This window comes from Pedobacter psychrodurus, from assembly GCF_032678585.1.
Taxonomy (GTDB): domain Bacteria; phylum Bacteroidota; class Bacteroidia; order Sphingobacteriales; family Sphingobacteriaceae; genus Pedobacter; species Pedobacter psychrodurus_A.
In genome coordinates, this window is sequence record NZ_JAVTSN010000057.1 from 1 (window position 1) to 42806 (window position 42806).

Consider the following 42806-nt stretch of genomic DNA (forward strand, 5'->3'; position numbering starts at 1 on the left):
ATGATACTAATCTAAATCTCTCTCATTATGAAAACCAAACCATTACTACAAGAAATTTTATGGCTCTTAGGTTGCATTGCAATTAGCGTAATTACCGGCCTCTGCATATTTGGAAAAACTCTTTTTATTGATTCAATTGATGTGAATCTTCACGACACCTACTTCGTGATTAAAAAACAGCACTTATTAATATCCTTTTTTATCATTATTTCCTTTTTCGTTTATTATTTTAAAGAGTATAAATATGAATTCTGCAGAAAAATTCAACGTTCATTTATTTTCCTTTTAAGTTTTATTTTAATCCTGCTCGCATCGCTGGCAGTACAGCTTTTGCCTTTCTTTAATCCATATCATAACGTTAATGGTTGGACAGTTTACCCTCCTTTATCTGTACAACCCGAAATAGATCAATTCAAACAAAACTTTATTATTTTAACCATCGTATCAAAAGCCGTTCTTGTACTTCAGATCATCGTGGTAACAATGCTATTATCTGTAACCTATAAATGGGCGAAATCAAAAAAATAATTTCATGAAACTTTACTTTTTAATAGCTGGTTACTTGTTTTTTTTAAGCTCAGCATCTTTTGCACAGACACAAAACGATTCAAAGCCTTTTGTTTTAGGAAAAACCGAACAGATTCATTCTATAGAATTAAATGAAACGCGTACATTAAATATTTACCTACCCGAAGGTTATTCTCGAGATTCAACAAACACATATCCCGTAATCTATTTGCTTGATGGCTCGGCAAACGAAGATTTTATCCATATCGCGGGTTTGGTTCAATTTTTAACCATGATCGAAAAAATGCCAAAAGCAATAGTTGTAGGCATTGCCAACATCGACAGAAAACGCGATTTTACCTTCCCAACAACCGTTAAAAAAGATTTGATTGATTATCCGACTACTGGCAAATCGGAAAAATTTATTGCTTTTATAGAAAAAGAATTACAGCCTTTTATAGCGGAAAAATATAAAGCAAACTCCTCAAAAACGATCATTGGCCAGTCGCTGGGTGGTTTATTGGCTGCCGAAATTTTATTAAAGAAACCTGAGTTATTCAATAATTATATCATTATCAGCCCAAGTTTGTGGTGGAACAATGAGTCGCTTTTAACAGATGCGACCAAGGCCATCACGAACATTAAACCTGACACTAAAATTTATATTTCCGTTGGAGAGGAAGGTAAACAAATGAAAGATGATGCAAAGAAACTGGCTGATCTTATTCAAATGAATAAAAAGTTAAAAACAACATTTATTCCGCTTGTGCAGGAAACTCACCTTACCATTCTACACAACAGCGCATATAAAGGACTAGAAATTGTGTTCAACAACAAGAATTAATTCAATAATTTTAGCAATCTAAAAACCAGGAGTGAAGAAGACTTCGGGATTTTAATACACATAAATTTAAAAATGATATTTAGCTTTTTTAATGCTCGCAGACTAAAAAAAGACATACAAAAACTCGAAGAAAATATTGTTCTGTTATTGGCCAATGATTTTCCTAACATGGCAGAGAATTATCTACATTGGACATTCAGCATAGCTAGACAGCTTGTTGATAAAACAATATATATTTCACATCAAACAACAGATAATTTATACTATGAACAAAATAGGGCAAAACACAAAGAACATTTCTTTTTAACAGGAGTTGAACTGTTTAATAGGCAAACAGAAATCTTTGTCCCAATTCGTTTAACTATTTCTAACAATCTCATTCAAAATATTGTCCTTCCTTTTAATACAACAATAAGAAGTGAATATGATTTATCAGAAATCAGGATGACCAATTTACAGAAAAAAGATTTTATCTTAAAAAACACGGACGAAATAAAACTAAAAAAAAATTCTTTCTAATGTTAGTGAAGAGCAAAGAAACTTTTTAGAAATTGAAGATACTATAGAAATCGAGCTGGACAATAAATATTATTATACCATTTTAGATATGGAAAATGGAAATTATATTGCGGTTAACAAACGGGGCAATGTATTCAGATTGATCCATGATCACGAAGAACCAGCAAAGAAAATATTCTCAAGCGTTCAAAAATTAATGGAATCTTACTCTGGTGACAAACAAGAACTCCAAAATTACACAGATGAATACTGAAACTTCGGTGTAAAGAAGACTTAGCCAGTTTTAACTTGGGTAGAGACTTACGAAATTATCCATGTACTAGCCCAGGCAAAACTTCGTAAGTAATTTAGCTCAGAATATTCTTTACAATGATTTCGGCGTGCACCCTGGAGTTTTCGATAAAAAGCTTATGTGTATCTAATCCACCACAAACCACACCGGCTAAGTATAAACCTTTCACATTGGTTTCCATGGTGTCTTCATTATAAACCGGGCAAAGGGTATCTGGTAATTCGATGCCGAATTTCCTGAGCATGCCAAAATCTGGCTGATAGCCCGTCATGGCAATTACAAAATCGTTCGGAATGGTTTTGATCCCCTCTGGTGTTTTAATATCCACTTCGCCTTCCCTTATTTCAACAAGTTCAGAATTGAACAGTGCTTTAACTTCTCCTTCTTTAATCCTGTTCTGAATATCAGGGCGGACCCAATATTTCACATGTGGACCAAGATCGCCGCTTCGTACTACCATGGTTACGTTTGCACCTTTTCGATATGTTTCTAAAGCGGCATCAACACCTGAGTTATTCGCACCAACCACTACCACATTCTGAAAGGCATATAAATGCGGGTCTTTATAATAATGGGTCACTTTTGGCAAATCCTCTCCCGGCAAATTCATCAATAATGGCACATCATAAAAACCTGTAGCCACAATTACATTTTTGGCTGTATAATCAGTTTTTGAGGTTTTAATTCCGAAAACACCATCCTCATTTTTATTCACTTGTTTTACGCTTTCGAAAAGATGGATATTTAAATCAAACTTTTCAGCCACACGGCGATAATACTCAACAGCTTCGTTACGGTTAGGCTTCGGACTAATGGTTACAAATGGCACAGCCCCAATTTCTAATTTTTGAGAAGTAGAAAAGAAGGTCATAAATACCGGATAGTTGAACAAACTGTTCACCAAAGCACCCTTTTCTACAATCACATAGCTTAAGTTCGCTTTTTGGGCTTCAATTGCACAGGCCATCCCTATCGGGCCGGCACCTATAATGAATACGTCGTAATGATTCTGATTTGCCAAATGCTTATATCTTATGTTGTCATTCTGAGCCTGTCGAAGAACCTTTAATGCATTTCGACAAGCTCAATGTGACATTTGCTCTTAATTAAACTTTCATTGCTTTACTTGGGCAAGCAAAATCGGTTCTTTTTAAACCGGTATTTTTAATTGCACCATAACCTCCAGCCACATCTATTACATTTTCTACCCCACGCGATTTCAAAATAGATGCTGCAATCATCGAGCGGTAACCGCCTGCGCAGTGAATATAATAAGTCGATTTTGGATTGATCTCCCCCGTCCAATCGTTAATAAAATCCAGAGGTCTGCTTAGCGTAAACTCCAAATGTTCTGATTCATATTCACCTGGTTTACGTACATCAAGCGCTGTAATTTCTCCATTAATACTGGCAGTTTCAAATGCCTCTGCAGAGATCGATTCAATCGTATCGATTTCCTTACCGGCATCTGTCCATCTTTCGAAACCGCCCTCTAAATAACCAATGGTACTATCGTATCCTACCCGGGTTAATCGTGTAATGGTTTCTTCTTCTTTCCCTTCATCGGTAATTAATAAAATAGGCTGTTGCAAATCGGTAATCAAAGCACCAACCCAGGGCGCAAATTGTCCGTTAAGGCCAATATTGATCGAATTAGGAATAAAAGCTTTGGCAAAAACCTGCGGATCGCGGGTATCGAGCATAATTGCGCCAGCTTGGTTTGCCGTATCTTCAAATTGCTGAGGCGTTAAGGCATTCAATCCTTTTTCATAAACCTCATCAATACTTTCTACGCCACCTTTATTAATCGCTGCATTTTTAGCAAAGTATTGTGGTGGTGGCATAATGCCATCCGTTACTTCGGCTATAAACTGTTCTTTGGTTTGGGCCTTTAAAGCATAGTTCACTTCTTTCTGATGCCCTAAAGTATCGAAAGTTTCTTTGCTCATACTTTTGCCACAGGCCGAACCTGCACCGTGAGCGGGATAAACAATGATATCATCAGCCAAAGGTTTTATTTTCTCATTCAATGAATCGTAAAGCATTCCGGCTAAATCTTCCATTGTTAAATGACCTTTCTGTGCTAAATCCGGACGACCAACATCACCAATAAACAAGGTATCACCGCTAAAAATACAATGATCTTTCCCGTTTTCATCGGTTAATAAATAAGTAGTCGATTCTAAAGTATGTCCGGGGGTATGTAAAGCTGTAATGGTTACATTGCCGATTTTAAACTGCTCGCCATCTTTTGCCATGTGCGATTTGAATTCAGTTTTGGCAGTCGGTCCATAAATAATTTCGGCACCAGATTTCTCTGCCAAATCAACGTGTCCGGAAACAAAATCGGCATGAAAATGTGTTTCGAAAATATACTTAATGGTTGCCCCTGCTTTTTCTGCTTTCTTTAAATAAGTTCCCACTTCTCTTAGCGGATCAATAATTGCGGCTTCACCATTACTTTCGATGTAATAAGCGGCTTCGGCCAGGCATCCTGTATATATCTGTTCTATTTTCATTTTTAATCAGTATCGGGTTGTTGAGTATTCAAGTATCAAGACGTGAGTATCAAGATATGAGTATCAAGTATCAAGACGTTATTTTACACCCTCTACCCTTCTTAGCAAAAATAGGGCTAAATACTTATAACCGAAACGAAGTTGGTCATAATTGCAGAAGTTTTACTTATCTGTATACAAACCTTGCAGTTTCGGAAACCCGCAAGGTTTTGAAAAGGTGGGTTTTGCGTTAGGGATTGTAAGGGTTCAGTGCCGATCCTTTATCGGTACCGGAGCGAAGCGCAGCTCTGAAAAGCCCGACCCTTGCGTAGCTTGGGTAACGCCCAAATCAGTTTCTAGTTGGTAATTACGGTTTTCGGTTTTTGTTGGCCGAGATTTGTAATCTCGACCTTATTAGTTTAATAGATTTTTATGGACGGGATTACAAATCCCGACCAGCGATTGACCTACTAGCGATTAATCCTTAGTTAACTCTCCCCGCAGCGATTCTTCCATTAACCTTCTGCTTTCTTCTATCGATATGCCCAGGCCCATTACAAACATGAGTTTGGTAACAGTAGCCTCAAAAGTTAAATCGTAACCACTTAAAACGCCCATTTTCAGCAATTCTCTGCTGGTTTCGTAAAGGCCTAACTGTACGGAACCTTTTTTACATTGAGAAATATCGATAATAATTTTTCCGTTCAAAATAGCCTGACGTAAACTATCTAAAAACCATTGTGCAGTTGTGGTATTGCCAGAGCCAAACGTTTCTAAGATAATGGCGTCTACCTTAGAATCTGTTATCGCCTGCACCGCCTGTGGGGTGATACCCGGATATAATTTTAGCACGCCGATATTCGAATTAAAATTGGTATGCAATTTTAGTTCTCCTTCAGTGGCTTTAAGAATATAATTTCTGTGGAATTGTAAGTGGACTCCTGCTTCGGCGAGGATAGGGTAGTTTGGTGAGCGGAACGCCTCAAACTTCTCGCTGTTGTATTTTATAGACCGGTTACCTCTGAATAATTGTGCATCAAAATATATACAAACTTCCGGGAACAATGCTTTGCCATCCTCTTTGGTGGCTGCAATTTCTAAAGCAGTAATTAAATTCTCTTTGGCATCCGTTCTGATTTCGCCAATAGGCAATTGCGATCCGGTTAAAACAACTGGTTTATCCAGATTTTCTAGCATAAAGCTCAGTGCCGATGCCGTAAAAGCCATGGTATCCGATCCGTGGAGGATTACAAAACCATCGTACTGATCATATTTATGATAAACAAGTTCAGCTAAAGTTTTCCAGATTTCAGGATCCATATTTGATGAATCCAATACCGGATTGAAGGAATGTACATCTAAATGATAATCTAAACGGCTTAACTCAGGAACGTTTTCTTTTATCTGCTCGAAATCAAAGGGAACTAACATCCCATTTGTAGGATCGTTAACCATACCGATGGTACCACCGGTATAAATTATAAGTATTTTGGTCATTTGGTTTGGTGAAGGTTGCTCACCGCAAAGAAACTAAAAATTTACAAATGATGGAGTGATATTTTCAAATTAGCAATAAAATAAGATAATTAGGCTTTTAAATTATTAATTTAATAAAATTAAAGATAATATTCTGTTAAATTTACAACGGAATTATAAAGACATTCATTTTTCGGTCGGTGCGGCACCAACTGACAAGAGAGAGATATCACAACAGATTTCTCCATTATGCAAAGCTTCAGTGGAAATGACGGAATCGCTGGATTGACTAAAGACTTCAAACTGAGGATTCCGGACTTAATCCTAAACTCCAAATACCTTCTTCGAATTCTCAGTAGTTGTATCAGCAATCTCTTCAATAGGAATGCCATAAATCTCAGCAAGTTTTTGAGCGATATAAACGAGATAACTGCTCTCATTGGGTTTACCACGAAAAGGAACTGGCGCTAAATAAGGAGAATCTGTTTCTAAAACGACGTTAGCCAAAGGAATTTCAGATAATACCAGATCCAAACCAGCCTTTTTATAGGTCACCACGCCACCAATACCTAGATAGAAATTTAGGTCGATAGCCTGTTTAGCCTGGGCAACGTTGCCGGTAAAACAGTGAAAAATACCACGCAATTTTTCATCACGTTCACTTTCCAACAATTCAAAAACTTCATCAAAGGCTTCACGGCAATGGATCACGATCGGCAAACCTAAATCTTTTGCCCAGCCAATCTGTTTTCGGAAGGCATCTTGCTGAATAGCCAATGTTGTTTTATCCCAATACAAATCGATCCCGATCTCACCAATGGCATAAATTTCACGTCCTGTGATGCTGTTGTATATCTCGTCTAATTGCGCAAGATAATCCTCTTTCACATCGCATGGGTGCAAACCGGCCATAGCAAAACAATTTGCCGGATATTTCGCTACCAGATCATCAATCATCGCAATTGATTTTACATCCACATTTGGCAAAAACAAACGGTTAACATCGCTTTCAAAACAGCGTTCCATTAATTGCGCCTGTTTTTCGGCATCTTGCTCGTAATATAAATGGGTATGGGTATCGGTGAAGATCATGCTCTTTTTTTATAGTATCAAGTATTGAGAATCGAGTTATAGGTATTGAGTATCAAGTAATAAGTATCAGGTATCAAGATTGATTTGCCGGCTCTTGATACTAGATATTCAAATCTTGATACTTGTGTAAAGAATTCTATTTCTTTCCAGCTTTGCTTTTTTTCGGCACTTTAACTCCAGACTCCGGACTTCCGACTTCGGACTGTGGACTCCATTCCATTTCCTTTTTCAAAAACTTTCCGGTTAAACTGATCGGGTTCTGAATCAAACCTTCTGGTGTACCTTCGAATAAAATCCGTCCGCCGCCTGCACCACCCTCTTCACCAAGATCGATCACCCAATCAGCTACTTTAACTACATCCAGGTTGTGTTCGATGACCAAAATGGTATTTCCTTTATCAACCAACTCTTGTAACACACCTAAAAGCACATTAATATCTTCAAAGTGTAGTCCTGTTGTGGGCTCATCTAAAATATAGAAAGTTTTTCCGGTGTCTTTTTTAGAAAGTTCAGTAGCCAGTTTAACACGTTGCGCTTCTCCTCCTGATAAGGTAACAGATGATTGCCCTAAAGTGATATATCCTAAACCAACATCTTTCAGGGTTTTGATTTTCCTGTAGATGATCGGAATATTTTCGAAGAAATTACAGGCATCTTCGATACTCATATCCAATACATCACTGATCGATTTACCACGGAAACGCACTTCTAAAGTTTCTCTATTGTATCTTTTTCCACCACACTCCTCGCAAGGCACCTGCACATCGGGCAAGAAATTCATCTCAATCACTTTTAATCCTGCACCCTGACAAGTTTCGCAACGGCCACCTTTTACGTTAAAAGAGAAACGGCCAGGTTTGTAACCGCGGATTTTTGCTTCGGGTAGCTGAACAAACAGATTCCTGATATCAGAGAAAACTCCGGTATAGGTAGAAGGATTTGAACGTGGTGTTCTGCCAATAGGTGCCTGATCAATTTCAATCACCTTATCAATTTCCTTCAATCCATTAATTTTCTCGTAAGGCAAAGGTGTTTTTTTAGCCCTGAAGAAATGATGGTTTAAAATCGGATATAAAGTTTCGGTAATCAAACTCGATTTACCACTTCCCGAAACCCCGGTTACGGCAATAAATTTACCCAAAGGAAAATCTACCGACACCTCTTTTAAATTATGTCCGGTTGCTTTAACAATAGACAACTTATGCCCATTACCTTTTCTGCGGACTTTTGGCGTTTCGATTTTCTTTTTACCGTTCAGGTAATCGGCGGTTAAGGTATTCGATTTCAGAATCTGTGCGGCAGTTCCTTCGGCAACTACTGTACCGCCATGGATACCTGCACCCGGGCCAACATCTATCACCCAGTCGGCTTCCAAAATCATATCCTTATCATGTTCTACCACCAAAACGGTATTTCCAAGATCACGAAGATTTTTAAGTGCATTGATCAAACGTTCGTTATCACGCTGGTGTAAACCGATACTGGGCTCATCAAGGATGTACATTACATTCATCAACTGTGAACCGATCTGGGTAGCCAAACGGATACGCTGTGCCTCACCACCCGAAAGTGTACGGGCTGTGCGATCTAAGGTTAAGTAGGTTAAACCTACATCAGTTAAGAAACCGATCCTGGCTTTAATTTCTTTTAAAATCTCTTTTGCAATAATATTCTGACGGTCGCTCAAGCGTTCATCTACCTTTTCGAACCAGGTATTCAGGTTGAGAATATCCATTGACGACAGTTCGAAAATGTTTTTACCATCAACTTTAAAATGCAGGCTTTCTTTTTTCAAACGGGCACCATGACACTCCGGACAGGTTTTCAGTTTCCTGAATTCGTCCATATCATCAGATGCAGACTCACTTCTCTTTTCATTCTGCTCTTCGAGCATTTTAATAATACCATCAAAAGTGATATTATAATTCTGAACGTTCCATTTATTGTATTCTACCTCAACCTTGATCAGATCGTGAGTGCCATTTAAAATGATGTTGACTACCTCATCGCTTAACTTTTCGATTGGGGTAGAAAGTGAGAAACTATATTTTTTGGCTAGCGCTTTTAGTACCTGGAACATCCAGATATCGCGGTATTCTCCTAGTGGTGCTAATCCACCGTTTAGAATGCTCAGCTTTGGATTCGGAATTACCGATTCTTTATCCACCACGAAAATATAGCCTAAACCATCGCAACGCTCACAGGCGCCGTAGGGCGAGTTGAACGAAAAACTGTTCGGTTGAGGTTCATCGTAAGAAATACCCGTTGTTGGGCACATTAAAAATTTACTAAAATGCGCAACGTTATTATCTTTATCACTGATTTTAATTACCCCCTTACCCATCTTCATCGCAATCTGCAACGAATCGAGCAAACGTTTTTTATCTTTCACATCAATAATCAAGCGATCGATTACCACTTCAATATCGTGGATTTTATAACGGTCTACCTGCATTTTTGCAGAAATATCCTTTATTTCTCCGTCCACACGAACCTTTACGTAACCCTGTTTACGGATCTGCTCAAAAAGCTCGCGGTAATGCCCTTTTCTACCTTTAACAACCGGTGCAAGGATATTTACCGCCGCCCCATCAAATTTGTTGAAGATATTCTGCAGAATCTGGTCTTCGCTCATGCGTTCCATCTTCTCACCAGTATTGTACGAATAGGCATCGGCAACACGTGCATAAAGCAAACGCATAAAATCGTAAATCTCGGTAATGGTACCTACGGTAGAGCGTGGGTTTTTACTTGTTGTTTTTTGCTCAATGGCAATAACCGGACTCAAACCTGAAACTTTATCTACATCAGGGCGCTCCATCCCCCCCATAAACTGGCGGCTGTATGCGCTAAAAGTTTCCATATAACGGCGTTGTCCTTCGGCATAAATGGTATCAAAAGCCAATGAAGATTTACCGCTACCACTTAAACCCGTGATCACAACAAGCTGGTTGCGCGGAAAACTGACGTCTATATTCTTTAAATTATGTACCCTCGCACCATATACTTCTACATCTTTTTGCTCACCGAGGTCGATAGATTTATTGCTCATATTTTATTTAAAGTTGGGGGCAAAATTGAGCCTTTAAAAAGACTGAATTTCAATCCGCAAAAATGCTAAAAATTTTATCAAAAAGAAAGTCTAATGCAATCTGTATTAAGGATTAATTGTCATAATACAAAAGGTGTATTTGAAATAAGACTCTATCATTTATCACACAACATAAACGTTGCGGAATGGGTGATGGTTTTGTATTTTTAGAGAACTTTTGAAGTTTGTCATTTATTTTTTTCTAGCGCCCTCAATTACAGAAAATGCCATTGATACATTTCCTTTTTGAATTATTTAAGATCTTAATACAAAGCACAATCTATGCTTCAGTAATATTTTTCACTATCACGTACCTGGTAAAACCAAAACCGGGCAGCTTATTCTATTTTTTCAAGAAAGAAAAAGCGTTAACCTTGTTATCTAGCTGGGTAGCTATCTTTTTCGGATTATTTTTTTTCATGTTTTCCTATTATGGAGATCATGGGCTTGGAGATAGCACAAGGATTCCAATTGATCATCACAGAGAAATCGGTCAAACTGATCTCCTGTCGTATATCAAGCCAAATAACAATGGCACCATATATCTAGATGAATTTGTCATTACTGACGACCATGTTTACGGCAAATTAAATAAATACAATATAGCCCTTTATCAAAAATATTTTGTTTACGATCTGAAGTCAGATGCAATTCAGACATTCGATCAGCAGGAAACTTTTAATAATTATTTAATATCAAAAGGATTAAATCAAGCAGTTCCTTATGAAAGTTTTGACTTCTATTACAGCCAATATTGGAACGGATGGCGGTTCTGGTTGCTACCATAATTAAGCACATTTAAAAAATCTCTCGGCTCGTTGCGCTCTGCCCGAGATGACGATGCAACAATGAGCTCTCCACTGACCAATAAACTAGTGAACAAATGACCAGTGAACGAATGAACTAACTCACCACTCAATCGTCGTCCCATTTTCTGTCGGATGCCCGGTACAAACCAAAACCCTGCCCTTTTCAATTTCATCATCGGTAAGTACTTCATTGTAATCCATCCGTACGCTACCTTTGGTACAATTGGCCACGCAGGTACTACACACGCCCCCGCGACAACTATAAGGAAGCTTGATTTTATTTTCGAGTGCTACATCTAAAATCCGTTTTGGCCAGGGCACTTCGAGGTTGTACGATTCCCCTTGAAAATTTAAAATCACCGAATAGGTATTTTTATCGACTACTTTTTCAGAGCTATCGTCTTCATCCACCTCATCTTCGGGCAATACGAAGGTTTCTCTTTTAATCTGTTTGATATCGAAACCCATACCCAACAAGGTAATGCGGCATAAATCCATGTAAATTACCGGTCCGCAGCTATAAAAAAGTGCCTCATCACGCTCGAAATGTAAATGTTCTTTAAGTAATTTTTCGATGTAAAATTTATTTAGCCTGGCGGTCATTAAATTTTTGCTGTTGCTAAAAACCCATATAATTTTTAATCTATCGGGATATTTTTCCCGCCATTCGCTCAGCTCATCGTAAAACAAAGTATCTTCTTTTGACCTGTTACTATATACTAATGTAATTAACGATTTTTTTTCACGCACCAAAGCGGTTTTTAAAATCGAAAACAATGGCGTAATGCCCACCCCTGCCGCGAAAAGGAAAAGATCACGTTCCAGGTTTTCGTCAGGCAGATAACTGAACAATCCCTGCGGCTCCTGCGCGAACAGCACATCGTTTACCGAGGTTTTATGATGAAGAAATCTTGAAATCTCTCCATTTTCCACCCTTTTCACAGTAATGGCCAAAGGCTCATCCACATCAGGCGAACTGCTAAATGAATACGACCTTCTTACTTCCTTATGTTTTCCCTGAAAAACCAACGATAGAAACTGACCAGCCAGATACTTTGGATAATCATGATCTACTTCTTCAAATTGAAAGGTAATATTATCTCCCGGTTGGTTAATTATTTTATTGATGCGCAGCTTGAACATAATGCAAAGAAAGGGTTTTGAGCGTAAAGCGAAAAGCGTTTGGCGTAAATTCAATGATCATTTGTCGGTTAATCGATCACTACTTTTAGTCAGTAATTCGCTATCCACATTCAATCGTCATCCTGATCCGATAGCTATCGGATCAGGATGACGGACCGGACGAAGATTTTCTGTGAACAGAAAGCTCAATAGTCCACTAGCCATTTGTTCATTGGTTTGCATGATATATAAATTATTCCGTGTTAATGCGTGGCTCCGTGGCTAAAAAGTTCACTGGTTCATTTTCTATTGGTTCATTAGTTTACCCGTACGCAGGAAAAGTTCGGTGCTTATCTGTGGCCTCTAAAAAAGAAATTCGCAAAAACATATCGGTGTAATCCCTCAATCTGTGTAATCATTTTCAAAAAAAAAGCGTCCCGATTTAAAACCGGGACGCCTTACCAAATGCTTGTCTTTATCTTAATTATTATATTACTCGGCGTTATAAGCCAATAATACTCTCGGTTTTTCGTAACCGTAACGTTTCGGATGTTCCATAATCTGTTTCATAGAAATCACTTTATAAACATAGCCACCGGTTTCGCGGTTTAGCTTCATTTTGTAGTAATTGTCTTGATTTTGATTATCGATCTGCTTGCGTAAGCGTCCGTCGCCAACATTGTAAGCCGCAGCTACTAATGTCCAGCTTTCTAAACCCCTATACATTTCCTTAATGTATTTGCAGGCAGCAATCGTAGATTTACGCAGATTATAGCGTTCATCAACATTTCCGTTTACTCTTAATCCATAGGTACGGGCTGTGCCAGGCATAAACTGCCAGATTCCGGCTGCACCTTTTGGAGAAACCCCTTCAGCCATTCCAGATTCGACCAGTGCCAAATACTTAAAATCGTTGGGGATCTTGTACGCAGCAAGAATAGGCTCAATTACAGGGAACCATTTTGCTGCTTTTGCATGCAGGCGGTTGGTTTGTGTGTTTCCGTAAGTGTGTGCTGCAAGGATTTTTTTCATTTTGCGTTCTACCTTTTTATCGCCTAAAGGCAAGGTTTCTTCTGCAAAATTTAACTGTGCCATTAAAGATAGAGGATTTTCCTCTTTTTCGACTTTCAGGCTATCAGATTTGGGTATTGTAGTGTTTAATTTTTCTTCTTTTAAAAGACTTTTTTGTGCTAAGGGCATTTGGTAAGCGAACACTTTTGCCAAGATAAATAGTGTTGCCACTACCGCAAATGGTACGATGTGTTTCTTTAACATTTTCCTCCTTTTTTTGGTGAACTTATATAAAAACGTTGGCAAAGGTAAAAAATAATAAGCACATTATCAAATAGTTACAGAATCAAGCCTGAAAATCGCCCCCTAAAGCGCTATAAACGTGGATTTTAAATTTTGAAATTCAGACGATTTTTCCTATTTTAGAGGCTATTTTTTTAGCTAATTTTTCCGCTCTTAAAATTGTTATGTTCATCATTTTTTCATAAATTTGCAACCCGCATTTTTAATGTGGTTAAAAGCGTATCATGATAAATAAAAACAACAGGAACAGTCGGGATGACAAGTCCAAACCAGGCAGTCGGAAAACAGAAGGCAGAAGCAGTTCGGCCGGGTCTGACAGAAGAAGATCAGACGACAAAGACAGCAAATTCAAAAAATCATCCGATTCAAAAGACAGCTTCAAACCTAGAAGCTCAGACGGTAAAGATTTCAAATCAAAATCTTTCGGAGACAAAAAAGACTTCAGACCAAGAACGGGAGACCGCGATTTTAAATCGAAAGACGGAGAATCAAAGGGATTCAAATTTGGAGACCGCGAATTTAAATCAAAAGATAGCAACGCAAAATCAGAAGATCGTGGCTTCAAATCAAGAGAAGGCGGATCAAGAGATTATAAACCAAGAACAGGAGATCGTGATTTCAAATCGAGAGAGGGCGGATCAAGGGATTTCAAACCAAGAACAGGAGACAGGGATTTTAAACCAAGAGAAGGTGGTGCAAGAGATTATAAGCCAAGAACAGGAGACCGCGATTTCAAATCTAAGGATGGAGATTCGAGAGATTTTAAACCGAGAACTGGCGACCGCGACTTCAAACCTAGAGAAGGCGGATCGAGAGATTACAAACCAAGAACAGGTGAGCGTGATTTCAAATCGAAAGATGGTGGATCAAGGGATTTCAAACCTAGAGAAGGTGGTTACAAAGATTTTAAATCTAGAGGCAAATCAGATGATTTCAAGCCAAGTGCTGGAAGCTCAAGAGATGTAAAGCCCAGAGAGCCAAGGGAGGGCGACAGCCGTCCGTTTAGAAAACGCGAAGATGCACAGCCAAGAGATACAGAATTTAACCGTCCGGAACGTACTGTAATCGCCCAGGGCCGTAAAACAAATGAAGATAAAGGCTTAATCCGCCTAAACAGATATATTTCAAATGCAGGTATCTGCTCCCGCCGCAAAGCGGATGAGCTCATTGCTGCCGGCATTATTACCGTAAACGGAGAAGCCATTACCGAACTGGGGCATAAGGTAGATCCAGCGAAAGATTTGGTACGCTATAATGGCGAACTATTAAAACGCGAGAAAAAAGTTTACGTTTTATTGAACAAACCAAAAGATTACATCACCACTACTGATGATCCACAAGAGCGCCGTACGGTAATGCAACTGGTTGACAAGGCCAGTCGCGAGCGTATTTACCCAGTTGGCCGTTTAGACCGCAATACCACAGGTTTATTATTAATGACAAACGATGGTGATTTAGCGGATAAATTATCACATCCTAAAAACGGTATCACTAAAATTTATAACATTGAGCTGGATAAAGCTTTATCACAAGGCGATTTAAACAAAATTGCTTTTGGTTTAGAGCTGGAAGATGGATTGATTAAACCTGATAACATTTCTTATGTTGCAGGAGGAACCAAAAAAGAAGTTGGTATTCAGATCCACAGTGGTAAGAACAGGATTGTTCGTCGTATTTTCGAACATCTGGGCTACAATGTAGAAAAATTAGACCGTGTAGTTTATGGTAATTTAACGAAGAAAGATTTACCGCGTGGCAGGTGGCGTTATCTTGAAGATCATGAATTGATCCAGATTAAACATTTAATTAAATAATATATAAAGGCAACCAATGGTTGCCTTTTTTGTTGCTTTAGTTCTATAGAATTATCGTCCTCGTTTGCAACGAGGATGATTGAGCATGACGATTGCATCGTCACCTAATGCGCATTGCAAATGCGTACCTCGCTACATCCTCGTTTCAAACGAAGACGATAAAATGTATTTCCCTTCCCTGTCTTATTACATTTTAATTCCCCATATTTGTTTAAACCTATATCGTTTTTACATGAAAAAATTCAGTTCATTGTTCATACTTACAATATTGTCCACGTTAACTTTTGCGCAAAAAAGCAATTATAATCTTATTGTTGGCACCTATACCGCACCGGGAAAAAGCGAAGGGATTTACACCTATAATTTTAACACTGCAACAGTAGCTACAAAATTAAAAAGCATTACAAAAAACACCGCCAACCCGAGTTATTTAGCTGTTTCGCCTGATCAAAAATTCATATATGCCGTTAATGAAACCGGAACCTCCAGTACCGTTAGCGCTTTTAAATACAATGCCAAAACGGGTAATTTAACTTTTTTAAATAAGGTTGATAGTCATGGCGCCGATCCTTGCTTTATTACTGTTGATGCCAAAAATGTGATCGTGGCCAATTATAGTGGCGGTAGTTTAGCCGTATTTCCACGCAAAGCAGATGGCACTTTAAATGAAGCTTCGCAGGTAATCAAACACACTGGAAAAAGCATCGATCCAAAAGGCCGGCAAGAGAGTGCGCATGTGCATATGGTTAAATTTACACCCGACCATAAATATTTAATCGTAAACGACCTGGGTGAAGATCAAACTTATATCTATAATTACAACCCTGCCGGAAAAGAAAAAACCTTAACAGCTAAATCAGTACTTAAAACCAATGCCGGTACTGGCCCAAGGCACATTACTTTTAGTCCAAATGGGAAGTTTGCTTATTTGGCTCACGAATTTAATGGCAGCATAACCGCTTTTGCCTATTCAAGTGGAAGCTTAACAAAAGTTCAGGAAATTGGCACGACGGCTAAAGATTTTGCCGGAAAAGTTGACGGGGCAGATATTCACGTTTCGGCAGATGGAAAATTCCTTTACGAAACCAACCGTGGCGATGCCAATAGCATTTCGGCTTTCTCAATCTTACCTACTGGAAATTTAAAATTCATCGAAACAGTAAGTACATTGGGTAAAGGACCGAGAAACTTTAGCATTGATCCAAGCGGAAAATTTTTATTGATCGGACATCAATACACCAACAACATTGTTATTTTCAACCGCAATAAAACAACTGGCAAATTAACCGATAGTGGCAAAAGAATTGATGTTGGCGCTCCTGTTTGTTTAGTATTTAATTAATCTCTAAAATCAACCCAATGGAAAACTTCGATTGGACAAAATTCACGATCAGGATAGCTGTTAAAGCAAAGCTTGAAGATATCTACAACGCCTGGACAAAAGCAAGTGAGATTGAGAAATGGTTTTTAAGTGATGCAGAATTTTCTGATGAAAACAATGTGTTGCTGAGCAAAATACAAAATGCGCTTAAGGGCGATCGGTACAAGTGGATCTGGTATCTGTATGATGATATTGAAAATGGAACCATAACCGAAGCGAACGGCAAAGACGATTTCCAGTTTACTTTTGCCGGCGATTGTTTGGTAGAAATAAAACTCAGGGAAGAATTTGAATATACTGTAGTAGAATTGACGCAAAAGAATATTCCGCTCGATGATAATTCTAGGAGAAACATCCGTTTGGGCTGCCACAATGGTTGGAGTTTTTATCTTTTAAATTTAAAATCGGTTTACGAAGGCGGCCTGGATTTAAGGAATAAAGACAATCGTTTTAAACCCATGCTGAATAATTGAGGTGATGGATTTAGCTGTTAGAGACAGAGAAATTCAGGAACTGGGCTTTTCTATTATTGAAAATGTATATACCAATCAGGAGATTGAAGATATCTTAGCCACAATCTCCAAAACAGAGCCCAATAAAGAAACTTTTAGAAAATCAGATGATCTTTTTGCGATACGCCAATTTTTAAAAGAAGTTCCGGATACGATTGAGCTTATCTTTAAGAACAAGCTAAAAGATGTTATAAAAGCACTTTTTGGCGAGGATTATTTCCTTGTCAAATCAATCTATTTCGACAAACCCGAAACTTCAAACTGGTTCGTTTGCTATCACCAGGATTTAACGATTTCAGTTGACCAGAAAGTTGAAATAGATGGGTTTGGACCTTACACGAAAAAACTCAATCAGTTTGCGGTTCAACCACCACTTGAAATCCTTGAGAGCAATTTCACCATTCGCATTCACCTCGACGACACGAATGAAGAGAATGGCGCATTAAAAATAGTTTCGAATTCGCACAGCAAAGGCATTTACCGCCCCGAAACTATCGACTGGAATATAGAAAAAGAAGTAAGCTGCAATGTAGCAAGGGGCGGCCTCATGATCATGAAACCATTGTTGCTGCATAGTTCAAGTAGAACAACCAATAATCAAAAAAGAAGAGTGATCCATCTTGAATTTAGCAAGCAACTACTACCGAAGGAATTGCAATGGTCAGAATATCTTGAGTTTGAATGATAAACAGAAAATTCATCTGTAATCAATACGTCCTTAATTAAATCTGCTTGAGATCGTCATTGCGAAGCCGATTTTTCATTGGCTGAAGCAATCTCCTGAACAGAATGTCTAATGCAAAGATTGCTTCGTAGTACCTCCTCGCACACGATAGCTATCGGATGACGACTTTTCTATTAAAATCTACAGATGGTTGTTTAACTCAGGTTTATAGCATGATAGATACTAAAACAGGTTCTGTATAAAGAATTAAATGGAATAATACTATCTTTAAAAAAGCAAATGAACTGCAAATCAACATACTTAGAAAAAAGCCTTTTAAAGTGGACGGTAATATTCGCCCTCTTTCTGAGTTTGTTTACCTTTTCATACACCTACAACAATTCAATTGCGCTAAAAACAAGTCCAGTTTTTCAAACTGAATGGGTTTATGAATGGCGAAGGAGTTTTACCGCTCCAACCCGATTTCGAAAGACCTTAAGAAATGCGGCTATTTCGTTTAAAAAATATAGCCTGCAAGCTTTTGCTTTTAATCAGTTGGTAAAGGCCAAATTAACAAAAATCATCCAAATATCCATATCGATATCAACTACGACACGCTTTTTCGTTCAAGAAGCAACCGTTCAATATCCCACCGAAATAGATTGCCTTAACTATTCTGGCTTTTAGTCTATGCCTTTTAATTAGGGCTATTCCATTATTATTTTACTAGAGATTTGCGTGTTAATTCCAACAGCAAATCGGCATTCTTTACAACATGAAAAGTTTCAAAAAAACAATGAGACTAACGGGATTGGTATTGCTGATCCTTTTGGCCTCCGTTGGTCTCGGAGGAGGCGTTCCGATTCCTCCATCTAATAAAAGAGAAAATCATATGGAGATAAAAATAGCGCTACCGGAAACGGAGGAGGTGGAAAAACTATCTTTATTTGATATTAAGGAATAAAAAAAATGGTCCCGATTTTCATCGGGACCATTCTAAATATTTTAATTAACCGTTATTATGCTGGTTCTGCAACTCTTGCTACATTACGGTATGGAAATTCATTGAAAATATGTCTGCGGGCGAAACGGCCCGGAGAATCGGCGTTCACCAATTTCACATAAATTGCTTTTGGCACATCGAAGTATTCGTAAGCACTTCCATCAAAAAACTGGATGTTTAAAACCTGTTGTTTGTACTCAAAATCCTGAATATTCGACAATGTGGTCGTTTGCGTATAGGTTTCGATATTTTGTTCGCGTGTTTCAGGCGCAATACTTACCAGGAAATGGTAAGCTTCGATAATTTCTTTACTTCTTGCTTCTGCATCCAATTTCTCTTCTTCCTGCTGAAATTTATCAGGGTGACAATCTTTCATCAATGTGCGGTACACCGATTTAAGCTCTTTTAACTCAGCATTTTTATCTACGCTCAAAAGCTTTCTGTAATCAACTATTTTCTTCATTGGGACTAACCTCTTTTTTATTTTTGCCGAAACGTTTTTTGAAATTCCTACTCATCAAACCGTTTCAAGCCGCAAAGATACGATTTATAATCATTTGATTTTGAGAAAGTTTACTTTTCTCTAATATTCCCGATGTGAATGATTAATTGGGGAATTTAGAAGTCTATAATTACGATGAAACCCACATAAATAAAAAAGTTTTGCCATGCAAGCGCAGCAAAACTTTTAAACAAATTCAATAAATATCTTTCTGACTACTAATATTTAACCTGTAAAGATTTCTCAATTACTTCTTTATAATAGTCGATGTATATAGGAAGGATTTTTTTCAGGTCAAAATCCTGAGCCCTTTTAAATGCATTTTCTTTAAAACGGTTGAGTGTTTCGTCATCCTTTAATATTTCGATCGCGTGTGCTGCCATGGCATCTACATCGCCTACATTGCTCATGTAACCGCAAAATCCATCTACATTAAGCTCTGGCAAACCACCAGCATTTGTGGTAATCGCAGGCACTTTACAGGCCATTGCTTCTAACGCCGCCAAACCGAAACTTTCAGATTCTGAAGGCATCAGAAAAAGATCTGAAACCGATAAAATTTCTTCTACCGCATCTTGCTTGCCCAAAAACCTTACATTTTCGCAAATATTTAATGATCTGCAAAGTTGCTCATCATAAGCACGCTCTGGTCCATCGCCTACCATTAACAGTTTTGATGGGATTACCGCCTGCACCTTTTCGAAAATCCGGATTACATCTGCTGTACGTTTTACCTTCCTGAAATTACTGGTATGGATCAGAATCCGCTCGTTGTTCGGGGCAATTGCCTTTTTAAAATGGTCTTTCGCCTGTAAACTGAATCGTGTAAAATCGATAAAATTCGGGATTACCTTAATTTCTTTCGTAATCTCGAAGTGGTTATAGGTATCTTCTTTTAAATCTTCTGAAACCGTAGTTACACCATCACTCTGGTTGATTGAAAAAGTAACCACCGGTTTGTATGTTGGATCTTTCCCCACCAAAGTAATATCGGTACCGTGCAAAGTAGTTACTACAGGAATATGAATGCCATAACTGGCTAAAATCTGCTTCGCCATAAAAGCCGCAGAAGCATGTGGAATGGCATAATGAACGTGTAATACATCCAGTTGCTCGAAACGGACAACATCTACCAGTTTGCTGGCCAGTGCCGACTCGTAAGGTGCATAATCGAATAGTGGATAATCCCTTACCGAAACCTCATGATAAAACAGGTTGGCAGAAAAGAAATCGAGCCTTGCCGGCTGACTATATGTAATAAAGTGAACCTGATGACCCTCGTTAGCAAGTGCCTTACCAAGCTCTGTTGCAACTACTCCACTACCGCCAAAAGTGGGGTAGCAAACAATTCCTATCTTCATTGTAAATGTATTGTTGTTACCGCAAATGTACCCGATTTTAATCTATAATGCGTGTCGGCCTATTGCAATAAAAAAGACGAGAAATTGAGTAGAGATTTTACAGAAAAAAAGAAAAATTATGATTTGAGGTTTCTCATTTCTTCTTTGATGACCAGGAAGAGTTCATTTGGCCGTTGGGTGCCAATAAAATATTCTAAACCATCACGATCTGTTAGTACCACCGCATCTTTACCTGATGAATAGAACCGGATTGTTCCTTTGGTATGTAAATTATAAACCGGATTATTGAAGAAATAACGGCTGTATGTAGCCTTACGAACATCAACGATACTATTCAGGTCAATTTTAACACGTTTGGTTGTCCAAAGGCCATCCAATACCATACTACCATTATCCACAACAATTTTGTACTGGATCAGGAAAAGCAAAAGCATAGAAACACCGATAATCCCGAATCCTACAACAAGGAACAAATCCTGCGTATTGTCGCGATCGCGCTCATAAACGTAAGCTGCAAAACAGAATGCAGCCATAATCAGCCTAATGAAAATGCGAACATAATCACGGCCGATGTACTGTTTTTCGATATAGGCGTACCTGCTTTCCACTTATTTAATTTTGAGTTCGAATATAGCAACTTTTTTTGTTGCAGTAGTTAATTTATATCGGTTATCCTGTCGCATACCTGCAATCCAAACAATTTCGCCATTTCCATTCACCAAAATCGGCGTGGTGCTTTTCAAATGTAAAGGAACTTTCTCATCGATAAAATAGTCGCTCACTTTTTTGGGGTTCCGCATCCCCAACGGAATAAACTTATCTCCATTTTGCCAGTTCCGCAACACCAAAGGGAAGATCAGCTTATCGGCATTTACAAAGGCTCTGTTTAGATCTATCTCGAATTTAATATCATCGGTAAATTTTAATGAAATTTCATCATTAGCAAAGGCAATTTTTTCTGTTGTTGGATGGATGAACTGGTTGGATGTAACCGAAGTGTTTTTCTCCACAATAACCAGATCGCGGCGGTTAATAATGGCCTGGTGCGTTGAACTAAAAAAATGCGTACCACTTAAAGCCTTTAAACTGTCTAAAATCTCCTGAACCACATTTTCGCCAAAGCCAAAAGGTTTAAGCAATTCGTAAAGCAATAACTTTTGCGGATTTAATCTGGCAATTTCTTCTAACTCAATATAAATTCCATCATGCCTTTTATTCAGAATTTTATTTTCAATTTTGTTGACCTGTAGATTTAAAAAGGTCTCTAATTCTGCAAATCTTGCGATATTTTCAGCAAAGGTTTTTTCCAGATTTGGATTGATCTCCTGCAAATGTGGAACAACCTGCAACCTGATTTTATTTCGGGTGTAGTTGGTGCTCGCGTTCGAGCTGTCTTCTACAAAATCAATGTTGTTTATGGTTACACTTTCCTCAATTTGCTTCCGGGTTAAAAATAACAATGGTCTGATCAGCCGTTCACGTTTAGGTAAAATACCATGTAAACCGCTTATGCCTGTACCACGGGTAAGGTTAATGAGAACAGTTTCAACCGCATCATTCTGATGTTGTGCCAAAGCAATATAGTCATAGCCCTTAGTTATCCTAATTTCTTCAAACCAGGTATAGCGCAGATCGCGGGCAGCCATCTGGGTAGAAATTTTATTTTCGGCTGCATATTTTTTTGTATCAAAATGCGTTACATAAAATGGTAATCCTAAATTTTTAGCCAGCAGTGCAACATAACTTTCGTCGCGTTGTGCTTCATCGGCCCTTAAATTAAAATTACAATGTGCCACACCAACATCAACGCCTATTGCTTTAAATAAATGCAACATTAATACCGAATCTTTACCCCCGCTTACGGCCAAAAGAATGCGGTTCTCCCGTACAAACAACTTTTGCTGTTCAATAAAATCCTGAAATTGTTTTAAGGGTAACATCCATCAAAAATATTTAATTTTAACTGGTATTCCGAACGTTCGGAACAAAAAACTAACTTTGTAGTGTGCAAAAACTATTTGTCTTTTTATTTCTTCTAATCAGTCCTGTATTTTTATTCGGTCAGCAAACCGCTTCGAAAATAAAAATTGTATCATATGAGCACATCCTGATACGTGCAAATGACAACGTCAGTTTTCTTCGGAACCCGGTTTTTCAACAAGATAATGCCACTTTAACCTGTGATAGCGCTATATTTTACAGTAAGCGCAATTATTTTGAAGCATACAAGAATGTACACATTAATCAAAGCATGACAAATATTTATTCTGATCAGTTAGAATACGACGGAAATAAAAAACATGCACATTTAACCGGAAACGTGAAGATGATCGATTCAGCCTCGACCACCTTAACCACCAATATCTTAGATTATAATACCCTCAGCAAGATAGGAACCTACACGAGTGGTGGTAAAATTGTAAATAAGGAAGTAACGGTAACAAGTAAAAACGGCTATTATTTTAGCAATTCGAACGATGCTTATTTTAGATATGATGTATTGGTAGTTACACCACAATCCACTATCAAATCGGACACCATGAGTTACAATACTCAAAGCAAATGGACTTTCTTTTATGGTCCAACCAATATCAAGGGTAAAGACGATAACCTGTATACAGAAAATGGCCAATACAATACCCTTAGTGAAGATGCTTTCTTCGGAAAGAAAAACCTATATACCCAAGGTACCAGATCGTTAAAAGGAGATAGTTTATATTATTATGGCAAAAAAGGAATTGGTAAAGCCGTAAAAAACATTGTTTTTTCTGACACAAAAGATAAGATGAAAATGTTCGGTGATTTAGGTTACTATTATAAAATTGATCAACGCACATTGGTTACCCGAAATGCCTATCTGGGCATCGGTACGGAAGATTCTATCCTAGTGAAAAATAAAAAAAGGCCTGATAGTTTATGGATGGGTGCGGATACATTGGAAACGCAAATGGTGTTACAAAAAACCTTAAAGTTAATTCCTAAAATTTCGATCAAGGCTGATAATCAGGTTGGTGAAGACGATGAAGATACCGGCGAAAAGAAAGGGAAAGGTGAACCAAAATTTAAACCAGAAACTGAATCCACTCAAAAAGAAGACCGGAATAAGCGCAAAAACAACAAGGCTGATAAAAAGAAAAAAAACAAAGGCGAGGCCGAAACAGAAGACCCGCTCAATCTGAAAGATAAAAATATTGATAGCTTGAAGTCGAAATTAGATTCGCTTGGCAAAGGATTGCCTAAAGTCGGTCTGGACAGCCTTCAGAAAAACAGTGTTTTAAAAAGCAAAGCCGACTCCATCATCAAAAATCTGCCTAAGCTTAAAACAGATAGTCTGCAAAAAAAGATAACGGATAAGGCTGGCGCGATAACGAAAGACATTTCCAAAACGAATATTGATAGCCTGCAAAAAAAGATAACAAACAAGGCTGTACCATTAATTAAAGACCTTTCAAAAACAAAAATCGACAGCCTGCAAAAAAAGGCAATAAAATCTGGCGTTAAAGACAGTTTAACAAAGGGCCTGGGAAATTTAAAACTCGGCAAAGCAAATGATACCGCTAAGTTTAACCCGGCCGATACTGTTCAGGCCCGTATTATCAAGGCTTATCACGGGGTAAAAATTTATAAAACGAATATTCAGGCCAAAACCGATAGTCTTTTTTATACCAGTGCCGATTCTACTTTACGTTGTTATAGTAATCCGATTATCTGGTCGGAAGGCTCGCAACAGGTTGGTGATACCATTTTTGTTCAGTTCAAGAATAAAAAACTAAATAATTTACAGGCCTTTAGAAATGCTTTTTTGGTAAACACCCCAAAAGATTCATTAAGGTTTAATCAGATAAAAGGCAGGTTGATGACAGGTTTTTTCTATAATGGAAAACTTAAAAACCTGTATGTTGATGGCAACGCCGAAAGTATTTATTACACACAAGACGATAGCACAAAGGTTTATAAAGAAATGAACCAAACCTTAAGCAGCAGGATAAAATTCATTTTTAAGGATAAGGAAAACGCGATTGAAGATATCGTTTACATCAAGGGAGTTGAGGGTGCCTTAAATCCGGAAAACACGATTGCCAAAGACCATGTTTTAAAAGGATTTTCGTGGAAGCCAACAGAGCGCCCAAAATCGAAGAAAGATGCAATAGGCTCATCTGGAAAACCGAAACCCAAAGCAAAGGCTAAAACAGTAGCAGGTAAAACGGTAGCAGGTGCAAAAGCTGTAACTCCGGCAACGAAGCCGGCAACAACAGCACCGGGTATCCTTAAGCCAAAAGTTATGCCGGGAAAAGACAGTTTGAATCTGGATAAAAAAATACCTCAAACCAAACCAGCAGATACTGCAAACTTTGGTATTAAACCCATTTTACCGAAAAAAGATTCTACCCAAGTGAAAAAAGATTCTGTTCAGATAAAAAAGGCAACAGGGGTGAGGTAGTTTTTGTTATTCACTAAATAAATGGTTAAATTTATTCATGGATTTACAATCAGAAAAATTAAGTTTACTTCAACAGATCATTAATTCGGATGATGAAAGCTTAATCAGTGATATTAAATCACTAATTAACACAAGAGATTATGATTGGTTTGATGAACTAAGTAGTAGCCAGCAAAATGATATTCGGGAAGGAATAAGCCAACTCGATCGTGGTGAAAGTTTTAGCCACGAAGAGGCAAAAAAAAGATTTAGTGTTTAATGGATATTATTTGGTCTAAAAAAGCTGGCGAAACTTTCCAAAAAAACATAGACTATTTAAAAGAGAATTGGACGGAAGTAGAAGTAAAAAAATTTATCACAAGAGTATTTACTTATCTCGAAACACTATCTGAGCAGCGATTAATCTCTAGAAAAACCTATAAGATAAAAAATACCCATATAGGATTTATTATCCCACACATATCAGTTGTATACCCTATTAAACCGAAAAAAGAAATTTTAGAGATTGTAACCTTTATAGACAATCGACAAAGTGGCAAAAAGAAAAAAATATTTTTATAATTCTCCCTTCAAAAAAACCATCATCTTTCCAAGTGCAATAGCCCTGTGGCTGATTTTATTCTTTTCCGCCATATCCATTTCGGCAAAAGTGATTTCATAACCATCAGGTTGGAAAATTGGATCGTAACCAAAACCCTTCGAGCCAGATAATTCTGTGCTGATTGTTCCTTCAATCGTACCTTCAAAAATATGGTTTTGACCGTCCTGCATTAAAGATATTACGGTTTTAAACCTCGCCCTTCTATTATTATTACCTTCTAGTTTCTTCAAAACAAGTTGAATATTTTCTAAACTATCACGGCTTCCCGAATATCGGGCAGAGTAAACCCCAGGTTCATTATTTAAAGCCTCAACCTCTAAGCCACTGTCGTCGGCAAAACAATCTAACTTAAAATGCTCCACCACATAACTGCTTTTTAAAGTTGCATTTCCTTCAAAAGTGTCAGCAGTTTCAGGGATGTCGACAAAACAACCAATATCTTCCAGGTTCAGCACTTCATATTTACCTTCAAGTGCAGCACGTATTTCTTCGGTTTTATGTTGGTTATTCGTAGCGAAAACTAGTTTTTTCATTGGGAAAAGTTGCAAGGTTGAATGAATTGGAATGTTGTAAAGTTAGCAGGTTGAAAGGTTAAGGTTTCTGTCCAAGGGCTATAGCGCCAATCTCGATACTGGCTTCTCAATATCTGATACTCCAAACTACCTACTTGATGCTAAAATACCAAAACGTTATTTAATTTTCTGAAGATGACCCCACAAGAGTTTTTTTGCAGTTAAATCACTATCCAAATGATGAAGATTAGGTGCAAAGATAATCCTTGTAGTCTCGTGAACAATGATTTCATTTTGCCAGCTAAGGTTCAGTTTTAACTCGGCAATTTCCACTCCGAAAGCTAACATGATAACTGGTTTAAAAAAACGGTGCAATTCTGTATAATCCGTTCCACTGTAATTTGCATAATTTAAAATGGCAAAATCAGGCGTCCCCAAATCTACGGCTTTCACAATTTTGCGCAACAGTTCCCTACCCTGTTCGGTACTTACATCGTTCTCTTTATCGTTCACTAAAATCAGTACCGATTTTTTATTTCCACCTAAAAATTTAAACGTTTTTTCGGGGAGCGGTTCAGCCACAATATGCGGAATTTCAGGCCCTTGCGGATAAACTTTTGGAATTTTTGCAGCATTAATCTGAGGAATTTGTGCTATTTCCGGTTTTAAACCAGATTCTTTTGCTTCGGTAGCAGAAACATTTTCGGAAACAAAAACCGGCTCAGCGTTACGTAAAGGCAGAATTTCTACACTTTCATCCTTTACCAGAAAGACCTCTTCGGTAAAAAATAAGCGTAAAGCATTCGCATTGTTGGTAACCTGGTTTTCCATTCGTATTTTTGTTGAATAATAATTTCTGTTAAAATTAGTTAAATATCTTATAATAGCGTCGCTAATTGTTACTTTTATCCCTTAAAATTTATAGAGTGCTCTGCGTGAGGAAAGCTTACTGCCTATTTATTTTCAGCTTTATTTATAGCATTTCGTTTGCACAAAACGTTGCTGTGGTAAACGGTAAATCGATAAGTGCCAAGGAGTTTATGTGGGCGTACAAAAAAAGCCATAATGGAAACATGAGTGCTGCGTACGACACTTTACAAACGTATTTAAATTTATATATAAATTTTAAACTTAAGGTTTTGGATGCCCGTGATATGGGACTGGATAAAAATGCCAGCTATCAGGAGGAAATCAAAACCTATGAGGATGCATTAACAACGCATAAAAAAGTTGGGGTAAGCAACAAAGACCGCGATTTTTTATTGAATGAGTACCGCGAGGGTGTTTTAATGTTCAATGTTTCAGAACAAAAGATCTGGAATAAGGCACAGGAAGATGAAAAGGCGATACATGATTTTTACAATCAAAACCAACAGCATTACAATAAACCCTTAAGCGAAGTTAGAGGAGAGGTAATTGCCGATTACCAACTGAGCTTAGAAGATAAATGGCTAAAAAGCCTTAAACAGAAATATCAGGTCAAGGTTAATGAAAATGAGCTTAAAAAACTCGCCAGGTTATAACCGAACTGATTTTTGAAGACCATAAGTATTAAATTTGCAAAATATAACAAATAGAATGAAGAAAGTTTTTTTAGTAGCAACCGCTTTAATTTGCCTGTTTTTAAACAGTTTCGCACAAAAGCATACCGTTGATAAAGTTGCTGCTGTTGTAGGGAATAATATTATCCTGCTATCAGATTTAAACCAACAATACACACAATATCTTTATCAGGGAAATCAGCCCAATAACGATATCAAATGTAAAATCTTACAACAAACCTTAACCCAAAAGTTGCTTAAACAACAGGCTGAAATCGATTCGGTGATGGTTGAAGATGGTGCGGTTGATGATGAGGTAAACAAACGCATGCGTTACAGTATGCAACGTGCCGGTGGACAGGAGCGTTTAGAGCAATTTTTAAACAAATCTGTTTTACAGTACAAAGATGAGATCAGACCATCGGTAAAAGATGAGTTGATTGCACAGAAAATGCAACAAAAAATTACCGAGAACATCAATGTTACGCCAATGGAGGTTGAAAAATATTTCAAAACCTTGGGTGATAGCATTCCTGAATTTAATACTGAAGTTGAAGTTGGCGAGGTGGTTTTAAACCCTCAGTTAACAAAAGCGGAAAAACAAAAATTCCGTGATAAAATTGAAGCCCTTCGTTTAAGGGTTAAAAGCGGTGAGGATATGGGTGTGTTGGCCAAAACCTACTCAGAAGATCCGGGTTCTGCTGCTGATGGTGGTGATTATGGTTTTATCGACAGAACTACCATGGTTAAAGAGTTTACGGCATGGGCATTTAAACTAAAAGCGGGAGAAATTTCGCCAGTGTTCGAAACAGATTATGGTTTCCACTTTTTACAGGTATTGGAGCGTAGAGGTGAACAAGTACACGTTAGACATATCTTAATTATGCCTAAAACCACACCAGAAAGTTTAACCCGTTTAAAACTTCATGCAGATAGTATTTACCACAACATTATCGGTAAAAAATTAAGCTTTGCTGCTGCTGCAAACTTATATTCGGATAATAAAGAAAGTAAATACAATGGTGGTATGATGCTTAATGCAGAAAACGTGCAGGCAAGAAGTACTTTTATCCCGGTTGACAAATTGGATCCATCTATATTTTTAGTCATTGACAGCATGAAAATTGGTGGCATTTCTAAACCAGATCTATTTACCGCAGCCGATGGAAAACAAGGATACCGCATTTTATATTTAAAATCAAAAATACCACCACACAAAGCAAATCTTGTTCAAGATTTTCCAAAAATCAGAGATGCCGCACAAAGTGATAAAATTAATCGTACTTTAAGCGAATGGTTTGAAAAACGTCGCGAAAGTACCTACATTAAAATCGACGACGAATTTAATACCTGTGATGAATTAAAAATTTGGACTAAAACCACAGCCGCAAAATAACACCAATGCAGTATAAGAACGAAGTAGAAGCTGTTGATGCACTTCATCAATCTTTCAACAACATTAAAGCCGAAATAAGCAAAGTAGTAGTTGGACAAGATGACATCATAAAATCTGTTTTAATCGCCATTTTTAGTAACGGACATTGTCTGTTGGTTGGCGTACCCGGATTAGCCAAAACTTTACTTGTACAAACCGTAGCTTCTGTTTTAGATCTCGATTTCAACCGGATCCAGTTTACACCAGATCTAATGCCAAGTGATATTATTGGCGCAGAGATTTTAGGAGAAGACAGGCACTTTAAATTTATAAAAGGGCCTGTCTTTTCTAATATTATCCTGGCTGATGAGATTAACCGAACCCCTCCGAAAACGCAGGCCGCTTTATTAGAAGCAATGCAGGAAAAATCGGTTACGGCAGCTGGTCAAACACATATTTTACCAAAACCATTTTTCGTTTTGGCCACGCAGAATCCAATTGAGCAAGAAGGAACTTATCCCCTACCCGAAGCACAACTGGATCGTTTCATGTTCAACATTCAATTAAACTACCCTGCCTTTGCAGATGAGTTGAACATTGTTAAAAATACTACAAGCAATAAAACCGTTCAACTGCAGAAAATTATCCATGCAGATGATATCCAATATTTCCAGAAACTGATCCGCGATATTCCCATTACAGACAATGTTTTGGAATATGCTGTAAAATTAGCTTCCAAAACCCGTCCGAATAGTGAATTTGCTACCGAGGCGGTAAACAAATACATCAGCTGGGGCGCTGGGCCACGGGCCTCTCAGTTTTTAGTGCTGGGCGCAAAATGCCATGCCGCAGTAACCGGGAAATACTCTCCAGATATCGAAGATGTTAAAGCCGTTGCTGAGCCTATTTTACGCCACCGTATCGTGCGTAACTATCGTGCAGAAGCAGAAGGTTTATCGATCGAAAAAATCATTAAAGATTTATTGTAGTATTGTTAGTCGGGACTTATTGTTAGTCGGAATTTGTAATCCCGTCTTGTGAGCTAAGGATTTTTAATCCTTCTGTTAGTGGATTAAAATCCAAACTCAGCCCGTAATTGTAAATCTCGTCCATCGTAATGCACGATTAGTTATCTAAAATATTATTATTTTTAATAACTTACATTTTACAATTAATTAGCGCACTCAAAATGGAAGAAAAATACCCAAGTCTGGTAGAAAGGCTACAATCTACATTTATCGACACTATAGTCATCATCATTCTTATGGTGTGTTTTTCAAATGTATTAGACGGCTTTAACAATGTACCAGAATGGGTACGGATTTTATTGTTTGCATTTCTATTTGTGATTTACGAACCACTCTTCATGACATTTGGCTGCACCATTGGCAATTATGTCAAAGGAATAAGAGTAAGGAAAAATGAGGATATTCACCAAAAAATCAATATCGGTCAAGCCATTCTCCGGTACCCAATAAAACTGTCTTTGGGTTGGATCTCCTTTTTAACCATCAATTCAAATCTACAGAGAAGGGCCATCCATGATCTTGCATCTGGCAGTGTGATGATAAAACTTTAATTTTTTAGTTAGTCGGAATTTGTAATCCCATCTTGTGAGCTAAGGATTTTTAATCCTTCTGTTAGTGGATTACAATCCACAATATAACAGGCCTGGATTGCAAATCCCGACCAACTAAAATTATTATATTTGTTTTAAGATGGTTACCAATAAACTTAGCGGTGCAATAGCCGCACTGATGGACGAATATAAAAAAGCAGTTGATGAACTGATTTTGGTAATTGAGCCCGTTAGCCAACATCAACTGCTGAAAACCATCGAGCCAGTAAGTCCAAATACAGACTGTATTTCCATCCAAACCATCTTAACGCATGTAACCGCTTCGATGTTCAGTTATGCCGTTTATATCGAAAACTCCATTGGACTGGAAACCCTTAGACCAGAACGGCTGCAATTTGATGAGGTAACACTTTATATTTCCCGGCTTCGGGAAGCCCTTAAATATAACGAGGACTTTTTCAACAGTAATCCCGATATCACCATGGAAGAGCTAGATCAATCAAAAAAAATAGACACCAGGTGGGGACAGCAATATGATGTAGAACAAATGCTCGAACACGCCATAGTTCATATTTTAAGGCACAGGCGGCAAATTAAAAATGCCCTGATTCACTTTAATTCTTAAAACTATACATTGAGCGCTCAAACGAACTTTTATAACCGGTTTTCATTTCTATATCCACTGGTCGATATTTTCCTCAAACCTCAAAAGAAAAAATTTTTTAATGAGATTAATCAGCTGCCTTACGGAAACTTACTCGAAATCGGTGTAGGCAACGGCTCACATTTCTATCTATATCATAACCACAACATTACAGGGATAGAAATTTCTTCCTCGATGTTGAATATGGCTAAAAAGAATTCGACAGGCGCCATGCAACTGTTCGAAATGAATGGCGAACACCTTAAATTTGCAGATAACAGCTTCGATTATGTCGTATTATCGCATGTTATAGCCGTTGCAGATCAACCCGAAAAACTACTGAGCCAGTGCCATAATGTTTTAAAACCCAACGGAAAACTTCTGATCTTAAACCACTTTACCCCGAATAATTGGCTAAAATACCTTGATCGGATATTTAATATAGGCGCTAATTTATTTCATTTAAAATCTCTATTTTACATGGAAGATATTAAGGGGATGGATCAGTTTACACTGGAAAAAGAAATCGCTTTAAAACCACTTTCTTATTTTAAAATCCTAATTTTTACCAAATCTTGAAAAAGCACTATTGGTATATTTGCTTTGCCTTAATCATTAGCTTGTTCATTTATGTCTTTTACCGGACTGATAAAACATTGGTGAATCAGATGATCATTCAGTTGATTTCCTTTAAAACTTACGAAAGTCTGAAACAGACCATCACAGAAAACCTACCTTTAAACAGATACATTATTTATTCATTGCCAGAAGGCTTATGGGTTTTCTGTGTCACTCTAACCTCTAAAGAGTTTTATTTTGAACTTTATAATAAGCGATTTAACTGTGTTTTTGTTCCGCTAATATTCGCTGTTGGATTAGAATTGTTACAGCTACTTCACCTTACAAAAGGATATTTCGATCTCTTAGACATTGGCATTTCATTGTTTTTTTGGTTGATAGCAGCAAAAATAATCGACACCAAACAACATTTTGAAAATTTCATCCAATCCATCACTTACAATAGTGTAGCTTGCATATTAAGTTATGTTATCGTTTATCTTGCTCATGTTACCCAGTAATAATTTCATTTTAAAATTTGCAATTCGCTGAAAATAAATATCTTTGCATCAAAATTTATAGAAATGCTACGTCAACTACATATCCAACAATTAAACTTTAGCCAGTCTTGTGGCATAAAGGGCTTGGGTATTGACTTAAATTTCCTCCCAAACCCTTAACGCGGTTTTAAGCTCCAGGGCACATAAACCCAAATTAAAATCATTTTATTACGCAGTTGCTAAGCATTTTATCGCTTATCAACATTAATTATATCCATTATGGACATTTACACCACTGTAGAAGAAAAATATCTACAGGCCATTGAAGAATTGCATTGGGGCGAATTGCCTAAAGCACTTCAATATTTTAACGAGATTATTGTTTTCGACGCTGATTACGCCAGGGCTTATTTTCAGTTGGGCGATATTTACCAAACCCACTTTAAAGATTATAAAACTGCGGGTTATTATTACAAACGCTGCATTGAATTAGATGCTGATTTCCCTGAAGTTTACGAGCCATATTTAAAGCTTGTGATCACACTGAAGATGCATAAACTTGTAAAACAGGTTGCTGACAAGGCCTTGCTTGTGCCAGGCGTTTGCGAAGCACACATTTACGAAAGTTTAGGTTTGCATGCCGAGCAACAACAAAATTTTGGAGAAGCGGCAAACTACTTTAAAAAAGCGGAACTGTTTAATGCCATCCAGGATGAACAAAGCACCTTGCTCGAACATCAGAATCGCATCAAAAGTAAAATGAACAGTACCAAAGCAATGATTTACGATCTGCAAGGATAAAAGGCAATGCCTTTTATCCTCATACTTGTACAGGCACAAATCACCAGTTTAAATCTTTTTATTTTAATTTTGTTGCTATCTTTACCACACAATTACAAAGCATAAATCTTTAAATCAAAAATATTCGATATGTCAGCTCACGATTCACACGCACCGGTTCAGCAAACAACAGGCATTTGGGCTTTACCTTTAACTGCATGGATTCTGGTTTTATTATTGTGTGTCTATTTCACTAGGCCAATTTTTAACCACAAAGAAGCATCTGCTCACCATGAAAAAACTGAAGCAGCACACGAAAAACCAGAAGCACACCACTAGGATTTTCGCGGCACAAAACATAAAAAAAGCGTTCTGAATAACTTAGAACGCTTTTTTTTATGCCATTTATATCAGCTATTTAAGTTGCCCCATAATATTGGGAAAATCAGTAATAATCCCATCTACCCCCAAGCTCATAAAATACTTTACATCCTTCACTGTGTTTACCGTCCAGGGGATAATTTTGATGCCCATTTCGTGGCAACGATCGACCAAACCTTTACCCACCAGCACCGAATAAGGACTATAAATGGTCGGTTTAAAGCCTAATTTTTCGATATAATCTTCAAAAGGCTCTTTCTCATCAATCAGCAATGAAGTTTGTATTTTTGGATATTTCTCGTGCAGGTATTGAAGTGTACGCATATCGAACGATTCGATAATTACCCTTTTAGCGAGTTTTTTTTCATTGATCACACTCATAATCAGGTCTACAAATTCTGCGGGCTCAGGATGAAATTCGTTATCGCCCTTTTTAATCGTTTTGGTTTCGATGCTATATACCGGTTTAGCCATTTTGTGCGCTTTTACATAGGCCTCAACCGCATCTATGGTTTCAGAGAGTAATGGCTTATAAGCCTTAAACTTCATTTGCCCTGGGAAACGGCTGTGTACCTTACTGCCCACATCAAACTTCTTAATTTCATCATAATCCATCTTATAGATGTTAAAATTTTTCTGATCTTTTAAAGTAATCGCTTTCCCGTTGGGTTGCAGGGATATTTCGTTATTAAAGTAGGGTTCCTGAGAGAGCACCACTTGTTTATCTTTCGAAATAACCGCATCCATTTCTAAAGTGGTAACACCTAAATCTAAAGCTTTTAACATCCCTTCGATGGTGTTCTCTGGCATAATGCCTCTTGCGCCAGCTTTACCCTGTACATCGAATTTCTTTTTTTGAGCTGAAACATTTAAGAAAATTAAGATGAGCGTAGAGAGTAGAAGTAATTTTTTGTGCATAAATTTTAAACGTAAAATGGGTGTTTTTATTAGTAAGTTGACAACTTTAATCACCAACCTGAACGGAAGTTGTTAACGCTCACAATTAGGGTATAACATTGAGCTAAATCAGATCCTAATTACAGCTGAAGGTAAAATGTCGAAATAAAAAAAGGGCCTCTTTTTATGGATAGCCCTCTTTAATTCACATTGTTTTTTTATCTTTCTGCGGGCACAAATGCCTGCACAATTAAGTTCCAGCTTGAATCAGCAGCTTTTTCATAAACGAAAACATAATTAAAACTTTCGCGTAAATCGGCCTTATAATCGATGGTAGCAACACCATAAGTATAAGCGAAATCACTACCGATTGCTTTATCTACACCAGTTGTTTTTAAATTGATTTTGCTGATCATGCTGTTATAAAAAGCAACAATTTTACCTTTTCCATCAATGGCTTCATTACCTGGGAAAAGCAAACGTGCATCGTTGGTTAAGAAACCACCAAAAGCAGCAATGCCATGCGTTTTTAGTAATGTATTTAATGTTTTTTCGGTAGTGATGATAATTTCTTTTCCAGCCTTAATTTCTCTTTCATTTAAGAATTTTGGTGCAACATGATCTTTTGGCTCAACAAACAATGGGGTAACTTTAGCCAGAGGCTTGTTACTTTCTGTACCTAGATCAATCGCCAATTTCCATTTACCGTTTTCCGATTTCCAAATGGACAGATATTGACCGTATTTTTTTTCTGAAGTTCCAATTTCATAAGGACCTGTGGTAAAACCTAAATCACCACTGCGTGATACTTTAGCCAAATTTGGCGTCCATGTTACATCATTCTCTGCATTTGCCTTGCCAGCATAAAAAGTTTTAGCATTCACCGGGTTTGGCCTAAATACTAAGGTGCTGGTAGATGAATAGTCTATATAAGCTTCTTTATCTCCATTTTTGGCAATTGACTTGGCGAAATCCTTTTCGGCGTTTACCAAAGATTTGGTTGTTCCGTCACTTTTTTGAGCAAAAGCGCCTAGGGCTAAAAGCGAAGCTATTGCGGTTGAAAATAATTGTTTCATTATTAATTAAGATAATATGTTTGGCGAATATAAAATTTTCTTTGATGTATGGGTTTAAAAGTAATTAACAATTACACATTAAAAACCTATTTTTCTCTATAAATGGTTTCTAAAACCGTTTGTCCGGTTGCTTTTAGTGTATTCTTGTCGATATTGGCCAAATTATCCAATTGGGTATGCCAGTTGATGTAAAAGCCACTGTTGTCATTGTAATGGATAATATCAATAGAAGGAACACCTGCCTTGTTCATCCAAAAATGATCATCTACCAGCTTCCCACTTGGAATGCTGGTAAAATAAGATGCATAACCAATCTCATCACCGATTTCCCAAACTTTATTCACCACATTAGGAGCAGCCTGGCGCGAAATTTCATCTTGCGTAAACTGGGCATTGCCGCCGCCAACCATATCCAGGTTGATGCCGTACAAGGCTTTATAACCAGTAGCAATTGCTTTTTTTGCCCAATATTGCGAGCCCAGACACCAGGTTACGTCATCAGGTGTTTCATCATCGGCCTTTCCATAATCTTCCAAATCCCACAATACAAAATCTACTCCTACATTTGGCTGTTTTTCTTGAATCTGACGTGCCATTTCTAAAATTACGGCCACACCGCTTGCTCCATCATTTGCCGCATCGAAAGCTTTGCCCTGGTTCGCTGGATCAGTATCTTTATCAGAAAACGGACGCGCATCCCAATGCGCAGTAATCAACACCCGTTCCTTTTGATCTGGATTAAATGCAGCCACAATATTTTTCAATTGAAAACTTTTACCATCATACGTCTGCATTTTCTGTCCCTGGATGCTTACCTCGGCACCGAAAGATTTTAGTTTAGTTACCAAATAATCAGCACATTTTTGATGGGCTAAGGTACCGGGAATCCTTGGACCAAAATCTACCTGTGCTTTGGTGTAGGCATAGGCGCTATCGGCATTAAAATCTGGAGAAGATAAACTTACCGTTTGTTCTCCACTGTCATCAGTATTTTGGTTCGTTTTATTCTGGCAGGCCTCAAATCCGATTAACGCGAATAATGCCAGTATTAATAATTTTTTATTCATTGCTTAATGTAACGGAAAATTGATGTAATTATTTTTTCATCCCAGCCCCCTTCAAAAGAGGACAAATTCCTTGCTGAGTTCAAAATGTATAAGATTTATTTTCCCGCGCTTAAATCGTCCCACTTTGAAGGGGACAGGGGGATGGTAATAAATAAGGTTTTGCTAAGAAAGCACATAATCCACAATCGCCTGGCAATGAATTTTAGTGGTATCGAATACCGGAATATCAAAATCAGCCTGACTAATGAGCATTGGGATTTCTGTACATCCCAAAATTATACCTTCAGCACCATCTGCAATCAGCTCATTAACGATTTTAATGTAGCGGGCTTTGGTTTCTTCTGCGATTACCCCCCTACCCAATTCTTCTTTAAGCGTAAGCTGTATATAATCGCGGGTTTCTTTCTTGGCTGGCACCAATACGTTTAATCCATAATCTTCGAGCTTTTTGGTATAAAACTCCTTTTCCATGGTAAACACAGTGGCTAATAAGCCCACATTTTTAATTCCTGCAGCATTTATGGCTTTAGCAGTTTCAGAACCAATATGGATAATTGGTAAAGCGATTTTTTCTTCAAGCTGATCGGCAAAAAGATGGGCGGTATTGGCACAGAGTACAATAGCTTCTACACCGCTACGCTTTAAACTTTCACAGGCATTTAGCAAAAGGTCAAACGATCCTTCCCAGGTTTTATCCTGAACATCACCAAAATTAAGGGAGTAAATCAAACATTCAGCAAAATTTAATCCACCCAAGCGCTCATTTACACCCTCATTTATAAAGCGGTAATAATCTATGGTCGATACCCAGCTGATACCACCTACTAAACCAATTTTCCTCATTGTTTAAAATTATCGGCTCGGTACTCCAAACTCGTTAGGCTTTACTCCAGGTTGTACCTTCTTTGCCATCTTTAAGCTGAATGCCCAATTCCTGTAAGCCTATTCGGATACGATCTGAAGTGGCATAATCTTTATTCGCTTTGGCCTCGGTCCTTAAATTGATGACCATATCTAAAACGCCATTTAAGTCGTTTCCTCCGGCATCTTCATCTTTCAGTCCCAATATATCAAACACGAATTCGTTAATCAGTTGTTTTAACTTTTCTAATGCTTCAGCAGAGATTTTTCCCTTACCATCGTACACGGTATTGATGATCCTTACCGCTTCAAACAGTTCAGCAATTAAAATCGGACTGTTAAAATCATCGTTCATCGCATTGATACAATTCTCTTTCAATGCATCAATATCAAAATCGTTCTGCTCTGATACGGTTAATTTATCCAACAAACCAATCGCAGCCATTAAACGGCGAAAGCCTTTTTCTGAAGCATCCAGGGCATCATTCGAAAAATCGAGTGTACTGCGGTAGTGTGCCTGCAACATAAAAAATTTTACCGTCATCGGGCTATAACCTTTCTTCAGTAAAGGGTGGTCGCCTGTAAATAGTTCTAAAGGAAGGAAACCATTGCCTGCCGATTTAGACATCCGCGTGCCATTTACCGTAAGCATATTGGTGTGCATCCAGTAACGTGCAGGTTGCTTATGACTGCAAGCTTCAGATTGTGCAATTTCGTTGGTGTGGTGTGTTGCCGCTAAATCCATTCCGCCACCATGGATATCAAACTCAGCTCCTAAATATTTAGCACTCATGGCCGAACATTCGATATGCCAACCCGGGAAACCCATGCCCCATGGCGATTGCCATTGCATTAATGTTTCTGGCTTCGCTTTTATCCAGAGCGCAAAATCCAACCTTCCACGTTTCTCATCCTGTCCACCCAGTTCGCGGGTGTTGTTTAACATATCTTCGAGATTGCGGTTGGTTAAAATTGTATAATTATATTCTTTGCTATATTTTTCTACATCGAAATATACGTTGCCATCCACTTCATAACCGTAACCATTGGCTATAATTACCTTAATCATTTCGATCTGTTCGATAATATGCCCGGTTGCGGTAGGCTCGATACTTGGCGGCAGCGTATTAAACATGCGCAATACATCATGGAAACCCAGGGTATACTTCTGTACAATTTCCATCGGCTCAAGCTGTTCTAACTTTGCACGTTTTGCGAATTTATCGTCGCCCTCATCCCTATCGCCCTCTAAATGACCTGCATCTGTAATATTACGTACATAACGCACCTTATAACCGACATATTTAAGGTATCTGAAAATTAAATCGAATGATATAAAAGTGCGGCAATTGCCCAGGTGCACATCGCTATAAACGGTAGGACCGCAAACATACATCCCAACATTGGGTGCATTTAAGGGTTGAAAAAGTTCTTTTTTGCGCGAAAGCGTATTATAAAGCTGTAAGCCAGTATTCATACTGCAAATGTAAGATTTAGTTAGAAAGTTAAAACGTTTAAAGTTGTAATGTTCAGCTTATGATTTTTAAGTAACATTTATAAACAGGTTTCCGTGGGGCCAGACGTTACCATCTGACCGCAAAAAACATTAAGGTTGTAATGTCGATTTTTCATAAATATTAGAAAAGGTACGTTACTGCTTATCGGCTACAGCAGTCCCTCTTTCCGCTATAGTCCCGATTGAAACCTGTGCAACAAGTAAGCACACCATAAAAAGCAAAAAACCAGTGCTTAAATAATCGGGAGCTGCCGCTTCAATAGGGTTTAGATCGCATGGTTTGGTGTTGTTGGGTAACAAAGCCAGGCATTTGCGCCATTAGATGTTGCCATCTGATGGTAAACAAAATTTTAATCCCTAATTTTAGCTCCGCCTATAAAACATCAGTATACAATGGTTCAAATCAGAGAAATTTCAGAAGAAGATGCACAGGGTGTAGCTCAACTTTCTACGCAGCTAGGCTATGAAAGCAATACCGAACAAACACTGACCAGAATCAGGCAGATCAACAAAAGTAATGAAAACTGTGCCTTTGCTGCCGTTATTGATGATGTTATTGTAGGCTGGATCCATGGCTTTTATACCCTGAGGATAGAATCCGAACCTTTTGTCGAAATCGGAGGGTTGATCGTAGACGAAACTTACCGCAACTTAAAAATCGGGAAACAATTAATCGAAAGCGTAAAGCTTTGGGCAAAAAAGCACCACATAAAAAAACTAAAGGTAAGGTGTAATACCAAACGGATAGAGAGTCATAAATTTTATGAGCGGCTGGGCTTTAAGGAGAATAAACGGCAGATTGTATTTGAAATGAATCTCTCTTAATTGTTTTAAGTGTCAGATAGAAATATCTGATACCACAAGAAGCCCTGGCTAAACTTGCGAAGTCAGCAAAGGCCACCGCTCATGGCAGACTTCGCAAGTTGTCCCTACAGTTAACCGATTTAAACTATTAACCGATTAACCAACTATTCCTACATTATTACAACCCTCAAACATTTCCATATTGTAACATTTCAATCCTATTCGTTAACTTTGTGGCATGATTGATTTACCGGTAGTACCTGCTGTAACTGAAGTTAAACGTAAACCAGATTGGTTACGTGTAAAATTGCCCGTTGGTAAGGAATATGCACAAGTTCGCAGTTTAGTAGACACGCATAAACTCCATACCATCTGCGAAAGTGGTAATTGCCCCAATATGGGCGAATGCTGGGGTGCAGGTACGGCAACTTTCATGATTTTAGGGAACATCTGTACCCGTAGCTGCTCTTTCTGTGCAGTTGCAACCGGTCGCCCTTTGGCTGTTGATGTAGACGAACCCAACCGTATTGCCGATTCGGTAAGATTAATGGGCGTTAAACATTGTGTTATTACTTCGGTAGACCGTGATGATTTAAAAGATGGCGGCTCGATTATCTGGGCAGAAACCTTACAGGCCATCCGCAGAGAAAGTCCAATTACCACGTTAGAAACTTTAATCCCTGATTTTAAAGGTCAGTGGGATAATTTATACCGTGTTTTAGAAGAAAGACCAGAAGTGGTTTCGCACAATATGGAAACCGTTAAGCGTTTAACCAAACAAGTGCGTATCCAGGCAAAATACGACAGAAGCTTAGAGGCTTTAAAAAGAATTTCAGAATTTGGTTTGAGAACAAAAACAGGTATTATGCTGGGTTTGGGCGAAACTGAAGAAGATATTTTCGAAGCCATGGACGATCTGGTTGCTAATGGTGTTCATATTTTAACTTTAGGCCAATACTTACAACCTACCCGTAACCACCATCCGGTTATAGACTGGATCCACCCAGATACCTTTGCGATGTATAAAGAAGCTGGTTTGGCTAAAGGTTTAAAATATGTAGAAAGTGGTCCGCTGGTACGTTCATCTTACCATGCAGAAAAACACCTTTTCCCGATTGAAGGAATCGCATAAATTCATTTATTTACAACTGATTTAGAATGTTTTAATAAATCGCACTCTTTAAAGGAATGTATTTATAAAACATTTTTTTGCTTTTACTGTTCTGTATTGTATCTTAGTGACCGATAGTGACTGCATTAAAAAAATTAACCCTAACTGAGCCTGAACTTGTTCAAGCACTGCAATCGAAAGATCCCGCGGTACTGAAAACACTGTACAGCATGTATTCGTCAGCGCTTTACGGCGTTATTTCACGCATTATTACCCATACTGAGCTTGCTGAAGATGTATTACAAGAAACTTTCGTAAAAATCTGGCAGTCGGCTACACACTATGATAATACCAAAGGACGTTTGTTTACATGGATGATGAATATTGCCCGCAATTTATCGATCGACAAACTACGTTCTAAAGATTTTAAGAATTCACTCAAAAACCAAGATATAGAAAATAACGTAAGTTTCGTTGATGAACAAAACAAGGTTACGTTTAATCCCGATGTTCTTGGAGTTAAGCAACTTGTAGAAAACCTTAAACCGGATTTACAAGCAGTTCTTGATTTAGTTTATTACAAGGGTTTCACACATGTGGAGGCCGCAGAAAAGTTAGATCTGCCATTAGGTACGGTGAAAACCCGGATCCGGTTGGCTATTATTGAATTGAGAAGGAATTTTAATTGAGCGTGGAAAATTTAAAAGCATATATCGAATCTGGAGTACTTGAGCTGTACGTTTTAGGTGATTTATCACCTGAAGAAGCGTTGCAGGTTGAGGAAATGGCATCTCAAAACCCTGAGGTTAGAGATGAAATAGCTGCCATTGAGCAAGCTATGGAGCAATATGCTATGCAAAATGCTGTAGAACCATCTGCAGATGTAGAAACAAGATTATTCGAGAAGTTGGGTTTAAGTGAAGTTGAAGAGAATGTGAATGTTCAACCCGAACCAATTTACGCAGAAGAACCAAGAATTATACGTTTGGATGGAAGTGATGCTAAAGTGAGAACTTTACGTTACGCCTTAGTGGCTTGTGTAGCTTTATTGGTAGTAAGTACGGCGGCATTGTTTATCACATATAACAAGCTGAACGCCGCACACGACCAAATTGCAAGTTTAAACTTAGACAAACAAAAATTTGCCGGTGTAGTAAGTAAACTGGAATTTGAGAACCAGGGCTTAGATAACATGGCTGCCATGGCCGATAGCAAAGAATGGGCAACCATCCGTATGGCAGGGCAGGCATTTAGTCCAGCTTCAAAAATGAAGGTATACTGGAACAAAAAAGATAAAAGCGTACTGATCAATTATGTGGCAATGGATTTACCAAAAACCGATGCCGAACATGAATATCAGTTATGGGCCTTGGTAAATGGGAAACCAGTAAGTTTAGGTGTATTTGGGAAAACCGATTCAACCAGTAACGAAGCATTGTTAAAAATGCAGACCATCCAGGAAGCACAGGCTTTTGCCGTAACTTTAGAGCCAATGGGCGGAAGTGTTAATCCAACAATGGATAAATTAACCGTAATGGGTGGTGTTTAGAGAGAAATTATTTAATTAATATATTAAATCCCGACATTGAGAAATGCCGGGATTTTTTGTTTTTTATAGCTCCCAAGATTGTAATTCCTAGCAAGAATCGTCATTGCGAGTACTCATCAGGGCGCAATCTGAAAAAAATGGGGATGACGTTAGTTTGTTATTTCGAATTGTATTAAACTTTAATTTTGTAAAAAAAAGCAGGGCAAGCTACAT

General features: G+C 38.0%; 42 protein-coding genes. 24 read left to right on the forward strand and 18 right to left on the reverse strand.

Annotated elements, in window-relative coordinates; translation table 11 throughout:
* Positions 1-27 precede the first annotated feature (27 nt).
* From R2S57_RS26375 to R2S57_RS26385, 3 genes are all read left to right on the forward strand, one after another.
* Positions 28-528 (forward strand): hypothetical protein, encoded by a 501-nt coding sequence (locus R2S57_RS26375; RefSeq protein WP_316847910.1) that lies wholly within the window; start codon positions 28-30, stop codon positions 526-528.
* Positions 529-532: 4 nt separating this feature from the next.
* Positions 533-1351: an alpha/beta hydrolase gene (locus R2S57_RS26380; protein ID WP_316847911.1), complete on the forward strand. Its 819-nt coding sequence runs from the start codon at positions 533-535 to the stop codon at positions 1349-1351.
* A 72-nt stretch (positions 1352-1423) separates the two neighbouring features.
* Entirely contained in the window at positions 1424-1870 is a 447-nt protein-coding gene (locus R2S57_RS26385; RefSeq protein WP_316847912.1) for a hypothetical protein, read from the forward strand.
* 347 nt (positions 1871-2217) lie between these two features.
* Here the strand turns inward: R2S57_RS26385 and R2S57_RS26390 are convergent, their stop codons facing one another.
* From R2S57_RS26390 to uvrA, 5 genes are all read right to left on the reverse strand, one after another.
* Positions 2218-3183 (reverse strand): YpdA family putative bacillithiol disulfide reductase, encoded by a 966-nt coding sequence (locus tag R2S57_RS26390; RefSeq protein WP_316847913.1) that lies wholly within the window; start codon positions 3181-3183, stop codon positions 2218-2220.
* Positions 3184-3268: 85 nt separating this feature from the next.
* Entirely contained in the window at positions 3269-4681 is a 1413-nt protein-coding gene (locus tag R2S57_RS26395) for an MBL fold metallo-hydrolase (protein WP_316847914.1), read from the reverse strand.
* Positions 4682-5137: 456 nt separating this feature from the next.
* Complete coding sequence (locus R2S57_RS26400) at positions 5138-6157, reverse strand: type I asparaginase (RefSeq protein ID WP_316847915.1); 1020 nt, start codon at positions 6155-6157, stop codon at positions 5138-5140.
* A 303-nt stretch (positions 6158-6460) separates the two neighbouring features.
* Positions 6461-7228: a TatD family hydrolase gene (locus tag R2S57_RS26405; protein ID WP_316847916.1), complete on the reverse strand. Its 768-nt coding sequence runs from the start codon at positions 7226-7228 to the stop codon at positions 6461-6463.
* 136 nt (positions 7229-7364) lie between these two features.
* Positions 7365-10280, reverse strand: a complete 2916-nt coding sequence (gene uvrA / locus R2S57_RS26410; RefSeq protein ID WP_316847917.1) for an excinuclease ABC subunit UvrA — start codon at positions 10278-10280, stop codon at positions 7365-7367.
* A gap of 458 nt (positions 10281-10738) precedes the next feature.
* Between uvrA and R2S57_RS26415 the strand changes: the two genes are divergently transcribed.
* Positions 10739-11107, forward strand: a complete 369-nt coding sequence (locus R2S57_RS26415; RefSeq protein WP_316847918.1) for a hypothetical protein — start codon at positions 10739-10741, stop codon at positions 11105-11107.
* Positions 11108-11227: 120 nt separating this feature from the next.
* Here R2S57_RS26415 and R2S57_RS26420 read toward each other — a convergent pair whose 3' ends face one another.
* Both R2S57_RS26420 and R2S57_RS26425 read right to left on the reverse strand, forming a co-directional pair.
* Entirely contained in the window at positions 11228-12271 is a 1044-nt protein-coding gene (locus tag R2S57_RS26420; protein WP_316847919.1) for a ferredoxin--NADP reductase, read from the reverse strand.
* A gap of 471 nt (positions 12272-12742) precedes the next feature.
* The gene (locus R2S57_RS26425; protein WP_316847920.1) at positions 12743-13525 is read right to left on the reverse strand and encodes a lytic transglycosylase domain-containing protein; all 783 of its coding nucleotides are present in this window, start codon (positions 13523-13525) and stop codon (positions 12743-12745) included.
* A gap of 263 nt (positions 13526-13788) precedes the next feature.
* Here R2S57_RS26425 and R2S57_RS26430 point away from each other — a divergent pair, with 263 nt between their 5' ends.
* From R2S57_RS26430 to R2S57_RS26450, 5 genes are all read left to right on the forward strand, one after another.
* The gene (locus R2S57_RS26430; protein WP_316847921.1) at positions 13789-15378 is read left to right on the forward strand and encodes a pseudouridine synthase; all 1590 of its coding nucleotides are present in this window, start codon (positions 13789-13791) and stop codon (positions 15376-15378) included.
* 232 nt (positions 15379-15610) lie between these two features.
* Positions 15611-16720 carry a lactonase family protein gene (locus R2S57_RS26435; RefSeq protein WP_316847922.1) on the forward strand — a complete coding sequence of 370 codons (1110 nt, stop codon included), beginning with the start codon at positions 15611-15613 and terminating at the stop codon, positions 16718-16720.
* A gap of 17 nt (positions 16721-16737) precedes the next feature.
* Complete coding sequence (locus tag R2S57_RS26440) at positions 16738-17232, forward strand: SRPBCC domain-containing protein (RefSeq protein ID WP_316847923.1); 495 nt, start codon at positions 16738-16740, stop codon at positions 17230-17232.
* Positions 17233-17236: 4 nt separating this feature from the next.
* Positions 17237-17956, forward strand: coding sequence for a phytanoyl-CoA dioxygenase family protein (locus R2S57_RS26445; RefSeq protein ID WP_316847924.1), 720 nt, complete (start codon positions 17237-17239; stop codon positions 17954-17956).
* A 754-nt stretch (positions 17957-18710) separates the two neighbouring features.
* Entirely contained in the window at positions 18711-18899 is a 189-nt protein-coding gene (locus R2S57_RS26450; RefSeq protein WP_316847925.1) for a hypothetical protein, read from the forward strand.
* 55 nt (positions 18900-18954) lie between these two features.
* Here R2S57_RS26450 and R2S57_RS26455 read toward each other — a convergent pair whose 3' ends face one another.
* The 4 genes from R2S57_RS26455 to tilS all read right to left on the reverse strand — a co-directional run bounded on the left by R2S57_RS26455 (position 18955) and on the right by tilS (position 22741).
* Positions 18955-19401, reverse strand: a complete 447-nt coding sequence (locus R2S57_RS26455) for a KTSC domain-containing protein (protein WP_029279950.1) — start codon at positions 19399-19401, stop codon at positions 18955-18957.
* Between the two features lie 257 nt (positions 19402-19658).
* Complete coding sequence (gene bshA / locus R2S57_RS26460) at positions 19659-20801, reverse strand: N-acetyl-alpha-D-glucosaminyl L-malate synthase BshA (protein ID WP_316847926.1); 1143 nt, start codon at positions 20799-20801, stop codon at positions 19659-19661.
* A gap of 116 nt (positions 20802-20917) precedes the next feature.
* Positions 20918-21409, reverse strand: a complete 492-nt coding sequence (locus R2S57_RS26465) for a hypothetical protein (RefSeq protein ID WP_316847927.1) — start codon at positions 21407-21409, stop codon at positions 20918-20920.
* Positions 21410-22741: a tRNA lysidine(34) synthetase TilS gene (tilS, locus tag R2S57_RS26470; RefSeq protein WP_316847928.1), complete on the reverse strand. Its 1332-nt coding sequence runs from the start codon at positions 22739-22741 to the stop codon at positions 21410-21412. It lies immediately after the preceding gene.
* A 65-nt stretch (positions 22742-22806) separates the two neighbouring features.
* Between tilS and R2S57_RS26475 the strand changes: the two genes are divergently transcribed.
* From R2S57_RS26475 to R2S57_RS26485, 3 genes are read left to right on the forward strand one after another with little or no spacing between them, the layout of a single operon-like run.
* Positions 22807-25242 (forward strand): OstA-like protein, encoded by a 2436-nt coding sequence (locus tag R2S57_RS26475; protein WP_316847929.1) that lies wholly within the window; start codon positions 22807-22809, stop codon positions 25240-25242.
* Between the two features lie 37 nt (positions 25243-25279).
* Positions 25280-25501, forward strand: coding sequence for a hypothetical protein (locus R2S57_RS26480; RefSeq protein WP_316847930.1), 222 nt, complete (start codon positions 25280-25282; stop codon positions 25499-25501).
* Positions 25501-25803 (forward strand): type II toxin-antitoxin system RelE/ParE family toxin, encoded by a 303-nt coding sequence (locus R2S57_RS26485; RefSeq protein ID WP_316847931.1) that lies wholly within the window; start codon positions 25501-25503, stop codon positions 25801-25803. The genes R2S57_RS26480 and R2S57_RS26485 overlap by 1 nt, the downstream gene beginning before the upstream one ends.
* Here the strand turns inward: R2S57_RS26485 and R2S57_RS26490 are convergent.
* The gene (locus R2S57_RS26490) at positions 25798-26376 is read right to left on the reverse strand and encodes a non-canonical purine NTP diphosphatase (protein ID WP_316847932.1); all 579 of its coding nucleotides are present in this window, start codon (positions 26374-26376) and stop codon (positions 25798-25800) included. The genes R2S57_RS26485 and R2S57_RS26490 overlap by 6 nt on opposite strands.
* A gap of 156 nt (positions 26377-26532) precedes the next feature.
* Positions 26533-27186 carry a hypothetical protein gene (locus tag R2S57_RS26495; RefSeq protein WP_316847933.1) on the reverse strand — a complete coding sequence of 218 codons (654 nt, stop codon included), beginning with the start codon at positions 27184-27186 and terminating at the stop codon, positions 26533-26535.
* Positions 27187-27290: 104 nt separating this feature from the next.
* Here R2S57_RS26495 and R2S57_RS26500 point away from each other — a divergent pair, with 104 nt between their 5' ends.
* From R2S57_RS26500 to R2S57_RS26535, 8 genes are all read left to right on the forward strand, one after another.
* Complete coding sequence (locus R2S57_RS26500; protein WP_316847934.1) at positions 27291-27878, forward strand: hypothetical protein; 588 nt, start codon at positions 27291-27293, stop codon at positions 27876-27878.
* A 55-nt stretch (positions 27879-27933) separates the two neighbouring features.
* Positions 27934-29292 (forward strand): peptidylprolyl isomerase, encoded by a 1359-nt coding sequence (locus R2S57_RS26505; RefSeq protein WP_316847935.1) that lies wholly within the window; start codon positions 27934-27936, stop codon positions 29290-29292.
* 5 nt (positions 29293-29297) lie between these two features.
* Positions 29298-30260 (forward strand): AAA family ATPase, encoded by a 963-nt coding sequence (locus R2S57_RS26510; protein ID WP_316847936.1) that lies wholly within the window; start codon positions 29298-29300, stop codon positions 30258-30260.
* A gap of 200 nt (positions 30261-30460) precedes the next feature.
* Positions 30461-30850 (forward strand): RDD family protein, encoded by a 390-nt coding sequence (locus R2S57_RS26515; protein WP_316847937.1) that lies wholly within the window; start codon positions 30461-30463, stop codon positions 30848-30850.
* A 139-nt stretch (positions 30851-30989) separates the two neighbouring features.
* Positions 30990-31475: a DinB family protein gene (locus R2S57_RS26520; protein WP_316847938.1), complete on the forward strand. Its 486-nt coding sequence runs from the start codon at positions 30990-30992 to the stop codon at positions 31473-31475.
* A 9-nt stretch (positions 31476-31484) separates the two neighbouring features.
* On the forward strand, positions 31485-32072 hold the full coding sequence (locus R2S57_RS26525; RefSeq protein WP_316847939.1) for a class I SAM-dependent methyltransferase: 588 nt from the start codon (positions 31485-31487) through the stop codon (positions 32070-32072).
* A gap of 758 nt (positions 32073-32830) precedes the next feature.
* Positions 32831-33352 (forward strand): hypothetical protein, encoded by a 522-nt coding sequence (locus tag R2S57_RS26530; protein WP_316847940.1) that lies wholly within the window; start codon positions 32831-32833, stop codon positions 33350-33352.
* 129 nt (positions 33353-33481) lie between these two features.
* On the forward strand, positions 33482-33670 hold the full coding sequence (locus R2S57_RS26535) for a hypothetical protein (RefSeq protein WP_316847941.1): 189 nt from the start codon (positions 33482-33484) through the stop codon (positions 33668-33670).
* 75 nt (positions 33671-33745) lie between these two features.
* Here R2S57_RS26535 and R2S57_RS26540 read toward each other — a convergent pair whose 3' ends face one another.
* The 5 genes from R2S57_RS26540 to cysS form a co-directional block, all read right to left on the reverse strand.
* Positions 33746-34630, reverse strand: a complete 885-nt coding sequence (locus R2S57_RS26540; protein ID WP_316847942.1) for a glycerophosphodiester phosphodiesterase family protein — start codon at positions 34628-34630, stop codon at positions 33746-33748.
* A gap of 197 nt (positions 34631-34827) precedes the next feature.
* Positions 34828-35685, reverse strand: coding sequence for a DUF4440 domain-containing protein (locus R2S57_RS26545; protein WP_316847943.1), 858 nt, complete (start codon positions 35683-35685; stop codon positions 34828-34830).
* Positions 35686-35771: 86 nt separating this feature from the next.
* The gene (locus tag R2S57_RS26550) at positions 35772-36752 is read right to left on the reverse strand and encodes a M28 family peptidase (protein WP_316847944.1); all 981 of its coding nucleotides are present in this window, start codon (positions 36750-36752) and stop codon (positions 35772-35774) included.
* A 162-nt stretch (positions 36753-36914) separates the two neighbouring features.
* On the reverse strand, positions 36915-37595 hold the full coding sequence (locus R2S57_RS26555; protein WP_316847945.1) for an aspartate/glutamate racemase family protein: 681 nt from the start codon (positions 37593-37595) through the stop codon (positions 36915-36917).
* Between the two features lie 34 nt (positions 37596-37629).
* A complete protein-coding gene (gene cysS / locus R2S57_RS26560) occupies positions 37630-39090 on the reverse strand; it encodes a cysteine--tRNA ligase (protein ID WP_316847946.1) in 1461 nt (486 codons plus the stop codon).
* Between the two features lie 432 nt (positions 39091-39522).
* Here cysS and R2S57_RS26565 point away from each other — a divergent pair, with 432 nt between their 5' ends.
* From R2S57_RS26565 to R2S57_RS26580, 4 genes are all read left to right on the forward strand, one after another.
* Positions 39523-39954: a GNAT family N-acetyltransferase gene (locus tag R2S57_RS26565; protein ID WP_316847947.1), complete on the forward strand. Its 432-nt coding sequence runs from the start codon at positions 39523-39525 to the stop codon at positions 39952-39954.
* 217 nt (positions 39955-40171) lie between these two features.
* Entirely contained in the window at positions 40172-41065 is an 894-nt protein-coding gene (lipA, locus tag R2S57_RS26570) for a lipoyl synthase (RefSeq protein ID WP_057931208.1), read from the forward strand.
* A 116-nt stretch (positions 41066-41181) separates the two neighbouring features.
* Complete coding sequence (locus tag R2S57_RS26575) at positions 41182-41733, forward strand: RNA polymerase sigma factor (RefSeq protein ID WP_316847948.1); 552 nt, start codon at positions 41182-41184, stop codon at positions 41731-41733.
* A gap of 2 nt (positions 41734-41735) precedes the next feature.
* Complete coding sequence (locus tag R2S57_RS26580) at positions 41736-42593, forward strand: anti-sigma factor (RefSeq protein WP_316847949.1); 858 nt, start codon at positions 41736-41738, stop codon at positions 42591-42593.
* The last annotated feature ends 213 nt before the right edge of the window (positions 42594-42806 follow it).

Bases quoted from the DNA above. Each gene is read 5' to 3' on its own strand.
- R2S57_RS26440 (WP_316847923.1), top strand. From the start codon at position 16,738: ATGGAAAACTTCGATTGGACAAAATTCACGATCAGGATAGCTGTTAAA.
- R2S57_RS26520 (WP_316847938.1), top strand. From the start codon at position 30,990: ATGGTTACCAATAAACTTAGCGGTGCAATAGCCGCACTGATGGACGAA.
- uvrA (WP_316847917.1), bottom strand. From the start codon at position 10,280: ATGAGCAATAAATCTATCGACCTCGGTGAGCAAAAAGATGTAGAAGTA.
- R2S57_RS26565 (WP_316847947.1), top strand. From the start codon at position 39,523: ATGGTTCAAATCAGAGAAATTTCAGAAGAAGATGCACAGGGTGTAGCT.
- R2S57_RS26515 (WP_316847937.1), top strand. From the start codon at position 30,461: ATGGAAGAAAAATACCCAAGTCTGGTAGAAAGGCTACAATCTACATTT.
- R2S57_RS26505 (WP_316847935.1), top strand. From the start codon at position 27,934: ATGAAGAAAGTTTTTTTAGTAGCAACCGCTTTAATTTGCCTGTTTTTA.
- R2S57_RS26375 (WP_316847910.1), top strand. From the start codon at position 28: ATGAAAACCAAACCATTACTACAAGAAATTTTATGGCTCTTAGGTTGC.
- R2S57_RS26420 (WP_316847919.1), bottom strand. From the start codon at position 12,271: ATGTTCAAGCTGCGCATCAATAAAATAATTAACCAACCGGGAGATAAT.
- R2S57_RS26385 (WP_316847912.1), top strand. From the start codon at position 1,424: ATGATATTTAGCTTTTTTAATGCTCGCAGACTAAAAAAAGACATACAA.
- R2S57_RS26450 (WP_316847925.1), top strand. From the start codon at position 18,711: ATGAAAAGTTTCAAAAAAACAATGAGACTAACGGGATTGGTATTGCTG.
- R2S57_RS26425 (WP_316847920.1), bottom strand. From the start codon at position 13,525: ATGTTAAAGAAACACATCGTACCATTTGCGGTAGTGGCAACACTATTT.
- R2S57_RS26380 (WP_316847911.1), top strand. From the start codon at position 533: ATGAAACTTTACTTTTTAATAGCTGGTTACTTGTTTTTTTTAAGCTCA.
- R2S57_RS26485 (WP_316847931.1), top strand. From the start codon at position 25,501: ATGGATATTATTTGGTCTAAAAAAGCTGGCGAAACTTTCCAAAAAAAC.
- R2S57_RS26435 (WP_316847922.1), top strand. From the start codon at position 15,611: ATGAAAAAATTCAGTTCATTGTTCATACTTACAATATTGTCCACGTTA.
- R2S57_RS26535 (WP_316847941.1), top strand. From the start codon at position 33,482: ATGTCAGCTCACGATTCACACGCACCGGTTCAGCAAACAACAGGCATT.
- bshA (WP_316847926.1), bottom strand. From the start codon at position 20,801: ATGAAGATAGGAATTGTTTGCTACCCCACTTTTGGCGGTAGTGGAGTA.
- cysS (WP_316847946.1), bottom strand. From the start codon at position 39,090: ATGAATACTGGCTTACAGCTTTATAATACGCTTTCGCGCAAAAAAGAA.
- R2S57_RS26490 (WP_316847932.1), bottom strand. From the start codon at position 26,376: ATGAAAAAACTAGTTTTCGCTACGAATAACCAACATAAAACCGAAGAA.
- R2S57_RS26415 (WP_316847918.1), top strand. From the start codon at position 10,739: ATGTTTTCCTATTATGGAGATCATGGGCTTGGAGATAGCACAAGGATT.
- R2S57_RS26495 (WP_316847933.1), bottom strand. From the start codon at position 27,186: ATGGAAAACCAGGTTACCAACAATGCGAATGCTTTACGCTTATTTTTT.
- R2S57_RS26455 (WP_029279950.1), bottom strand. From the start codon at position 19,401: ATGAAGAAAATAGTTGATTACAGAAAGCTTTTGAGCGTAGATAAAAAT.
- lipA (WP_057931208.1), top strand. From the start codon at position 40,172: ATGATTGATTTACCGGTAGTACCTGCTGTAACTGAAGTTAAACGTAAA.
- R2S57_RS26400 (WP_316847915.1), bottom strand. From the start codon at position 6,157: ATGACCAAAATACTTATAATTTATACCGGTGGTACCATCGGTATGGTT.
- R2S57_RS26405 (WP_316847916.1), bottom strand. From the start codon at position 7,228: ATGATCTTCACCGATACCCATACCCATTTATATTACGAGCAAGATGCC.
- R2S57_RS26430 (WP_316847921.1), top strand. From the start codon at position 13,789: ATGATAAATAAAAACAACAGGAACAGTCGGGATGACAAGTCCAAACCA.
- R2S57_RS26445 (WP_316847924.1), top strand. From the start codon at position 17,237: ATGGATTTAGCTGTTAGAGACAGAGAAATTCAGGAACTGGGCTTTTCT.
- R2S57_RS26555 (WP_316847945.1), bottom strand. From the start codon at position 37,595: ATGAGGAAAATTGGTTTAGTAGGTGGTATCAGCTGGGTATCGACCATA.
- R2S57_RS26550 (WP_316847944.1), bottom strand. From the start codon at position 36,752: ATGAATAAAAAATTATTAATACTGGCATTATTCGCGTTAATCGGATTT.
- R2S57_RS26545 (WP_316847943.1), bottom strand. From the start codon at position 35,685: ATGAAACAATTATTTTCAACCGCAATAGCTTCGCTTTTAGCCCTAGGC.
- R2S57_RS26480 (WP_316847930.1), top strand. From the start codon at position 25,280: ATGGATTTACAATCAGAAAAATTAAGTTTACTTCAACAGATCATTAAT.
- R2S57_RS26395 (WP_316847914.1), bottom strand. From the start codon at position 4,681: ATGAAAATAGAACAGATATATACAGGATGCCTGGCCGAAGCCGCTTAT.
- R2S57_RS26510 (WP_316847936.1), top strand. From the start codon at position 29,298: ATGCAGTATAAGAACGAAGTAGAAGCTGTTGATGCACTTCATCAATCT.
- R2S57_RS26530 (WP_316847940.1), top strand. From the start codon at position 32,831: ATGGACATTTACACCACTGTAGAAGAAAAATATCTACAGGCCATTGAA.
- tilS (WP_316847928.1), bottom strand. From the start codon at position 22,741: ATGTTACCCTTAAAACAATTTCAGGATTTTATTGAACAGCAAAAGTTG.
- R2S57_RS26540 (WP_316847942.1), bottom strand. From the start codon at position 34,630: ATGCACAAAAAATTACTTCTACTCTCTACGCTCATCTTAATTTTCTTA.